This is a genomic window from Rhodococcus sp. LW-XY12 (assembly GCF_019317345.1).
Classification (GTDB): domain Bacteria; phylum Actinomycetota; class Actinomycetes; order Mycobacteriales; family Mycobacteriaceae; genus Rhodococcus; species Rhodococcus pyridinivorans.
In genome coordinates, this window is sequence record NZ_CP079225.1 from 917,269 (window position 1) to 974,939 (window position 57,671).

49 protein-coding genes and 5 pseudogenes (2 of these 54 only partly in view) are annotated in these 57,671 nt (G+C 66.9%); 42 read left to right on the forward strand and 12 right to left on the reverse strand.

Annotation, left to right across the window (positions count from 1 at the left end; genetic code table 11):
* The 11 genes from KXC42_RS04415 to KXC42_RS04465 all read left to right on the forward strand — a co-directional run.
* Positions 1-614, forward strand: partial view of an alpha/beta fold hydrolase gene (locus tag KXC42_RS04415; RefSeq protein WP_064852727.1) — the 3' portion only. It extends 496 nt beyond the left edge of the window; 614 of the gene's 1,110 nt are visible here — the last part of the coding sequence; its start codon lies beyond the left edge, outside the window; its stop codon occupies positions 612-614.
* Positions 611-1,330, forward strand: coding sequence for a thioesterase II family protein (locus tag KXC42_RS04420; RefSeq protein WP_083543557.1), 720 nt, complete (start codon positions 611-613; stop codon positions 1,328-1,330). Before KXC42_RS04415 ends, KXC42_RS04420 begins: the two co-directional genes overlap by 4 nt.
* Complete coding sequence (locus KXC42_RS04425; protein ID WP_064852096.1) at positions 1,327-2,592, forward strand: MFS transporter; 1,266 nt, start codon at positions 1,327-1,329, stop codon at positions 2,590-2,592. Before KXC42_RS04420 ends, KXC42_RS04425 begins: the two co-directional genes overlap by 4 nt.
* Positions 2,589-4,076 (forward strand): MFS transporter, encoded by a 1,488-nt coding sequence (locus KXC42_RS04430; RefSeq protein WP_064852097.1) that lies wholly within the window; start codon positions 2,589-2,591, stop codon positions 4,074-4,076. The genes KXC42_RS04425 and KXC42_RS04430 overlap by 4 nt, the downstream gene beginning before the upstream one ends.
* A gap of 10 nt (positions 4,077-4,086) precedes the next feature.
* Complete coding sequence (locus tag KXC42_RS04435; RefSeq protein WP_071934428.1) at positions 4,087-5,538, forward strand: class I adenylate-forming enzyme family protein; 1,452 nt, start codon at positions 4,087-4,089, stop codon at positions 5,536-5,538.
* On the forward strand, positions 5,535-7,094 hold the full coding sequence (locus KXC42_RS04440) for a phosphopantetheine-binding protein (protein WP_082937633.1): 1,560 nt from the start codon (positions 5,535-5,537) through the stop codon (positions 7,092-7,094). Before KXC42_RS04435 ends, KXC42_RS04440 begins: the two co-directional genes overlap by 4 nt.
* A 235-nt stretch (positions 7,095-7,329) precedes the next feature.
* Positions 7,330-8,130: an AfsR/SARP family transcriptional regulator gene (locus tag KXC42_RS04445; protein ID WP_197483223.1), complete on the forward strand. Its 801-nt coding sequence runs from the start codon at positions 7,330-7,332 to the stop codon at positions 8,128-8,130.
* Between the two features lie 107 nt (positions 8,131-8,237).
* Positions 8,238-8,969, forward strand: a complete 732-nt coding sequence (locus tag KXC42_RS04450; RefSeq protein ID WP_064852131.1) for an enoyl-CoA hydratase — start codon at positions 8,238-8,240, stop codon at positions 8,967-8,969.
* Positions 8,966-10,099, forward strand: a complete 1,134-nt coding sequence (locus KXC42_RS04455) for an MBL fold metallo-hydrolase (protein WP_024103115.1) — start codon at positions 8,966-8,968, stop codon at positions 10,097-10,099. Before KXC42_RS04450 ends, KXC42_RS04455 begins: the two co-directional genes overlap by 4 nt.
* Positions 10,100-10,151: 52 nt before the next feature.
* Positions 10,152-12,629 (forward strand): HAD-IC family P-type ATPase, encoded by a 2,478-nt coding sequence (locus KXC42_RS04460; protein WP_024103116.1) that lies wholly within the window; start codon positions 10,152-10,154, stop codon positions 12,627-12,629.
* Positions 12,630-12,692: 63 nt separating this feature from the next.
* Positions 12,693-12,977, forward strand: a complete 285-nt coding sequence (locus KXC42_RS04465; protein ID WP_006551618.1) for an antitoxin — start codon at positions 12,693-12,695, stop codon at positions 12,975-12,977.
* 24 nt (positions 12,978-13,001) lie between these two features.
* Here KXC42_RS04465 and KXC42_RS04470 read toward each other — a convergent pair whose 3' ends face one another.
* Positions 13,002-13,958 carry a TIGR03885 family FMN-dependent LLM class oxidoreductase gene (locus KXC42_RS04470; protein ID WP_219130435.1) on the reverse strand — a complete coding sequence of 319 codons (957 nt, stop codon included), beginning with the start codon at positions 13,956-13,958 and terminating at the stop codon, positions 13,002-13,004.
* Positions 13,959-14,024: 66 nt separating this feature from the next.
* A pseudogene (locus KXC42_RS04475) lies at positions 14,025-15,764 on the reverse strand (glycoside hydrolase family 15 protein); the annotation flags it as partial.
* Positions 15,765-16,072: 308 nt separating this feature from the next.
* Here KXC42_RS04475 and KXC42_RS04480 point away from each other — a divergent pair.
* From KXC42_RS04480 to KXC42_RS04525, 10 genes are all read left to right on the forward strand, one after another.
* Positions 16,073-16,987, forward strand: coding sequence for an alpha/beta hydrolase (locus KXC42_RS04480; protein ID WP_219129973.1), 915 nt, complete (start codon positions 16,073-16,075; stop codon positions 16,985-16,987).
* Between the two features lie 97 nt (positions 16,988-17,084).
* The gene (locus KXC42_RS04485) at positions 17,085-18,731 is read left to right on the forward strand and encodes a Na+/H+ antiporter (protein ID WP_094980903.1); all 1,647 of its coding nucleotides are present in this window, start codon (positions 17,085-17,087) and stop codon (positions 18,729-18,731) included.
* Between the two features lie 32 nt (positions 18,732-18,763).
* Positions 18,764-20,278, forward strand: a complete 1,515-nt coding sequence (locus tag KXC42_RS04490) for a SulP family inorganic anion transporter (protein ID WP_219129974.1) — start codon at positions 18,764-18,766, stop codon at positions 20,276-20,278.
* 74 nt (positions 20,279-20,352) lie between these two features.
* Entirely contained in the window at positions 20,353-21,567 is a 1,215-nt protein-coding gene (locus tag KXC42_RS04495) for a sensor histidine kinase (RefSeq protein ID WP_024103121.1), read from the forward strand.
* 31 nt (positions 21,568-21,598) lie between these two features.
* Complete coding sequence (locus KXC42_RS04500; RefSeq protein WP_006551612.1) at positions 21,599-22,381, forward strand: LytTR family DNA-binding domain-containing protein; 783 nt, start codon at positions 21,599-21,601, stop codon at positions 22,379-22,381.
* Positions 22,378-22,752 (forward strand): hypothetical protein, encoded by a 375-nt coding sequence (locus KXC42_RS04505; protein ID WP_024103122.1) that lies wholly within the window; start codon positions 22,378-22,380, stop codon positions 22,750-22,752. Before KXC42_RS04500 ends, KXC42_RS04505 begins: the two co-directional genes overlap by 4 nt.
* Before the next feature lie 7 nt (positions 22,753-22,759).
* A complete protein-coding gene (locus KXC42_RS04510; RefSeq protein ID WP_019289890.1) occupies positions 22,760-24,556 on the forward strand; it encodes a cation acetate symporter in 1,797 nt (598 codons plus the stop codon).
* A gap of 124 nt (positions 24,557-24,680) precedes the next feature.
* Positions 24,681-25,046, forward strand: coding sequence for a DUF485 domain-containing protein (locus KXC42_RS04515; protein WP_019289889.1), 366 nt, complete (start codon positions 24,681-24,683; stop codon positions 25,044-25,046).
* On the forward strand, positions 25,043-26,677 hold the full coding sequence (locus KXC42_RS04520; RefSeq protein WP_219129975.1) for a cation acetate symporter: 1,635 nt from the start codon (positions 25,043-25,045) through the stop codon (positions 26,675-26,677). The genes KXC42_RS04515 and KXC42_RS04520 overlap by 4 nt, the downstream gene beginning before the upstream one ends.
* 96 nt (positions 26,678-26,773) lie before the next feature.
* Positions 26,774-27,211, forward strand: coding sequence for an SRPBCC family protein (locus KXC42_RS04525; protein ID WP_219129976.1), 438 nt, complete (start codon positions 26,774-26,776; stop codon positions 27,209-27,211).
* A gap of 31 nt (positions 27,212-27,242) precedes the next feature.
* Here KXC42_RS04525 and KXC42_RS04530 read toward each other — a convergent pair whose 3' ends face one another.
* From KXC42_RS04530 to KXC42_RS04540, 3 genes are all read right to left on the reverse strand, one after another.
* Entirely contained in the window at positions 27,243-28,637 is a 1,395-nt protein-coding gene (locus tag KXC42_RS04530) for an MFS transporter (RefSeq protein ID WP_219129977.1), read from the reverse strand.
* 27 nt (positions 28,638-28,664) lie between these two features.
* A complete protein-coding gene (locus KXC42_RS04535; protein ID WP_138841829.1) occupies positions 28,665-29,051 on the reverse strand; it encodes a carboxymuconolactone decarboxylase family protein in 387 nt (128 codons plus the stop codon).
* A 142-nt stretch (positions 29,052-29,193) separates the two neighbouring features.
* Positions 29,194-30,204: an AraC family transcriptional regulator gene (locus tag KXC42_RS04540; protein ID WP_219129978.1), complete on the reverse strand. Its 1,011-nt coding sequence runs from the start codon at positions 30,202-30,204 to the stop codon at positions 29,194-29,196.
* Between the two features lie 164 nt (positions 30,205-30,368).
* Here KXC42_RS04540 and KXC42_RS04545 point away from each other — a divergent pair, with 164 nt between their 5' ends.
* From KXC42_RS04545 to KXC42_RS04570, 6 genes are all read left to right on the forward strand, one after another.
* The gene (locus KXC42_RS04545) at positions 30,369-31,343 is read left to right on the forward strand and encodes a quinone oxidoreductase (protein ID WP_219129979.1); all 975 of its coding nucleotides are present in this window, start codon (positions 30,369-30,371) and stop codon (positions 31,341-31,343) included.
* A 94-nt stretch (positions 31,344-31,437) separates the two neighbouring features.
* Positions 31,438-32,286 carry a TauD/TfdA family dioxygenase gene (locus KXC42_RS04550; RefSeq protein ID WP_219130436.1) on the forward strand — a complete coding sequence of 283 codons (849 nt, stop codon included), beginning with the start codon at positions 31,438-31,440 and terminating at the stop codon, positions 32,284-32,286.
* 54 nt (positions 32,287-32,340) lie between these two features.
* Complete coding sequence (locus KXC42_RS04555; protein ID WP_071934441.1) at positions 32,341-33,393, forward strand: 3-keto-5-aminohexanoate cleavage protein; 1,053 nt, start codon at positions 32,341-32,343, stop codon at positions 33,391-33,393.
* 59 nt (positions 33,394-33,452) lie between these two features.
* The gene (locus tag KXC42_RS04560; protein ID WP_219129980.1) at positions 33,453-34,061 is read left to right on the forward strand and encodes an alpha/beta hydrolase; all 609 of its coding nucleotides are present in this window, start codon (positions 33,453-33,455) and stop codon (positions 34,059-34,061) included.
* A gap of 13 nt (positions 34,062-34,074) precedes the next feature.
* The gene (locus KXC42_RS04565) at positions 34,075-35,673 is read left to right on the forward strand and encodes a long-chain fatty acid--CoA ligase (protein WP_219130437.1); all 1,599 of its coding nucleotides are present in this window, start codon (positions 34,075-34,077) and stop codon (positions 35,671-35,673) included.
* A complete protein-coding gene (locus KXC42_RS04570) occupies positions 35,663-36,733 on the forward strand; it encodes a YeiH family protein (protein WP_219129981.1) in 1,071 nt (356 codons plus the stop codon). Before KXC42_RS04565 ends, KXC42_RS04570 begins: the two co-directional genes overlap by 11 nt.
* An 84-nt stretch (positions 36,734-36,817) precedes the next feature.
* On the opposite strand, the pseudogene KXC42_RS04575 reads toward KXC42_RS04570, so the two are convergent.
* Positions 36,818-37,963: pseudogene (locus KXC42_RS04575) on the reverse strand (IS3 family transposase).
* Between the two features lie 136 nt (positions 37,964-38,099).
* Between KXC42_RS04575 and KXC42_RS04580 the strand changes: the two are divergent.
* The 10 genes and pseudogenes from KXC42_RS04580 to KXC42_RS04630 all read left to right on the forward strand — a co-directional run.
* Positions 38,100-38,519, forward strand: a complete 420-nt coding sequence (locus tag KXC42_RS04580; RefSeq protein WP_257606154.1) for a 2OG-Fe(II) oxygenase family protein — start codon at positions 38,100-38,102, stop codon at positions 38,517-38,519.
* Between the two features lie 67 nt (positions 38,520-38,586).
* Positions 38,587-39,561 (forward strand): isopenicillin N synthase family oxygenase, encoded by a 975-nt coding sequence (locus tag KXC42_RS04585; RefSeq protein ID WP_219129983.1) that lies wholly within the window; start codon positions 38,587-38,589, stop codon positions 39,559-39,561.
* A gap of 116 nt (positions 39,562-39,677) precedes the next feature.
* A complete protein-coding gene (locus KXC42_RS04590; protein WP_219129984.1) occupies positions 39,678-40,724 on the forward strand; it encodes an isopenicillin N synthase family oxygenase in 1,047 nt (348 codons plus the stop codon).
* 36 nt (positions 40,725-40,760) lie between these two features.
* On the forward strand, positions 40,761-41,747 hold the full coding sequence (locus tag KXC42_RS04595; protein WP_219129985.1) for an isopenicillin N synthase family oxygenase: 987 nt from the start codon (positions 40,761-40,763) through the stop codon (positions 41,745-41,747).
* Between the two features lie 8 nt (positions 41,748-41,755).
* Positions 41,756-42,187 carry a VOC family protein gene (locus tag KXC42_RS04600; protein WP_042329013.1) on the forward strand — a complete coding sequence of 144 codons (432 nt, stop codon included), beginning with the start codon at positions 41,756-41,758 and terminating at the stop codon, positions 42,185-42,187.
* A gap of 125 nt (positions 42,188-42,312) precedes the next feature.
* Positions 42,313-42,954, forward strand: coding sequence for a helix-turn-helix domain-containing protein (locus KXC42_RS04605; protein WP_071934950.1), 642 nt, complete (start codon positions 42,313-42,315; stop codon positions 42,952-42,954).
* Between the two features lie 520 nt (positions 42,955-43,474).
* Positions 43,475-44,094 (forward strand): annotated as a pseudogene (locus KXC42_RS27065) (transposase); the annotation flags it as partial.
* 141 nt (positions 44,095-44,235) lie between these two features.
* Positions 44,236-45,591: a helix-turn-helix domain-containing protein gene (locus tag KXC42_RS04620; RefSeq protein ID WP_219129987.1), complete on the forward strand. Its 1,356-nt coding sequence runs from the start codon at positions 44,236-44,238 to the stop codon at positions 45,589-45,591.
* Positions 45,588-46,412: an IS21-like element helper ATPase IstB gene (gene istB / locus KXC42_RS04625; RefSeq protein WP_016695443.1), complete on the forward strand. Its 825-nt coding sequence runs from the start codon at positions 45,588-45,590 to the stop codon at positions 46,410-46,412. Before KXC42_RS04620 ends, istB begins: the two co-directional genes overlap by 4 nt.
* A gap of 71 nt (positions 46,413-46,483) precedes the next feature.
* A pseudogene (locus KXC42_RS04630) lies at positions 46,484-47,116 on the forward strand (IS3 family transposase); the annotation flags it as partial.
* Here KXC42_RS04630 and KXC42_RS04635 read toward each other — a convergent pair.
* The 3 genes and pseudogenes from KXC42_RS04635 to KXC42_RS04640 all read right to left on the reverse strand — a co-directional run bounded on the left by KXC42_RS04635 (position 47,100) and on the right by KXC42_RS04640 (position 49,420).
* Positions 47,100-48,020 carry an isopenicillin N synthase family oxygenase gene (locus KXC42_RS04635; RefSeq protein ID WP_219129988.1) on the reverse strand — a complete coding sequence of 307 codons (921 nt, stop codon included), beginning with the start codon at positions 48,018-48,020 and terminating at the stop codon, positions 47,100-47,102. The pseudogene KXC42_RS04630 and the gene KXC42_RS04635 overlap by 17 nt on opposite strands.
* 39 nt (positions 48,021-48,059) lie before the next feature.
* Positions 48,060-48,194 carry a hypothetical protein gene (locus tag KXC42_RS27070; protein WP_257606024.1) on the reverse strand — a complete coding sequence of 45 codons (135 nt, stop codon included), beginning with the start codon at positions 48,192-48,194 and terminating at the stop codon, positions 48,060-48,062.
* 80 nt (positions 48,195-48,274) lie between these two features.
* Positions 48,275-49,420 (reverse strand): annotated as a pseudogene (locus KXC42_RS04640) (IS3 family transposase).
* A 255-nt stretch (positions 49,421-49,675) separates the two neighbouring features.
* Here KXC42_RS04640 and KXC42_RS04645 point away from each other — a divergent pair.
* A complete protein-coding gene (locus KXC42_RS04645) occupies positions 49,676-50,998 on the forward strand; it encodes a diacylglycerol kinase family protein (protein WP_219129989.1) in 1,323 nt (440 codons plus the stop codon).
* Positions 50,999-51,058: 60 nt separating this feature from the next.
* Positions 51,059-51,889 carry a class II glutamine amidotransferase gene (locus tag KXC42_RS04650; protein ID WP_219129990.1) on the forward strand — a complete coding sequence of 277 codons (831 nt, stop codon included), beginning with the start codon at positions 51,059-51,061 and terminating at the stop codon, positions 51,887-51,889.
* A gap of 32 nt (positions 51,890-51,921) precedes the next feature.
* On the opposite strand, the gene KXC42_RS04655 is transcribed toward KXC42_RS04650, so the two are convergent.
* On the reverse strand, positions 51,922-52,728 hold the full coding sequence (locus KXC42_RS04655; protein WP_138841843.1) for an MBL fold metallo-hydrolase: 807 nt from the start codon (positions 52,726-52,728) through the stop codon (positions 51,922-51,924).
* A 35-nt stretch (positions 52,729-52,763) separates the two neighbouring features.
* On the opposite strand from KXC42_RS04655, the gene KXC42_RS04660 reads away from it, so the two are divergent.
* Positions 52,764-54,821 carry a phage holin family protein gene (locus KXC42_RS04660; RefSeq protein ID WP_219129991.1) on the forward strand — a complete coding sequence of 686 codons (2,058 nt, stop codon included), beginning with the start codon at positions 52,764-52,766 and terminating at the stop codon, positions 54,819-54,821.
* On the opposite strand, the gene KXC42_RS04665 is transcribed toward KXC42_RS04660, so the two are convergent.
* Positions 54,776-54,976, reverse strand: coding sequence for a hypothetical protein (locus tag KXC42_RS04665; RefSeq protein WP_071934449.1), 201 nt, complete (start codon positions 54,974-54,976; stop codon positions 54,776-54,778). The genes KXC42_RS04660 and KXC42_RS04665 overlap by 46 nt on opposite strands.
* Before the next feature lie 3 nt (positions 54,977-54,979).
* Entirely contained in the window at positions 54,980-55,222 is a 243-nt protein-coding gene (locus KXC42_RS27700; RefSeq protein WP_138841847.1) for a three-helix bundle dimerization domain-containing protein, read from the reverse strand.
* A 188-nt stretch (positions 55,223-55,410) separates the two neighbouring features.
* Here KXC42_RS27700 and ppk2 point away from each other — a divergent pair, with 188 nt between their 5' ends.
* On the forward strand, positions 55,411-56,310 hold the full coding sequence (ppk2, locus tag KXC42_RS04670; RefSeq protein WP_219129992.1) for a polyphosphate kinase 2: 900 nt from the start codon (positions 55,411-55,413) through the stop codon (positions 56,308-56,310).
* Positions 56,311-56,340: 30 nt separating this feature from the next.
* Positions 56,341-57,671: the 5' end (the start) of a cation-transporting P-type ATPase gene (locus KXC42_RS04675; RefSeq protein WP_219129993.1), read on the forward strand. The gene runs 1,450 nt beyond the window's last position; only the first 1,331 of its 2,781 coding nucleotides appear in the window; its start codon is at positions 56,341-56,343; the stop codon falls past the right edge of the window.

A 57,671-nucleotide genomic window follows, 5' to 3' on the forward strand; every position in this document is an offset into this window, starting at 1 on the left:
CACACCGGAGCGCGCTCTACGGACCGGACTCCGAAGGCTACGTTTCGGCTGTCGTCGATGCCGCGGCGACCCGCATGCGACTGTCCGGTGTCTACGGCCTGGCCATGAGTTTCGGGGGCACGGTGATGCTTCGTGCGGCGGCGGCCGACCCGAGAATCCGAGGGGTTGTTGCGGTCGGATCTCCCACGCAGTACACCTTCGTCGATCCCTGGGTGCAGAAGGCGATGCCGGCGATCACCCGTCGTACGCTCGAGTCGGTCACCGGCGCACAGGACCTCCCGTCGCTGTTGCCGGAACTTGCGCTCGATCGGCAGCACCTCGGCCGTTTGATGATTCCGGTCCACTACATCCGAAGTCTGCGGGACGAGATCGTGCCGACAGCGGACGCGAATGTGCTGATCGCCCATCTCGCTCGGGCAGCGGTCGTCGATTTCGACGATGTGCACGGATCGCCCCATCACGCCGACGCGGTGAGGATGCGCTCGTTGTCCGCGCTGCTCGAGATGATCCGTCCCGGCTCCCTGTCTGCCCGGACGTTGTCTGCAGTGCTGATGGCAGGTGAACGGGTTTCGCTCGTATCGCCCGTCGATCTGGGCAGGAGGGTGCCGGCATGACCCCGACGGTGGTGTGTTTCCATCACGCCGGAGGAAGCGCTGCCGCATACCGGGACTGGGGATCCGAGCACGACCTCCGTATCCATGCGGTGTGCCTGCCCGGGCGGGACGGACGGCGGAACGAACCGTCGCCGACGTCCATGGACTCGCTGGTCGAGCAACTCGACGACGAGCTCGGTGAGCTACTCGCCACCGAGCATGTCCTCTTCGGGCACAGCATGGGTGGGACGATCGCTTACGAGTTGGCGTTGCGGCGAATGCGCCGCAACGCCCGGTTGCCGCTCGCGATGATCGTGGTGGCGTCGAATCCGCCGCATCTGCAGCCCGCGGGTCTCCCACTCGACGAGATGACCGATCTCGAGATCGCGCGTTCGCTCACCGAACTCGGTGGTATCCCGCCGATACTGCTCGAGAGGCCCGAATGGCTCGGGCCGCTCATGCGCCCGGTCAAGGACGATCTGCGGTTGTGTCGTAGCGCGCGAGTGGTCGGTGATGCCGAGCTGGCGCCGCTGCCGGTGTCGCTCCACGTGATCGGGGGAAGCCGTGACCGGCTCGCGCCCCCGGAGCGACTGGCGACCTGGCGCCTCCACGCCGGTCGGGACTTCTCCCTCTCGATCCTCGACGGCGCCGGCCATTTCCTCGTGACGGAGAATCGTTCGGAAGTGACCGCGTTGGTAGCCGCGGTCGTCGACCGTACCCGGGTGGGTGTGCTGTGAGCACTGTCGAACGATTCCCGTCCGGCACCCGCGACGACATCCGGCATGACCCGCGGGGGCAACGTGCACTCGTCGTGGCTGCCGTCGGCTTCTGGCTCGCATTCTTCGCGCCGACGCAGGTGCTCCTGGCGCTGACGGCCGCAGAGATCGCTCCGGACTCGAAGGCGCGGTTGTTCGGAACGGTCACGGCGGTGGGAAGTCTCGTTCTCCTGTGTGCGTACCCGGCTTGGGGTGTCGTGTCGGACAGGTTCCGATACCGATGGGGGAGAAGACCGTTCGCGATCATCGGTACCGGTGTTTCGGTGGGTGCCCTGATCTGGTGTTCGATGGTTCGGGACCCCGCCGCCCTCGTGCTCGCCTGGGCCTGTGCACAGGTGGGGCTGGGCGCCCTGCAGTGCAGTATCGAAGCGACGTTCGCCGACAGGACCCACCCTTCGCGCCGATCTCGGATGGCGGGCGTGCTCTCCGCTGCGCAGATGGGCGGGGCATTGATCGGATCGGTCATCGCAACGGCCGCGCCCGACGCCTCCACCGGCTACCTCCTCGTCGCAGCGGCCACCGTGCTCACAGTGGGCCCGTTTTTCGGGAACGCGGGTTCCGTCTCAGCGGAGCATGCGGAGTACACGGGGTCCGGGCCGGATCCGGACGAGGCCGGAGAGGATGCGAGCGGAGTCCGGGTCGATCTCGTCCTCGCCTGGGTGGGGCGATTGTGCGTGATGTTCGGACTCGGTTGCGTGACGCAGTTCCTCCTCTACTTCGTGACCGACCACCTCGGGGCGGACCGCCCGGACCGTGCAGTGCTCGTACTCACCCTCGGATTCGTGGTGACCTCGGCGTTGTGTTCGGTGATGTCCGGACGAGTCGCGGCACGGCTCGGTGACGGTCGGGCGGTGTCTTTGGCGGGGGCACTGTGCGCCGGAGTCGCGTTGTTCGCCTTCGACGCCACGACTTCGTTGTCATGGACGTTCGTTGCGGCCATCGGCTTCGGTACCGGCCTCGGAATCTGCCTCGGCGCCGGATTCGGGGTCATCACAGCACGTTTGCGCTCCCCTCGGCGTCACGGAAGGGATCTCGGCATTTTCAACATGGCCGTGGTGCTACCCCAGCTCGTGGCGCCGTTGGCCGCGGTCCGTCTGCTGGAATCGACGGGTTCCTACGGATCTCTTTTCCGGTTCGCGGGTCTCACCATCGTCGTGGGCGGGGTGGCGATGTTCTGCGTGGGCCGCACCGATCGCCGTCACGGAGAAGAGGCAATGCGGTGACCGCTTCGGCAGACGTTCATCTTCCCGGGCGCCCCCGGGCGAACACCTCCGTGCTCGTACTGGTATCACTCGCGGTCACCGTCGTCATCTTCAACAACACGGCCGTGAATGTCGCCCTGCCCGCGATGGCTGCGGAATTGACCCTGTCCGATGCCGCGATGCGGCTCGTCGTGGTCTCCTACTCCGTGACGTTCGCAGCATTGCTGCTCCCGGCAGGATATGTGTGCGGACGGTGGGGTGCGCGCCGGGCCCTCGTGACGGGGCTGTGGGTGGCGTCACTCGGCGCCTGTGCGGCCTGGGCCGTCCCCACCGAGATCGGGGTGATCGCCGGTCGCACCCTCATCGGGGCGGGCGCGGCGTTCGTCATGCCTGCAACTCTCGCGGTCGCGGTCGAGACGTCGCCACCGGAGCGTCGATCGCGGGCCATCGCGGTCTGGACGGCGGTGTCGGTGGCCGGCGCCGCGGGAGGGCCGGTTCTCGGCGGTGCACTGGTGGATACCTTCGGATGGGTGTCGATCTTTGTCGCCGTCACCTGCAGTGCCGCCGCGGTGGCGGTGACGGTGACGGTCGGTGTTCCGCCTCTCGCGCCACAACGCACGGACGGATTCGCAGTATTCACCACGTTCCTCCGGATACTCGGCACAGCACCGCTTCTCGTCGCCCTCACGGTCCTGTCCGATCTTCCCGTCATCGCGCTGGTGTGTGTCGTGGTGTCGGCCTCCGCCTGGGTGACCCTCGCGTGGCGGCGGCGACGACGTCCTCATGGGGGGTCGGCGCCGGCCGGATGGGAGACGAGAAGCTTCCTCGGTGCATCGGTGGCGAACATGCTGATGTTCTTCGCCGTTGCAGGCTCGCTGTTCGTGCTCACGCAGCTGTTGCAGTACGCCTTCGGGTTCTCGCCCTTCGCAGCCGGCCTGGCGGTCACACCGGTCACCATCGCCATGATCGTCGGAACGATCCTGTCCGGACCGCTGGCGAGCGCCTGGGGGGTCCGTGCAGGCGCGGTCGGCGGGTTGCTCGTCGTTGCGTCGGCGGCGCTGTCGATCGCGCTCCTACCCGCCGCACCCGTGGGCGTCACGATCGCGGCGGTGACCGTCGCAGGAACGGGTGTGGGTGTCGCTCTGCCTCTGGTGACCGAGTCGATGGTGGCGAGTGCACCACCTTCTCGAGTGGGGGACGCCGCCGCGGTGAACGACACGATGCAGGAGATCGGATTCTCCGCCGGGGTGGCCGTGGTCGGGGGAGCCCTCGCCCTGGCGTACCGATTCGCCGGGACCGGTTCGGGGGACGCTGCTGCGGCGGGTCTCGTCATCGTCGACGCTCGCGCGGCAGGCGATGCGGTCGCTCTCGCCGAGGCCGTTGCGGAGTTCCGGACGGCCACACAATGGGCGTTCTCCGCAGCAGCGCTCGTCGTCGGGATCGGAGCCGTGGTCGCATTCCGCCTTCTTCCGCCCCGTCGCACCATCAACCCGAGTACGACATGAGAGGACTGCCATGACAGACCTGAGTGCAACCGCCGCGGTCGCTTTCCGCGGCCCGTTCGCACTACTCGCCGTTGCCCGTACCGAAACACCCGACGCTGTCGCTCTTCGCACGGTGGACGGCACAATGTTCTCCTACGACCGGCTGTGGGACCGCACGGTCGAGGTCGCGGCCCAACTGGCGCGTCTCGGGGTCGGCCCTGGAGAACGGGTCGTTGTGCGCATGTCCGCCACCCCCGATGCCGTCGCCGTTGCGTTCGCAGTGTGGGGGCTGGGAGCGACCTATGTGCCGCTCCACCCACAACTGACCGACACCCAGTTGGAAGGAATCGTCGAGGACTGCCGACCGGTACTGGTGGTGGACGGCGCCCTCACCGATCCGTCGGACCCACTCGATCCACCGCACCTCGTGGCGCACGAGCCGTCGGCACTCGCCGCATTGATGTACACCTCCGGAAGTACGGCTGCCCCCAAAGGAGTGCGGTGCCCGGCGTCCGCGATGGAGTTCGGCGTGCACGCGATACAACAGCGGCTGAACTATCGTGCCGACGACACGATCGCCCTGCTGTCGCCGCTGTCGTTCGACTACGGGCTGTACCAGCTCTTGCTCGCATTCTCGGTAGGCGCGCAGGTCGTGCTCGCCGATGCTGCGCGCGCCACCGAGATGCTCGCCGTGATCCGACGCATCGACGTCACGGTTCTGCCCGTCGTACCGCCGGTCGCCCACATGTTGTACGCATTGCTACGACGGTCCGGTCCCGCATGCTCGGTTCGCATGGTCACCAGTACCGGAGCCGACCTGTCGGAGTCCCGTATCGCCGAGTTACGGGAGGTGTTGCCGTGCGCCGCGATCGTGGCCATGTACGGCATCACCGAGTGCAAGCGGGTGACCGTGGCCGAACCGGATCTCGACCGGATCCGTCCCGGAAGCGTCGGTCGCCCCCTGCCCGGTACCGCGGTGACGATCCTGGACGAGAACGGCAGGCCCGTCGAACCCGGTTCGGTCGGACAGATCGTCGTGTCCGGACCGAACGTGATGGACGGGTACTGGGAGCAGCCCGAGATGACAACGGAGAGGTTCGGACGGTGGCCGGACGGCACCGCATTCCTTCGCACCGGTGACTACGGATATGTCGACGACGACGGTTACCTGTACTTCCGAGGGCGGCGTGACGACATTTTCAAGACGAAGGGTGTGCGTGCCAGCGTCACCGAGATCGCCGCTGCAGTGGAGCGGGTTCCCGGGATACGCGAGGTCGTCGTGATCCCACCGCGCGGCGATCGTGAACTGGCGGTCGTGGTGACCGGAAGCGTATCCGCGAGTGACGTTGTCGACGACCTGCACCGAAGGCTCGAGCCCCAGAAAGTTCCGGGACTGTGTGTCGTTGTCGACCGAATGCCTCTGACTGCCAACGGAAAGATCGACACACGGCGTGTGATCCGCGAATTCGAGGAGAACCAGTGACAAACCACTCGACGAGTACCGGCGACCTGTACGAAGGCATCGCGGCCGAGTTCGGGACGCCGGTGTACATCTTCCGTGCAGAGTCGATCGAGCAGGCGGTAGCCGACCTGCGTGCGGCTCTTCCCGGCGGAAGCGAAATCTACTTCTCGCTCAAGGCGAATCCCAACAGCGATGTCGGAGCGATACTGAGAGCGGCCGGTTGCCGGGCGGAGATCAGCTCCGTCGGCGAACTCGCGGCGGCGCTCGCGGCGGGTTTCGATCCTGCAGAAGCGCTGTATACGGGCCCGGGTAAGACGGAAGGCGAGATCGGTACCGCGCTCGATGCCGGCGTACGTAATTTCTCCTGCGAATCCGTGCGCGACTTGCGTCGTGTCGCCTCTGCCGCGGAACGGAGAAGTTCCGTGGCCGACTGCCTTCTGCGCGTGAACGCACCGTCGGCCCCGGGGCAGGGTGCGATGCGGATGACGGGAACCCCCTCGCAGTTCGGGATCGACCTCGACAGTGTGGAGGTGCTCCCCATGGACCTCGTGATCGCGGGCGCACGCGTTCACGGTTTCCATTTCTATCCGATGAGCAACGCCACCGACGAGGACGCCCTGATCGAGGAAATCGTCAACAGCATCCGGTACGCGGTGGAACTGTCGGAGAGGTGGGAGATCCCGCTCGAAGTCCTGGATCTCGGCGGTGGCTTCGCCGCCCCGTACGGAGTGGAGGGCTCCCGCCCGCTGTATCCCTCCCTGCGGGAGTCCGTCGAGTTCGAACTCGACCGTCGCCTACCCGGATGGCGTGAGGGCAATCCGAAGGTGGTCTTCGAGTCCGGTCGGTATCTCACGTGTGACAGCGGTACGCTCGTGGCGCGTGTGCTCGACGTGAAACGTAGCCGTGACAAGGATTTCGTGGTGACGGACACCGGTATCCACCACGTGGGCGGTTTGTCCGGAATCGGACGTGTGCTGCCGATGCGTGCGAGCGCGGCGCTCGGCCCTTCGGCCTCCGATGGAGCCCCGGCGGCCGGTGCTGTCGTCGGTCCGTTGTGTACCCCGGCCGACGTCCTGAATCGTCATATCGAATTCGGCGACATCGCACCGGGTCGGATCATCTCCGTCCCCAATGTGGGGGCGTACGGCCTGTCCGCCAGTCTCATGGGTTTTCTCTCGCGCCCGGCGCCGGTCGAGGTCGTCACCCGTGGCCAGCGGGTCGTTGCTGCATCACGTGTTGTATTCGCCAGGGAGGAAGTGTCTTTCGTGCAGGAGAACAAGTCGGACCAGGAGAAGGTGCGGAATTGGGACGAACACTACGAGACGATGCTCCGTTCGGTACTGCCGAGGCTCGACGCGGCAGCCGAGATCACGCCGCACGAGACGCTGCAGGCGCTCGGCATCGATTCGCTCGCGCTGGTCCATCTCCTCGGAACGGTCGAGGCGCATTACGCGGTGACGGTACCCGACGAGGCGTTGTTCGACGGTCGGTGCGATACCCCGTTGGGGCTGTGGGAGGTGATCCGGTCACAGGCCGGGTCGCGCATCGAAAGCGGTGAGTGGCACACATCGGTTTGACCCTTTGATTTCCTGAAGATGAAGTCCTGGTGTAGAATTCGGTACGGTTCGGAACCCCGTCCAAGCTGGGATCTGTTACGCCTGTGAATCCGCTCACAGTCGCGATCGCCGGTTTTCCCGCCGTATGTCCGGCTGTAGAGTTCTCCCGCGTGGGCATCTGCCCCTGTGTGCCGTATTGCATTCGGCCATAAAGCATTCGAGTGATATGACATTGTGCCGGGACGGGGGGACTGTTGTGGCTGTTGCGTCGGATCGGGTGAGCGATGTGGCCGTGCTCGGTGAACTGGAGATCACCGTGGGCGGGGCGCGTCACGAGTTGCCCTCGGGGAACCGGATACGTGCCCTGTGGGTGTGCCTCGTGCTGGAACCGCAACGGACCGTACCGGTCGATGTTCTCATCGACGCGGTCTGGGGATCCGAGCCGCCACGTCGCGCCCGCGAATCGATACATGTGTACATCTCGCAGCTGCGTATGTTCGCGCAGAGGTGCGGAGTGGATCCGGGTCTGATCGAAACGAAGAACCGTGGTTACCGGTTGGCGGTGGACCGTCACGTGGTGGACTGGTGTCGGGTCCTCGTGGAATACGACACGGCGCGCGAACTCCACCGGAAGAGCAGTCTTCCGGAGTCGATCGCAGCCCTCGACAAGGCTGCCGCCGATTTCCACAAGCCGATCCTCGGCGGTGCGCAGGGGGGTACGAAGCTCGGCGCCTTCGTGCAGAAGATGGAGGAAGTCGAGCTGGCGCTCATCGAACTGCGGAACGAAGTGATGCTCGATATGGGTGAGTTGCACACGGTGGTCTCGGAGCTTCAGGCCCTGGTATTCGAATACCCGGTGCACGAGACTCTCCACGGGCAGTTGATGCGGGCACTGTTCCGGTCGGGTCGCCAGATCGAGGCTCTCGAGGTGTACAGCAAGTTGCGCGAAGACCTGAGTGACGGATTCGGAGTCGAACCGGGCTCGGATATCCGCGCGATCCATCGTTCGATCCTGGCGTCGCAGTCAGGGCGGCCCAGCGTTCAGGTGGCCCTCTGACCTCCGGTTCCGCTTCGGATCCGCACGCATCCGGTCGCCATCGGAACACGTCGGCCGCCCTGGTGGAATGATGCGTGGTGTTCGGTGACGAAGGGATGGGGCGACACATGATCGGGATCAGCCGCGACGGCGACGTCGTGACCGTGGAACTGCAACGCGAAGAGCGTCGTAACGCGCTCAACACGCAGCTGTGCGTGGAGATCCGCGAAGCGGTGGACAAGGCCGTGGCGGACGACGCGCGTGTCGTGGTGATCACCGGGCGGGGCACGAGCTTCTGCGCCGGGGCCGATCTCTCCGGCGACGTCTACGCCGAAGGATTCACCGACAGCCTCGCCGAGATGCTGCGCACCATCGTGGACGCCCCGATCCCGGTGATCGCGGCCGTCAACGGCCCGGCCATCGGTGCCGGCACCCAACTGACGCTCGCGGCGGATCTGAGGGTCGTGGCGCCCACTGCGCGTTTCGCGGTTCCTGCTGCGCGCCTGGGCATCTCGGTGGACCGCTGGACGGTCCGGCGACTCGCCTCACTCATCGGCGGCGGTCCCGCACGCGCGGTCTTCCTCGCCGCCGAACCCGTCCCCGCCGAGGAAGCTCTCGCGCGTGGGCTCGCCAATCGCATCGGCGACCTCGCCGACGCGCAGGCCTGGGCGCACGAGATCGCGAAGCTCGCGCCGCTGTCGCTGAACGCGATGAAGTTGTTCCTCAACGACGACGGCACCCGCGACGAGGCCACGCCCGAGCAGACCGCCGCACTCGCCGCGGCGTGGCTCAGCGAGGACGCCCAGGAGGCCAGGCTCGCTCGTGCCGAGCGCCGCGACCCGACCTTCCGCGGACGATGAACATCCGGTCCGCCGTCTCGGCAGCGCTCGCCGGAGCAGGCACGCTGTGGGTCGCGCGCGCCGTGAACGGCCTGCCCGGTTCCATCGGCGCCTCGGTCTCCGACATCCGTCCCTACGCCGCCGCGTCGCCCCGCTACCGCGACGGTCGTTTCCACAACACCGACCCTGCGTCCGTGCTCGGCGCCGAGGCGGCGGGCGGTTTCGCGAAAGACCTGCTCACCCGCGGGTCGCGGGGGAGACCTCGCACCGAGGTGCCGTTGTCGACCTATCTCGCGCCGGTCGACGCGGCGGAACTCGCCGTGACGTGGTTCGGGCACTCGACCGCCCTCGTCGAGGTCGACGGCTACCGGGTGCTGTGCGACCCGGTGTGGAGCGAGCGCGTGTCACCCTCACCGACTGTCGGCCCGGCACGTCTGCATCCGGCGCCGGTCGAACTGCAGACCCTGCCGCGCCTCGACACGGTGGTGATCTCGCACGACCACTACGACCATCTCGACCGATTCACGGTCGAGAGCCTCGCCGTGCTGCAGCCGACCGTCCGGTTCGTCGTGCCGCTCGGGGTGGGCGCGCACCTGCGCCGCTGGCGGATCGCCGAGGAACGCATCGTCGAACTCGACTGGGACGAACACGTCGAGGTGGACGGCCTGCGCATCACGTGCACCGAGGCCCGGCACTTCTCCGGGCGCGGCCTGCAGCGCAACATCACGTTGTGGTCGTCGTGGGTGTTCACCGGGCCGACGCGCCGGGTGTTCTTCGGCGGCGACAGCGGGTACACCCCGCGGTTCGCCGACGTCGGCGAGGCCTACGGCCCGTTCGACCTGACATTGCTGCCCGTGGGCGCCTACGACAAGCGATGGCCCGACGTGCACATGAACCCCGAGGAGGCGGTGCGCACGCATCTCGACCTCGGTGGCGTCGACCGTCACGACAGTCTGTTGGTCCCCGTGCACTGGGGAACCTTCGACCTCGCCTTCCACGCCTGGTCGGAGCCCATCACCCGGCTGCTGCCCGCCGCGCGGGAGTCGGAGGTGACCACCGCGGTGCCGATGCCGGGTCAGCGGATCGACGTGTCGAAGTCCGATGCGTCGAAGTCCGTCGCGGTCGATCCGTGGTGGCTCACGTCGAGCTGATCCCCCTGCCACGGCACCGGTTGTTCGCTTTCGTGCCCTAATCTGGTTCGCCATGGCAGTAGAAGAGCCCACGACGGTGGTGGGAACGGGCGAGGCGCCGGTCCTCGCATCCGACCATGCAGCCACGGGGCTGTCCACCGAGCAGGTCGCCGAGCGTGTGGCACGTGGCCTCACCAACGATGTCCCCGACCGCGCGTCCCGATCGGTCAAGGACATCGTCCGGGCCAACGTGTTCACCCGGATCAACGCGATCCTCGGGGTGCTGCTGCTGATCGTGCTGGCCACCGGCTCGATCATCGACGGCATGTTCGGTCTGCTGATCATCGCGAACAGCGGCATCGGCATCATCCAGGAGGTGCGTGCCAAGCGCACCCTCGACAAGCTGGCCATCGTCAGCCAGACGAAACCCGTCGTGCGCCGGGACGGCATCGCCGCACCGATCGCTCCGCGCGAGGTGGTGCTCGACGACATCATCGAGCTCGGCCCCGGCGACCAGCTGGTCGTCGACGGCGAGGTGGTCGAGGCCCAGGGGCTCGAACTCGACGAGTCGCTGCTGACGGGTGAGTCGGATGCCGTGCACAAGGTGCCCGGCTCGACGGTGATGTCGGGCAGCTTCGTCGCCTCCGGCTCCGGCTCCTACCGTGCGACGAAGGTCGGCCGCGACGCCTACGCGGCGCGACTCGCGGAAGAGGCGAGCAAGTTCACGCTCGTGAAGTCGGAGCTGAACGCGGGCATCAACAAGATCCTGCGTTTCATCACCTACCTGATGATCCCGGCAGGTCTGCTCATCATCTACAACCAGCTCTTCTCCAGCGGCGAGTCGCTCGGCCCCGCGCTGAGCGGCATGGTCGCCGCCCTCGTGCCGATGGTGCCCGAGGGTCTCGTGCTCATGACGTCCATCGCGTTCGCGGTCGGAGTCGTCCGCCTCGGACGTCGTCAGTGCCTCGTGCAGGAGCTGCCGGCGATCGAAGGCCTCGCGCGCGTCGACGTGGTGTGTGCCGACAAGACCGGCACGCTCACCGAGAACGGCATGCGCCTGTCCGATCTCGAGTCCCTCGACGGCAGCGGCCTCGACGAGGCCCGCGCCGCCCTGGCCGCGCTCGCGGCCGACGACCCGCGTCCGAACGCCAGCGTCCTCGCGATCGCCGAGGCGTTCCCCACCGCCCCCGGCTGGGGCGAGCCGACGGCGGTCGCGCCGTTCTCGTCGGCGAAGAAGTGGAGCGGCCAGTCGTACGGCACCCACGGCAACTGGCTGCTCGGCGCACCCGACGTGCTGCTCGACCCCGGCACCGAGGCGGCGCGACGCGCCGAGGAACTCGGCTCGAGCGGGCTGCGGGTGCTGCTCCTCGCATGCAGCGACCGCCCGGTCGACGACGAACTCGCCCCCGGCACGGTCACGCCCGTCGCGCTCGTCGTCCTCGAACAGCGGGTGCGCCCGGACGCGAAGCCGACCCTCGAGTACTTCGCCGGCCAGCAGGTCGACGTCAAGGTCATCTCCGGCGACAACGCGATCGCCGTCGGTGCGGTCGCCTCGTCGCTCGGCCTGCCGGGTAGCGCGTCTCCCATCGACGCGCGTTCCCTGCCGGAGGGCGAGAACGAACTCGCCGACGTCGTCGAAGGCTCGACGACCTTCGGCCGGGTCCGTCCCGATCAGAAGCGCTCGATGGTCGGCGCGCTGCAGTCGCGCGGTCACACCGTCGCGATGACCGGCGACGGCGTCAACGACGTGCTCGCCCTCAAGGACGCCGACATCGGAGTCGCGATGGGGTCGGGCAGTCCCGCGACCCGCGCGGTCGCACAGATCGTCCTTCTCGACAACAAGTTCGCGACGCTGCCCTACGTGGTGGCCGAGGGTCGCCGGGTCATCGGCAACATCGAACGCGTCTCCAACCTGTTCCTCACCAAGACGGTGTACTCGGTGCTGCTCGCCTTCCTGGTGGGCGTGTCGGGTGTGCTGTCGCAGGTGTTCGACTTCGAGCCGTTGCCCTATCCGTTCCTGCCCCGGCACGTGACGATCGCGGCGTGGTTCACCATCGGCATCCCCGCCTTCCTGCTGTCGCTGGCACCGAACAACGAGCGGGCACGCTCGGGCTTCGTCTCCCGCGTGATGCGACTGGCGATCCCCTCGGGCGTGGTCGTCGGTGTGGCGACCTTCGTCTGTTACGTGCTCGTCTACGGCGGCCCGGAGCAGACCGAGCAGCAGAAGATCCAGGCCGGCACCTCGGCCCTGATCACCCTGCTGATCATCGCGCTGTGGGTGCTCGCCGTGGTCGCCCGCCCGTACCAGTGGTGGAAGATCGTGCTGCTCGCCGGTTCGGTGCTCGGTTACGTGATCCTGTTCTCCGTGCCGTTCACCCGGGAGTTCTTCGCGCTCGATCCGTCGAACGTCGCGTACTCGACGATCGCGGTGACGTGTGGGCTGATCGGAGTCGTCCTCGTCGAGGCCCTGTGGTGGGTGTCGGGACGTCTCCACGGGGAGCATCGCCGCCTGTTCGCCGCCTCCGGCGATCTGCTCCCGGGCGTACACTGACCCGCAGCGCACGGATCGGTGCGCCCGAACCTCACAGCGATCCGACGAGGGAAGGACCGAACGATGGGTTTCATGGATTCGGTGAAGGGCCTTGTGAACAAGGGCAAGGACTACGCCTCGAAGAACCCCGACAAGGCCGATCAGTTCATCGAGAAGGTCGGAGACCAGGTGGACGGACGTACCGGCGGGAAGTACACCCAGCACGTCGACAAGGCGCAGGACGCCGCCCGTCAGCATCTGGGTACCACCGACAATCCCGCACCGGGCGCGCAGCCCGGACCCGGCGGGGAGCCCGGTCCGGAGGGTGGTCCCGGACCCGAAGCGCAACCGGGTCCGCGTCAGCCCTGATCGAGGCAGGGGCGGCAGCCCCGTTCACGGCAGGTACGGCAGTACGGTGTCGCCGAAAGTGTCGATGAACGGACGCTGATCCGGCCCCACATGGTGCAGATAGATCTCGTCGAAACCGAGTTCGGCGAATTCGCACAAGCGGTCGACGTGTTCGGCGGGATCGTCGGACACGATCACCGCGCCCTCGAGAGCGCCGTCGTCGAGTTCGGCGGCGTGGGCCTCGAATTCCTCGGGCGTGGCGAGTTCTGCCATGAGTTCCGGCGGTAGGGCGTTCGTCGCCCACTGTTCCCGCGCGATCTCCCGAGCGCGTTCCCGCGTGGGCGCCCAACTCAGATGGACCTGCAGCACGGTCCGTCCGCGACCGCCCCCGTCGCGGTAGGCGCCGAGGATCCGCCGCAGGTCCTCGAGCGGGGCGTTCACGGTGACGAGACCGTCGACCCGGTCGGCGAAACGACCGGCCGTCCCGGGAGTCAGTGCGGGCAGCAGAATGTCGGGAGGAGTCTCCGGCCGGTCCCAGACCCGTCCGCGGTCGACCTTCACCGCGCCGTCGTGGTCGACGACTTCGCCCGCGTGCAGGCGTCGCACGATGTCGAGGTTCTCGCCGAGCAGTTGCTGCCGTTCCTCCTTGGGCGGCCAGGCGACTCCGGACATGCGTTCGTTGCAGTGCTCGCCGCTGCCGAGTGCGAACCAGAAGCGCTGCGGGAACATCGATGCCAGAGTGGCGGTGGCCTGGGCGGTGACGACCGGGTGGTAGCGGAAGCCGGTCGCGGTGACGACACCGAAACGTAGGTCCGTGGTGGCCAGGGCCGCTCCGAGCCACGACCACGCGAACCCCGAGTGCCCCTGGTGACGCGACCACGGTTCGATGTGGTCCGAGCACATGGCCGCCCCGAAACCGGCCGCTTCCGCGAGCCGGACGTCCTCGAGCAGGCGGGATGGGGACGCCTGTTCGTGTGAGGCGTGAAAACCTATCAGCGTCATACCTGTCCGCTCCTCCGGTCGATCGGCGATCAGTACTTCTTCGATGAGGGTCAGTGCAGCCGTCATGAGTGCGAGATGGCTCAGCCCCTGGGGGAGATTGCCGAGGAAGGTGCCGTCCTCGGCGATCATCTCCGAGTACAGGCCCACATCGTTGGCGAGCGGTACGAGTTCGCCCATCAGTTCGGTGGCCTCGTCGGTCCGTCCCGTCTCGGCCAGCGCCGCGACCATCCAGAACGCGCAGGCGACGAACGTCCCTTCCTCCTTGTCGGCGCCGCTGAACCGGTAGAGCAGCGGCCCGCGACCGAGTTCCCGTCGCAGGGCGTCGCAGGTGGCCTGCATTCGCGGACCCCGGTCGTACCCGCCGACGGCTCCGAGCAGGACGGACGCGTCCAGCCGATCGGTGCCGGGATAGGCGGTGTAGCAACCCAGTTCGTCCGACCAGCAGTTCTCCTCGATCCAGTCGCGGATGAGATCGCGTTCGCGCCGCCAGCGATCCGCTGTCCCCGGGATCTGCCCGACCCCGGCGAGACGGACGGCGCGGTCGAGCGCGTGCCAGCAGCTCATCTTCGAGTTCGTGTAATGCTCGCGTTCGAGCAGCTCCCAGATGCCGTGATCGGCCTGCTGCCAGACATCGCAGGTGTGGTCGGCGATGCGGGCGAGCAGACGCGCGGTCGCGATGTCGAGCACGTAACCCTCACTGCTGTAGAGGGTCACGATCTCGAACAGGTCGCCGTAGATTCCGAGCTGCAATTGGCCTGCGGCCCGGTTCCCCTCGACCACCGGGCCGACGCCGCGCCAGCCCGGAACGTCCAGTCGCCGTTCGTCGTCGGGAGTTCCGCCGTCGAGCCGGGTGAACACCTCCGCGTCGGCGCCCTGATCGCGCACCACGCGGAGCAACCAGCTCATCGCGGCGTGCACCTCCTCGCGATCGCCGAGACGGATCAGCGCGTGCAGGGTATAGGCGGCGTCGCGCACCCAGGCGAAACGGTAGTCCCAGTTCTTCTCGCCGTCCGGGCTTTCCGGAACGGACGTCGTCGCCGCTGCGGCGATCGCGCCCGATCGGTTCTGCAACAGTTTCAGTGCGAGCGCGCTCCGGATCACCGCGTCGGCCCACGGCCCGTCGTAGTGCAGGAGCGACGACCACTGCTTCCACCGGTCGACGGTGCGGTCGATGTTGGCGTCGATCGCGTCGGCGTCGGGCAACGGCAGGGGTTCGTTCTCCGTCGACAGCACGGCGATCAGGTGCCGGGATCCGGCCGAAGTGACGAAGCCGCCGCCGATCGAGCGGTGCTCGATCATCGGTTCGCCCGTGCCGGACGTGCGTACCCCGATGCTCACGGTCCCCACGCGCAGGACGGGGCCGTGTTCGGTCCGGTCGCACCAGGGCTGGTACCGGCCCAGTCCGGTGCCGGGGACGACCGTCCAGCGCATCGCGACCTCGCCGTCCAGGCCCTCGACGCGGCGGGCGAGCTCACCCCACGGCAACCGCCCGGCGACGCCCGTGTCGATCGAATCGGTCACGCGGACCCGGCCCTGCGCGGTGGTGAAGACGGTGCTCAGCACGTTCGTACCCGTCACGTATGCGCGTTCTACGGTGAACTCGGCGACAGGCTGCAACTCGACGGAACCGCCCGCCGGTGCATCGAGCAGTCGTGCGAAGACCGGGTGCGAATCGAGGAGCGGAACCGGATACCAGTCCACCGAACCGTCCTCGGCGACGAGGGCGACGGTGTCACCGTCACCCAGCGCGGCATAGGTGCGCAGGTCCGCATAGCCGTCGTCGTCGCGGGCTGGGATCACACGCACTCCTCGCTGGGGCCGGGTACACGGCGGTCGATCGGTTGCATACCCCGGCTGCGTCGGGGCAAACGACCTGCCGGTCTCGCTGCGAGATCGGGTGTGCGGGCGCGTCGTGGAAGCAGGAGGGGCGGGGCGAACGGCATCCGGCAGGGTGGCCGAAGAAGAAGACGTGGCCGCCGTGTATCCGGGATTCGTTGTGCCACAGCGAATTTTTCACATCTTCTCGACATTGTGCAGGTAAGGGCGTGCAGCTATCGTGCGCCGTATACGTGGTGCAGACATCACCCGTCGTGCGACGACGAAGGGATCGGACGATGACCGCAGCGGCCTATGCCGAGTTCCTGCCCGAGAACTACCGATCGGCCTGTCGAGAACCGGAGTCCACCTGGTGGGACTGGCGCGGTCGCCGCGTCCACATCGCCCGCAACCCTCGCCCCGATGCTCCGGTGCGCGTGATGGGAATCCACGGCGCGGGCGGCCATTCCGCGGCGCTCTGGTCGTTCGCCTCGCTGGCCGCGGACGACGACGTGGACATCCTCTTCCCGGACATGCCCGTCTACGGCCGCACCGTCGAACCCCATCCCTCGCAGGTCCGGTACTGCGATTGGATCGACCTGCTCTGCGACCTCGTTGCCGCCGAACGCGCCGACGATCCCCGGCCGCTGGTCCTCTTCGGCGCGAGTATGGGCGGGATGATGGCCTACGAGGTCGCGGCTCGCACCGGGCAGGTGGCCGCGGTGATCGCGACCTGCCTCCTGGACCCCGGCGATGCCGAAGCCCGGGCGGCTGCAGCCCGATGGGGCTTCGCCGGAAGGATGGCACCCTCGGTTCTGCCGCCTGTGGCCCGGGTGGCGGGTGATCTCCGGTTGCCGATCAGATGGCTCGTGCGGATGAACCGGATGAGCAACGACCGTGACCTCACACGCATGTGCGAGTCCGATTCTCTCGGGGGAGGGGTCCGGATCCCGCTGGGATTTCTGGCCGACTGGTTCACCTACCCGCACACCGCACCCGAGGACTTCACCGCAGTCCCGGTGACGCTCGTGCATCCCGCCGCCGACCGCTGGACCCCACCGGAAGCCAGCCTGCGGTTCCTCGACCGCATCTCCGGGCCGACGCAGGCCGTCCTGCTCGAGAACTGCGGGCACTGGCCGATCGAGGAGCCCGGCCTCACTCGGCTGATCGCCGCGACGCGCGCCGTCATCGCAGGGGTGGCCGAACAGGCGTAACCACGGAGCCGGCACCCGGACGCGGGTTCCCTTCGGGCGGCCGCCGGCTGTGTCACCATCACACCGTGAACCGGATGCCTGGCACGGTGCCGTCGCGATGAACGGCGCGTGGATCCTGCTGGTCGTCATCGCCGGGATCGCGGTGACCGCCGTCGCGTCGCGTCGCGACCTGCAGGCTCCGCTCGTGCTCGTCACCGTCGGCGCACTGGTGTCGTTCGTGCCGGGTCTGCCGCGGCTCGAACTGGATCCGGAGGTCATCCTCGGGGTCGTCCTGCCGCCGCTGCTGTATTCGTCGGCCCTGCGGTTCTCGGTTCCTACCTTCCGGCAGTATCTGCCGTCGATCCTGCGGCTCGGGATCTACACGGTGCTCGTCACGGCGTTCGTCGTAGCGTGGACGGCGTCCGCGATGATGGCGACGCTGACCTTCGGTGCGGCACTCGCTCTCGGCGCGGTCGTCGCACCGACCGACGCGGTCAGTGCCGTCGCCGTGGGACAGCGACTCGGACTGCCGAAACGGGTCATCGCGGTGCTGACCGGGGAAGGTCTGGTCAACGACGCCACCGCCCTGACCCTGTTCACCGTGGCGATCTCGGCCGTCACCGGCACACACATCCTCGCCGACTCGCCGTTCCTGTTCTTCCTCTACGAGGTCGCGGGCGGGATCGCCGTCGGCCTGGTGCTCGCGTACGCCGTCCACCTGATCCGCGCCCGGATGTACGACTCGCCTCTCGAGACCGTGCTCGGCCTGGTGCTGCCGTTCGCGGCCTATCTCGCCGCCGAGGAGATCCACGCCTCGGGAGTGCTCGCCGTCGTCGCCGCCGGACTGTTCATCGGGCACCGTGCCACCGAGGTCTCGGTGAGCACGCGACTGCAGGAACGCGCGGTGTGGAAGAGCGTCGACGTGGTGCTCGAGACTTTCGTCTTCGCCTACATGGGCCTGCAACTGCGGTTCGTCCTCGACGAGGTCCGCGACAGCGGCGCCGACCTGCGCCTCGCGTTGCTCGGTGCAGTGGTGATCCTGCTCGTCGTCATGATCGTGCGACCCGCATGGGGTCTGCTGCACTGGGGGCGACGCGCGCTCGTGCGGCGCGCCGGATCCGAACGCCTCGGCCGCGACCAGCTGAATTTCCGGGAACATGTCGTGGTGTCGTGGGCGGGCATGCGTGGGGTCGTCACCCTCGCCGCAGCCGGTGGGGTGCCCGTGGTGATCGCATCGGGTGCTGCCTTCCCCGGCCGCGAGATGATCCAGATCTCCGCGCTGGTCGTCGCCATCGGCACACTCCTCATCCAGGGCGCGACGATGCCGTGGCTCATCCGCAGACTCGACGTCACCGACCCCTACGAGCGGCTGCGGACCGAGGAACAGATGACCGTGGCCCGCAGGATCTCGGCCGAGTCGAGCGACCGGGTTCTCACCGAACTCGCCGCGCATCCACCTGACGGCGTGGACCCGGAGATCTACGACAGACTGCTGGCCAAGGCACGCAAGTCACTCCGATCCCGGCAGGAGGCGGAGACCGTCGAGGACACCGCGGAGGACGCCGGAACACGACTGGCCGCGTTGTTCGACGACATCCGGCGGGCATCCCTGCGGGCGCGACGCCAGGCCCTCATCGACGCTCGCGATCGGGGTGAACTCGACGACGAGATCCTCCGCGACGTGCTCGAGAGCCTGGACATCGACGAAGCGGCGGTGGAGGAGCGCATCCGCCGCCGTCGTCAGGACGGCAGTGCACAACGGTAGGACAACCGGGCGCAACGGTAGACTTTCCGCAAGTGAACACCCCGCACGGCCCGGAACAGGTGCCGCACGATCCCCGCACCGACGTCTCCGTTCGGTTCGCTCTCCGGTCACCTGCTCGTCTGAAGACCGAACTCCTGGCCGGCCTGGTCGTGGCGCTCGCCCTGATCCCGGAAGCCATCGCCTTCTCCGTGATCGCCGGCGTCGACCCCCGGGTCGGGCTGTTCGCCTCGGTGACCATGGCCATCACCATCGCGATCGTCGGGGGACGGCCCGCGATGATCTCGGCGGCGACCGCGGCCGTGGCACTCGTGATCGCCCCGGTGTCCGAGCAGTACGGGGTGGACCATCTCATCGCGACGGTGATCCTCGGCGGCGTCTTCCAGGTGCTGCTCAGCTTCCTCGGCGTCGCCAAGCTCATGCGGTTCGTGCCGCGCAGCGTCATGGTCGGCTTCGTCAACTCGCTCGCGATCCTCGTCTTCGTCGCCCAGATCCCGCACCTCGTGGACGTGCCGTGGATGGTCTACCCGCTGGTGGCGGCAGGTCTGCTGGTGCTGGTATTCCTCCCGAAGATCACCGAGGCCGTGCCGGCTCCGCTCGTCACGATCGTGCTCCTCACCGTCGTGACCGTGGCCTTCTCGCTGAACGTGCCGGACGTCGCGGACCAGGGTGAACTGCCCGAGAGCCTGCCCACCCTCTTCTTCCCGGACGTGCCGCTGACCTTCGAGACCCTCCGGATCCTCGCGCCGTATGCGCTCGCGATGGCCCTCGTCGGCCTCATGGAATCGCTGATGACGGCCAAGCTCGTCGACGACATCACCGACACCCGGTCGGACAAGACCCGCGAGGGCTGGGGCCAGGGCGTCGCCAACATCGTGACCGGATTCTTCGGTGGCATGGGCGGCTGCGCCGTCGTCGGCCAAACCATGATGAACGTCAAGGTCTCCGGGGCACGGACCCGTCTGTCCACCCTGGCGGCCGGCGTGTTCCTGCTGATCCTCGTGGTCGCGCTCGGCGACATCGTCGGTCTGGTTCCGATGGCCGCCCTCGTCGCCGTGATGATCATGGTGTCGATCGCGACGGTCGACTGGCACAGCGTCCACCCGCGGACGCTGCGGTTGATGCCGCTCAGCGAGACCGTCGTCATGGTCGTCACCGTCGTGGCCACGGTGAGCACCGGCAACCTCGCGATCGGGGTGTCGCTCGGAGTGCTCACCGCGATGGTGCTGTTCGCCCGCCGGGTCGCGCACATGACCACGGTCGAGAGGACCCTCACGAGCGACGACACGTGCACCTACCGGGTCACGGGGGAACTGTTCTGGGCGTCGAGCAACGATCTCGTCTTCCAGTTCGACTACATCGGCGACCCGGAGAACGTCGTCGTCGACCTCACCGCCGCCGACATCTGGGACGCGTCCACCGTCGCGACCTTCGATGCGATCCAGCAGAAGTACGCGGCCAAAGGCAAGACGGTCACCATCGTCGGACTGGACGGCGCGAGCCTAGAACGCCTCCGCCGGTTGTCCGGCCGACTCGGTGGGGAGAACTGACTGCGCCTCCCGGGAGCAGACTGCCGTTGTCGAGGCGCAACTCGACCGCGATCGATTCGACGTAACGTGAGCGCATGATCGCGATCGAGCTCGCCGCGGTGGTACTGCTCCTGGTGCTGGTCGTGGTCTCGGTGGTGCTGTGGACCCGGCGGGTGGTCACCACACCCGCCGAACGCGCGGTCCACGCGACCCTGCACACGGCGTCCCTCGCGGCGCGCCCCCTGCGCGCCGGGCTCGACGCGTCGTCCGCGAAGGAGGCCGCTCCGCACCTGCGGATGCTGCTGGCCGAAGCGCGCGCGGTGGCGCTGCTGGACGAGAACGGCGCCCTGCTCGCCTGGGACGGCCCGTTCGACGAACTGACGGACGCGATGATCACCGCCGCGGGCCGTGCCGTCGCCGACAAGCGTCGCGTGCTCGTCGGGCACCACGACCTGCGACGAGACCACGGCGACCTCGCGGCCCGCGCACTGATCGCCCAGCCGCTCGTCGTGGAGGACATGGGTGTGGCGGGGGTGCTCGGCGTCGTGACGACCGTCGAACCCGGCCCGGCGCTGCTCGGCGCGATCACCGAGGTGGCGCGGTACGCGTGCAGTCAGATCGAGCTGGCCGAACTCGATGCCTCCCGCGCCCGGCTCGACCGCGCGGAGGTCCGCGCGCTGCGCGCCCAGATCAGTCCGCACTTCATCTACAACGCGCTCAACACGGTGGCGTCGTTCGTCCGGACCGACCCGGACCGGGCCCGCGAACTGCTGCTGGATTTCGCCGACTTCACCCGCTACTCGTTCCGCGCGGCCGGTGAGTACACCCTGCTCGCCGACGAACTGCGCAACATCGACCGGTACCTGACGCTCGAACGTGCCCGCTTCGGCAACGCCCTCGAGGTGCGCCTGCAGATCGCGCCCGAGGTGCTCAACGTGACGCTGCCCTTCCTCGCTCTGCAGCCGCTCGTCGAGAACGCCGTGCGGCACGGGATCGCGGGCAAGGAAACTCGCACGGGCACGATCACCATCACCGCGGCGGACGAGGGCACCGACTGCGTCATCAGCGTCGAGGACGACGGGATCGGCATGGACCCGGACCTGCTGCGATCGGGCACGCTCGACGCGATCGCCGAGAGCGAGCACGGCAGCGGTGTCCGCGAGTCCGCGCACGTGGGTCTCGCCAACGTCGACGACCGGCTGCGTGCGGCCTTCGGTAACGACTACGGCCTCGTCGTCGAGACCGCGCCGGGGGCCGGCACCCGGGTGAGCATGCGCGTGCCGAAGTTCAGGGCGGGTATCCGGCCGTGAGGAACACCGGGCATGGCACGATGGATTCGCCGTGAACGAGATCACAGACAACCTGACCGTGCTGGCGGTCGACGACGAACCGCCCGCCCTCGACGAGCTGGCCTACCTGCTGCGCGCGCAGGAGGAGATCGGCGTCGTCCACACCGCGGGAGACGCGACGACCGCTCTGCGCGTGCTGCGCGACGGAGGCATCGACGCGGTTTTCCTCGACATCAACATGCCCGGACTCGACGGGCTGGAACTCGCAGGCATCCTGCGCAATTTCGCGGTGTCCCCGGCCGTGGTGTTCGTGACCGCGCACGACGATCGCGCGGTCTCGGCGTTCGACCTCGGCGCCGTCGATTACGTCCTCAAGCCGCTGCGGGAGGAACGACTCGCCGAAGCGGTCCGGCGGATCGCCGAACGCAGCCGACCCGCGGCGCAGGCCGCATCCGACACCGGCCAGAGCGACGACGTGATCCCGGTCGAGCTCGGCGGTGTCACCACGCTCGTGCCGCGCTCGTCGGTCCACTGGGTCGAAGCCGAGGGCGACTACGCGCGACTGCACACCGCGACCGGTTCGCACCTGGTGCGGATCCCGATATCGACGCTCGAGAGCCGCTGGGCCGATGCCGGCTTCCTGCGCGTGCACCGCTCCTTTCTCGTGGCGCTGCCGCTCGTCACCGGTATCCGCAGTGTGGGTTCGGGTCTCGTCGTGTGCCTGCGCAGCGACAGCAACTCCCCGCCCGTCGAACTGCCGGTCAGCCGCCGGCACACGCGGGAACTCAAGGACCGGCTCATCCGCGGTCCGATGCAGTCGTGGACGTCGCGATGAGCACCACCGGCGGATCGCCCCCGCAGCGGCAGCGTGTTGTCCTCGCCGAACGGCGCGGGGCGCGCATGGTCCGCACCCGGGTCGAGGTGCAGCAACAGACCGAGGTGGGCGACGCGATGGTCCGCGGGCTGGTCCGGGCACAGCTCGGGCTCGCCCTGCGGGTCGCGCTGTTCACCGTGTGCCTGCTGGGCGCCATTCCGGTGCTGTTCCATGTCGCTCCCGGTCTCGCCGTGGTGACGGTCCTCGGGATCCGCCTGCCGTGGGTGTTGCTCGGTGTGGTCGGTTATCCGATCCTGCTCGGTATCGCGTGGGTGTATCTGCGCCTCGCCGAACGCAACGAGCAGGATTTCACCGACCTCACCGACGATTGACGACCCCGTGAGCGGATCGATTCCCGTCGTCACCGTCGTCGGTCTCGTCGCCGCGGCGATCGCCACCGTCGCGATCGGTGTGTACGGCGTGCGGATGGCGCGCACCACCTCGGACTTCCTCGTCGCCTCCCGCAGCGTCGGGCCACGCTGGAACGCCGCAGCCATCTCCGGTGAATACCTCTCGGCGGCATCCTTTCTCGGGGTGGCCGGGCTCGTCGCGAAGTTCGGTGCCGATGCCCTGTGGTATCCCGTCGGTTTCACGGCGGGCTATCTGGGTCTGCTGCTGTTCGTCGCTGCGCCGCTGCGACGTTCGGGTGCCTACACCGTCCCGGACTTCGCGGAGTTCCGGCTGGGGGAGAAGTGGCTGCGCACGCTGTCGATGATGGTCGTGGCGATCATCTGCATCCTGTATCTGGTGCCGCAGTTCCAGGGCGCGGGACTCACGCTCAACATCCTTCTGGGAGTGCCCGACTGGGTGGGCGTCGCCGTGGTCGGGGTGATTGTCGTGGCCAACGTGGTCGGCGGTGGGATGCGCTCGATCACGTTCGTGCAGGCCTTCCAGTACTGGCTCAAGCTCACCGCGGTCGCCCTGCCCGCACTGGTCCTCACGTTGCACTTCGTCGGCGACCACCGGGCCGTCGACGAACCCGTGCCGCCCACCGTCGCGGAGATCACGACCGTCGACGTGACGATCGACGTGGTCGTGCAGGTCGCCGAGCCGTTGCCGGTCGTGGTGACCGGGGAGATCGACGGCCGATCGGTCGCAGGTGACTTCGAACTCGAGCCGGGAGAGCACGTCCTCGGGGCAGGCACCGAACTCGTCCTCGATGCCGGTTCTCCGGTGCCGGTGGTGGCCGGTGCGCCGACCGACAACGACAGCTGGGCGTCGCCGGGGGCCGGATTGGGGGCGAGCAGCGAACATCCGTTGTTCCAGGTCTACTCGCTGATGCTTGCGACCTTCCTCGGAACCATGGGTCTGCCGCACGTGCTGGTGCGCTTCTACACGAACCCGGACGGTCGCGCGGCGCGCATGACGTCCTTTGCCGTGATCGGGCTGCTCGGGCTGTTCTATCTGTTCCCGACGCTGCTCGGAGTGTTCGCGCGCCTGTACGTCCCGCAGTTGCTCATCACGGGACGGTCGGACGCCGCGGTGCTCTTGCTGCCGGGATCGGTGCTGTCCGGCTGGGGAGGGCAGTTGCTCGCGGCCCTCGTAGCCTCGGGCGCGATCGCGGCCTTCCTGTCGACCTCCTCCGGGTTGCTGGTCAGTGTCGCGGGCGTGCTGTCCACGGACGTGCTGCGCGGACGGGTGCGCGATTTCCGGATCGCCGCGGTGCTCGCGGGCGTGGTGCCGCTCGTGCTGGCGCTGTCGGTGACCTCGCTCGACCTGTCGCGTTCGGTGGGACAGGTCTTCGCGATCGCTGCGTCGACGCTGTGTCCGCTGCTGGTCCTGGGGATCTGGTGGCGTGGCCTCACCGCGATCGGTGCCGCGGCAGGGATGGTCGTCGGTGGTCTCGTTGCGGGGGGCGCCGCCCTGGCCACCGTGCTGCTGCCGATCGATCCGTCGGTGGCCGCAGGGTGGCCGACGGTGCTCTCTGCCTATCCTGCGGCGTTGAGCGTGCCGCTGGCGTTCGTCACGATGATCGCGGTGAGCGTGCTGACGCGTCGCCGGATCCCGCGCGACGTCGGCAGGACCTTCTCTCGCATGCACGTGCCCGAGCGGCTCGGCATGGGCCGCGACCGCGAACTCGGAGCGTTCGGCGACCGGGGGCGGGGACCCGGGGAGAGGCGCCGTTCGTCGCGGTGACGTGACCGTTCGTCGCACGAGGACACCCCTCGTCGTTCCATCTCTTGCCTCCTCTGTTCGTGTGACAGCCGTCTCATTAGCGTTGTGATCATCCTCACCTCACACGACGACCAAGGAGTCGGTAGTGACCACAGCACCACTCAGCGAGAGTGGCGTACCCCAGCAGCGACGGATACCGACGCCGCAGGAGTTCGTCACGATGCAGGAGAGCCCGGAGTTCCAGGAACTGCGCAGCCGTCTGCGCCGTTTCGTGTTCCCGGTGACGGCGTTCTTCCTGGCCTGGTACGCCCTGTACGTCCTGCTCGCCACCTACGCGGACGAGTTCATGGCGACGAAGGTCATCGGCAACATCAACGTCGGGCTGATCCTGGGTCTCGGCCAGTTCGTCACGACCTTCGTGATCACCGCCGTCTACGTGAAGTTCGCCGGCCGTGAGCTGGATCCGCGTTCCGCCGCGATCCGCGAGGAACTGGAAGGACCGCAGCAGTGACCGTTCTCGCGCAGAGTGGGGCCGACGTCGGTAACCCGATCCTCAACATCGCCATCTTCGTCGCGTTCGTCGTCGTGACGATGGGCCTGGTCATCAAGGCCAGCCGCACGACGAAGAAGGCCTCCGACTTCTACACCGGCGGTGGCCAGTTCTCCGGGCCGCAGAACGGCTTCGCCATCGCCGGCGATTACCTGTCGGCCGCGTCGTTCCTCGGTATCGCCGGTGCGATCGCCGTCTACGGATACGACGGCTTCCTGTACTCGATCGGCTTCCTCGTCGCATGGCTCGTCGCCCTACTGCTCGTCGCCGAACTGCTCCGCAACACCGGCCGGTTCACGATGGCCGACGTGCTGAGCTTCCGGCTCAAGGAACGCCCCGTCCGCATGGCGGCGGCGCTCTCGACCCTCGCGGTGTCGCTGTTCTATCTGCTCGCACAGATGGCCGGCGCCGGCGGACTCGTCGCGCTGCTGCTCGACATCGAGGGCAAGGCCGGCCAGGCGATCGTCGTCGCGGTCGTCGGTGTGCTCATGATCGTGTACGTGCTCATCGGCGGCATGAAGGGCACGACCTACGTGCAGATGGTCAAGGCCGTGCTGCTCGTCGCCGGGGCGGGCCTGATGTTCGTGCTCGTCCTGTTCGCGGTGCGGGGCAACTTCTCGCAGCTGCTCGCCGACGCTCAGGCGATGGTGTCGAGCTCGTCGAACGAGGCCGTCGCGCAGCGTGACGTGCTCGCTCCCGGTGCCAAGTACGGCATCAGCAACATGACGCAGATCGACTTCCTCTCGCTCGGTCTCGCGCTGGTCCTCGGCACCGCGGGCCTGCCGCACGTGCTGATGCGCTTCTACACCGTGCCGACCGCCAAGGAAGCACGTCGTTCGGTCACCTGGGCCATCGCCCTCATCGGCGCCTTCTACCTGTTCACCCTGGTGCTCGGTTACGGTGCCGCGAAGATGGTCGGCCCCGACGCGATCCTCGGCGCTCCCGGCAAGGAGAACTCTGCGGCTCCGTTGCTGGCCTTCGAACTCGGCGGCACTCTGTTCCTGGCGATCATCTCGGCCGTCGCCTTCGCCACGATCCTTGCGGTCGTCGCCGGCCTGGCCATCACCGCCTCGGCATCCTTCGCCCACGACATCTACGCCAGTGTCATCAAGCGTGGCAACGCCACCGAGGACGAGCAGGTGCGGGTCTCGCGGATCACGGTCGTCGTGATCGGTCTGGTGGCGATCGTCCTCGGTATCCTCGCCATGGGACAGAACATCGCCTTCCTGGTGGCCCTGGCCTTCGCGGTCGCCGCCTCGGCGAACCTGCCCACCCTGCTGTACTCGCTGTTCTGGCGGAAGTTCAACACGACCGGCGCCCTGTTCAGCATCTACGGCGGTCTGATCAGCTGCCTCGTGCTCATCGTGTTCTCCCCGGCGGTGTCCGGTGCACCCTCGGCGATGTTCCCGAACGTGGACTTCTCGTGGTTCCCGTTGTCGAACCCGGGCATCGTGTCCATCCCGCTCGCGTTCGTCCTCGGCATCGTCGGCACCTACGTCGGACGCCGCAAGCAGGAGGACCGGTACAAGCAGGCGGAGATGGAGGTCCGCTCGCTCACCGGCGTCGGTGTGGAGAAGGCCGTCTCCCACTGATCCTTCGTGCCGCAGTGGCCCGCTCCCGATCGGGGGCGGGCCACCGTCGTGTCGGGGCGCCCCGCCGGCGGAACGGACCGTCTACTGTTGCGGCTCATGGCGAAACTCGAAGTGTCCACCGATCTTCCGCTCGATCCACAGGCTGCCTGGGAGCACGCTTCCCGCCTCGAGTCGTTCGGGGAGTGGCTGAGCATCCACGACGGGTGGCGCAGCGACCTGCCGGACACCCTCGCCGAGGGCACCACCCTGCAGTCGGTGGTATCCGTCAAGGGCATGCGCAACCGCGTCACGTGGACCATCGTCGAACTGGACGCGCCGCACCACGTGGTGCTGAAGGGGACCGGCAAGGGAGGTACGAAGTTCTCCATGCGACTCGCCGTTGCAGCTCGCGGGGACGGTTCGACGCTGTCGATGAAGATCGACCTCGGCGGTGCGCCCCTGTTCGGTCCGATCGGATCGGGGGTTGCGCGCGTCCTGCACGGCGACCTGCAGTCGTCGCTCGACACCTTCGCACGCCGCTACGGCGGGAACTGACGCCCGGCGCAGCGCGACACGACGCTCGGTCTCATCGAGCAGGAACATGATCCGAAGCGGCCGCGCTCCGACGGTGAAGTCGTTCCACGCCGCTTGCGTACCAACGCTTACCGAAGATCAGCGCCACGATCGCGAGTGCGTACACCAGCGGGGTCAGTTGCAACGCGGCGAGTAGCCCCAGACGGTCGGCGAGGATCCCGACGACGAACGGTCCGGTCGCCAGCCCCAGGACGTTGTTGGCGACGGTGAGAGTGCCGAGCGCGGAAGCCCGCATCGACTCGTGGGTCAGCCGTGCCACCATGGCCGCGGTGGGACCCGAGGACCCGGCGGCGAAGAATGCTCCGATCCCGATGAGAGTCAATTGCGCCGAACCGGGTGCCAGCTGGAATCCGATGCCGAGGGACACGAGCGATACGAGGCAGAATGCGATGGCGCTGGTCCACTTCGCCGACGGGTTCGTGCGGCTGACCCGGTCGGTGATCATCCCGCACACCACCATGCCGGTGCCGATCAGCAGGACGAAGATCGATGCGACCATCCCGGCCTTGTCCGGGGCCAGACCGTACTCGCGGTTGAAGAAGCTGGGCGTCCATGCCAACAGCACCGCGGCGGTGAACATCTGCAGGCCGCCCCCGAGGTAGGCGCACCAGACGGCTGGGCTGGTGAACAGTGTGGAGATCGGTACCCGGATCGGGGGTGACGAATCCGGACGAGGAGACAGCTCGATCGGGGTGTCCTGACCGACTTTGTGCGCCGCCAACCTGCCTTCGGTGACCAGGGTGCGGAACAGGGCGACGAGGATCAGGCCGAGGACCGCCATGGCCGCGAACGACCACCGCCAGCTCAGGTGCACCGCGATGACGCCACCGAGCGCGACGCCGATGACCGAACCGAACGAGCCGCCGGCCATGAAGGCGCCGCTGAGTGCGGAATGGACCCGCGGGACGAAGACGCTCAGGATCACGGCGATGCCCACGCTGCCGTAGGCGGCCTCGCCGACTCCGACCAGGAAGCGGGCGATGAGCAGCTGTTCGTAATTGGCTGCCACGGCGCAGAACAGCGTCGCGATACTCCAGATCACCGCCATCAGGGTGAGGCTCCGCACCCGGCCCCACCGATCGGCGAGGAGCGACAGTGGGAAGGTCAACAGGCCCACCATGAGGGCGACGATGCTGGTGAGCGACGCGAGTTGCGAATCCGACAGTGCCCAATCCGCTTTCAGGAACGGGAAGACCGCGCTGAGCACCTGGCGCGACATGTAGTCCGAGAGCAGCAGCGCGAACGTCAGCGCGAAAACCAGCCAGGGATACGCGATCCGTCGGCGTGGACGCCTCTCGGGTGCGGGGTGACCGGAGTTCGTGTGGACGCCAGGAGATTCGGGGTCGAGTTCGGCAGAGGTGCCGATCGGAGTGGGGAGAATTCCCATGGGAGCTCCTCGGTAGGAAAGGGAGGGTCAGGAACCGATGCTGCGGACCCGCTGGGCCTCGAGTTCCTCCGCAAGGATCGGGACACCGAGATTGCAGGCATGGATTCCGAGAACGCTGACCATCTGCAGCACGGTGAGGATCTCCTCGCGGGAGACACCGAGGTCGAGTGCAGCCCGGATGTGCCGGCGTACACCGGGGGCGTACATGTGGGTCGCAGCGGCGTCGATGGCGATGCTGAGCAGTTCCACGAATCGGGGAGTGAATACACCTCGCCGGTGGGGGAGGGCGTTCATCGCCATGAATTGCTCGGTCCACTCCGGGTCCCAATCGGACAGTTTGTCCCACAATGGGTTCCACTGTCCGTCTCGGCGCATGGCGTCCAGGGTCGGGGTCGGATCGGGTTCTGTCGTCACGCGACACTCGTTTCATGCGAAAGAAGGGGAGGTGGCAGGGTATGCATGCCGGTCCACGATTGTCGTGGTGCACATCACAATAATCGGTGTGCGACGTGCTTACTTATCCCTACGGGACACAGCTCTGTCCATTTCGGGACACTCAGGCTTCGGAGCGCTTGCGCCATTCTCGGGGAGTCATGCCGAAACGGCGGGTGAACCAACGCGAGAACCCGCTCGGGGCCGAGAACGACAACATTTCCGAGATTTCGGCGAAGGTGTGGCGCCCGCTCGTCACCAGCCGCTGGGCGAGTTCGGCCCGGGTGTCGTCGACGACCCGGGTGAAGGTCTGTCCCGATCTGGCCAGGTGCCGGTGAACGGTGCGTCGATCCACACCGAGACTCGCTGCCACCTGGTCGACCGAACAGCGCCCGGTCGGTAACAACAGTTCGACGAGTTCCCGGACCCGCCGCTCGAGCGTGGGGGTCTCGGATGCGGAGAGGTCGTCGAGGACCTGTTGCGAATAACTGCGGAGGACAGGATCGGAGAGGCGATTGGGTAGATCCAGATCGCCGGTGTACACGACGATTCCGGAATACTTGCCGTCGAAGACGAGGGGAGCGTCGAAGACGCGACGGTGCGTGCTGTCGTCGCCGGGCCGGCCGTGTTCGAAACACACCGATACGGGTCGCCAGCGGTCGCCGAGCAGATACTGCAGAAGTTGGTGGATGACGGCGACCGCGAGTTCCGTGGCCTGACGCACGGGCATGGGTTCGCCCGGTTCGACGCGGAGGACGATCGTCGACAGCCCGTCATGTTCGGTGACGTCGATGAACAGCGCCTCGCTGTACGTGTGCTGGAAACGGATCAGCATGCGCAGGGCGCTACGGGCGTTCGGTTCGTCGCGGATGGCCACGCTCAAGGGGCCGAGGGTCGACCGGCGTCGCCGTTCGGCGAGTCTCAGCGCGAAATCCTGGTGGGCGGTGACGGCAGCGGACAGTTCCAGCAGGCGGACGATCGACGCCGCCGGTACCCACCGGTCCTGCAGGTCGAGTCCGGACGGATCCAGCTCGACGCTGCGCAACAGCTCGATCGGGTCGACCGAGAGCGAGCGGGCGAGTTCGACGAAACCCGTCAGTGTTGCGTAGCGCGCCAACGGCTTCGGCAGCGTCATCGCGCATCTCCTCGATCTCCCGGCGACCGGAAGGACTGTCCCCGAATGGCAACGAATATGTCCCGTAGGGATAAGTATTCCGGATCTGCGCTCATTAGTCTCGTGTTATCGGCGTCACACCCACTCTGCGCTAGCAGAACGCTCGACATCCAAGGAGAACACAGATGGCACACGCGATCCGCTTCCACGAGACGGGCGGCCCCGACGTCCTCGAATGGGAAGCCGTCGAGGTCGGCGATCCCGGCCCCGGCGAAGTGCGGATCCGACACGAAGCCGTCGGCCTGAACTTTGCGGACACCTACTTCCGTACCGGGCTGTACCCGGCGCCGTTGCCGGCGGGAATGGGCGTCGAGGCCGCCGGCGTGATCGAGGCGGTCGGCCCCGGCGTCACCGATTTCCACGAAGGCGACCGCGTCACCTACACGGGAAGCCCGCTCGGTGCATACAGCACCGAACGAGTGATGGACGCTGCACACCTCATCGCACTGCCGGACGCGATTCCCTTCGACACCGCGGCCGCGATGACCATGCGCGGCCTGACCGCGGCGTACCTCCTGCGCCGCATCCACCCGCTCGAAGCCGGCGACACGGTCCTGCTGCACGCCGCAGCCGGGGGCGTCGGCCTGATCTTCTGCCAGTGGGCGAAACGGTTGGGAATCAACGTCATCGGAACCACGTCCACTGACGAGAAGGCGGAGGTCGCTCGGTCCTACGGTTGTACCGAGGTCATCGTCCACACCCGTGAGGACATCGCGGAACGTGTGCGCGAGCTGACCGACGGAGCCGGTGTGCCGGTCGTGTTCGACAGCGTCGGAGCCTCGACCCATCGTTCCTCGCTCGATTCCCTCGCCCGCCGAGGCCTGCTCGTCGCGTTCGGAACGGCCTCCGGCCCCATCCCACCGATCAGCGCCATGGACCTCGCGGTCAAGGGCTCACTGTTCGTCACCCGGCCCGCGCTCGCGGACTACATCTCCGATCCGATCGAGCGAGCCGAACTGGCGAACGAGCTGTTCGCACAGGTCGCCGCCGGAGATATCGAGATCGAGATCAACCAGCGATACGCACTCGCCGACGCCGAACGAGCGCACCGCGACCTCGAAGCCGGCATCAGCGTCGGCTCGTCGGTGTTCTCGCTCTGACCTTCGGCCCGATCCACCCCCTCACGCTCAGGAGACCGTCATGACCACCTTCGACCACGCCCACGTCCGGGACGAGACACGTCGCCGATTCTCGATGGACGTACGACCGCTGACCGGCAGCATCGGCGCAGAACTGCACGGCGTAGACCTCGCCGAGGTGGCCCGCGACGACGAACGGTTCGCAGAACTGAAGGCGCTGCTGCTCGAACACAAGGTGTTGTTCTTCCGGAACCAGGAGATGAGCAGGGCCGAGCACGTCGCGCTCGCCGAGCGTTTCGGCTCGCTCGAGGACCATCCGGTACTCGGCAGCGATCCGGAACATCCCGGCCTGGTCCGCATCTACAAGGACCTCGACAGCCCACCCGAGGCGTTCGAGAACTCCTTCCATTGCGATGCCACCTGGCGGGAGAACCCGCCCATGGGATCGGTGCTCCGATGCGTCGAAGGTCCCGCCGTCGGTGGCGACACGATCTGGGTGAACATGGCACTCGCCTACGAGCAACTCCCGGGGCACGTGAAGGAACAGATCGCCGGGCTGCGCGCGCGTCACAGTATCGAGGCATCTTTCGGTGCGCGACTGCCGATCGACAAGCGACTCGCGCTGAAGGACCGGTTCCCGGACGCGGAGCACCCCGTCGTCCGCACCCATCCCGAAACGGGGGAGAAGGTCCTCTTCGTCAACAGCTTCACCACACACTTCACGAATTTCCATACGGCACAAAACGTCCGCTGCGGTATCGACTACGCCCCCGGGGCGGGCGAGCTGCTCCGGTACCTGCAGAGCCGGGCGATGATCCCCGAGTACCAGGTCCGGTGGCGATGGACGCCGAACAGCGTGGCGATCTGGGACAACCGGTCCACCCAGCACTACGCGGTCCAGGACTACTGGCCTGCCGTCCGGAGGATGGAGCGCGCCGGAATCGCCGGCGATCGTCCCTTCTGACCTTCGAGAACTTCCTTCCCTCATCACGCACGACCCGATCCACAGGAGACCACGATGCACTTCCACGACGATGCCTTGTTCCCCGAATGCCAGGAGAAGCTGGTCATCACCGCGGCCCCGTACGGACCCGAATGGGAGCCGGAGGACTTCCCGGAAGACCTGCCGCTGACGATGGACGAGCACGTCCAGCAGGCGGTGGACTGCTACGAGGCCGGAGCCACGGTGCTGCACATCCACGTTCGCGAACTCGACGGCAAGGGCAGCAAGCGCCTGTCGAAGTTCAACGAACTGCTCTCCCGCCTGCGCGAAGCGGTGCCGGACATGATCCTGCAGGTCGGAGGATCGATTTCCTTCGCGCCGGAAGGTGAAGGTGCCGAAGCGAAGTGGCTCTCGGACGATGTTCGGCACATGCTCGCCGAACTGGATCCCAAGCCGGACCAGGTGACCATCGCCATCAACACCAGCCAGATGAACATCATGGAGCTCATGACCGCGGACGACATCGCCGGCACCTCCATGGAGCGTCCGGAACTCGCGGTGACCTACCGGGAGATGACCGTGCCCGCCGGGCCGGAATGGGTCGAGGAGCACCTGCGGCGCCTGCAGGCCGCCGGCATCCAGCCGCACTTCCAGCTGTCGTCCGTTCCGCAGCTCGAGACCGTCGAACGCCTGATCCGGCGCGGCATCTACACCGGTCCACTGAATCTGACCTGGGTGGGGATCGGCGGCGGTTTCGACGGACCGAACCCGTACAACATCATGAACTTCGTCCAGCGTGTGCCGGACGGCGCGTGCCTGACGCTCGAAACCCTCATGCGTTCGGTGCTGCCGGTCAACACGATGGCCATCGCCATGGGGCTGCACACCCGCTGCGGCAACGAGGACACCCTCTGGGGACGCAAGGGCGAGAAGATGACCTCGGTCGAGCAGATCCGGCAACTGGTCCGTCTCGCAGACGAACTCGGCCGTGAGGTCGCCACCGGCAAGGAAGCCCGTGAGATCTACCGGATCGGCGAGACCTACCGCGACGCCGACGAAACGCTCGCCGAACTCGGCTACGCCCCCAACCGCCGCCCGGGACAGGTCGGCTTCACCCACCACGGCTGACACCCCTCGGCTCCCGTCCGATGGGAAATGCTCTGCACCAAGGAAAGTTTCGGAGAAGGATGTACGACACCGAACCGACCGTGATCATCGTGCCCGGCCTGCGCGACCACGTCGCCGACCACTGGCAGACACTGCTTGCCGATCGGCTCGACCGGGTCCGCACCGTACCCCCGCTCGACCACGACCGACTGAGCCTGAACGCACGGATCGCCGCTCTCGACGCGGTCGTCAGCGACGTCGACGGTCCGATCGTGCTGGTCGCGCACAGCGCCGGCGTCCTGATTGCCGTTCACTGGGCCCACACATCGACCAGACCGGTCCTCGGCGCGCTGCTCGCAACACCGGCCGATATCGAAAAGCCGCTCCCCGAAGGTTGTCCGACCACGGACGACCTCGGTCGAGGCGGTTGGCTCCCGATGTCACGGCGCCGCCTTCCCTTTCCGAGCATCCTCGCAGCGAGCAGCAACGATCCACTCGGGGACCGGCGCCGGGTCGCGGGGCTGGCCGAAGCGTGGGGCAGCCGGTTCGTCGACCTCGGTGAGGTCGGGCATCTGAATCCGGCCTCCGGCTTCGGTGACTGGCCCGCCGCCGATCTGTTCATACAGGAACTGCTCCAGCGGTCCGGAGCAACAACGCGCGAGACCGCCCCCGTTCCGTCCGAATCCTGAAAGCGAACCCACGATGCTCAACCTGTCCGTTCTCCTGGAGGATTCCGCCCGACGGTATCCCGACCGGGACGCCTTGGTGCTGGGGAAGACCCGGATGGGCTACGGCGAACTCGACGCCCGAGCGAACCGGGTGGCCAACCTGTTGATCGCGCGTGGAATCGCGCCGGGCGACACCGTGGCGATGTCGATCCCCAACGTGCCGGAGTTCGTGATCGTCTACTACGGCATCCTCAAGGCCGGCGCCGTCGTGGTGCCGTTGAACATCATGCTCAAGGGACATGAAATCGCCTACCATCTGCAGGATTCCGGCGCCCGGGCGTTCTTCTGCTCCGAAGGTGGACCCGACCTGCCCATCGGTGAATACGGTCGTGCCGGTTTCGCCGCAGCACCGAAGTGTCGCGACATGTTCGTCGTCGGCGGACTCGATGGTGCGGACAGTCTCGATACTGCGCTGGGGGAAGTATCGGATGTCCGCTCGTCGGTGGTACGTGATCCGCAGGACACGGCGGTGATCCTCTACACCAGCGGAACCACAGGAAAACCGAAGGGAGCCTGCCTTTCCCACTCGAACATGGTGACGAACGCGCTCACCGCGAACCGTCTGTTCGACAGCAGTCCGATGTGTCCCGACACGTACCTGGTGACCTTGCCGCTGTTCCACTCCTTCGGCCAGACCGTGACCATGAACGCGGGACTGTCGGTAGGGGCCACGCTGGTCCTCCTGCCACGTTTCGATGCCCTCACCGCACTGACACTGATGATCGAGGAGGACGTCACCGTTTTCGCCGGGGTCCCGACGATGTACTGGGCTCTGCTCGATGCGGTGGACGAGACGGTCGACGTGCAACGGATCGCCGCCACGATGCGCCGGGCGATCTCCGGTGGCGCCGCCCTGCCCGTCGAGATCCTCACCCGGTTCTCCGAGCGCTTCGGTGTCCGGATCCTCGAGGGCTATGGGCTGTCCGAGACGTCTCCGCTCGCGTTGTTCAGCGATCCGGAACGCGACCCGCGGCCCGGATCGATCGGCGTCCCGGTCTGGGGAGTCGAGGCCCGCCTCGTCGATGCCGACTGGAACACAGTCACCGAAGTCGACACGGTCGGAGAACTGGCATTGCGCGGCCACAACGTCATGTCGGGATATCTCGGCCGGCCCGATGCCACCGCCGAAGCGATGCGAGACGGCTGGCTGCGTACCGGCGACCTCGCTCGCATGGATGCGGACGGTTTCTACTACATCGTCGACCGCGCGAAGGATCTGATCGTGCGCGGAGGCTTCAACGTCTACCCCCGAGAGATCGAGGAAGTACTGATCACCCACGAAGCGGTGTCACTCGCGACGGTCGTCGGCGTTCCCCACGAGGTGTACGGCGAGGAGGTCGGCGCCTTCGTCATCCTCGAGGCAGGGGCGCAGATCACGGAAGAGGAATTGATCTCCTGGTGCCGCGACCGGATGGCGGGATACAAGTATCCGCGTTCGATCGAGATCGTCACGACGCTTCCGACGACCGCGACGGGCAAGATCCTCAAACGCGAACTCGTCGCCACGGTACGGACGAGCACGGTATCGACGGGCACGGTGTCGACGAGTCGGGGTTCGTCGGATGTCGGCTGAGGTCGAGGTGACGTCGGCGCCACAGGACGTCGTCCGCCCGGAAACGACGTCGGTGGGTCCGCGTTCCCGAGCGGCCGCCCTCGCCGCAGGTATCGCGGTGTGCGCGGCCGGCGCTGCGATCGCGATCGGGTTCGGTCGGCTGTTCCCTGCCGTGAACCCGATGCTGATCGCGATCGTGTTCGGAGCACTGGTGGCCAATCTGATTCCCGTCCCGGCGTGGATCGGCCCAGGTGTGGATTTCTCGACCAAACGGCTGCTGCGCCTCGGCATCGCCGTGCTCGGCCTCCAACTGGTCTTCCACGACATCCTCGCCCTCGGGTGGGGTGTCATCGCGCTCGTCGTGGTCATCGTCGCGGCCGGGATCACCGGGACGATGTACCTGGGGCGGGTCCTCGGACTTTCGTGGACTCAGCGGGTCCTCATCTCGTGCGGATTCTCGATCTGCGGTGCCGCGGCGGTGGCTGCCGCAGACGGAGTCGTCGACGCGAAGCGCAAGGAGGTGATCACCTCGATCGCGTTGGTCGTCGTCTTCGGCACACTGATGATCCCGGGGATTCCGCTGCTGGTGGGAGTTCTGGGGATGGACGACCTGCAGTCCGGCATCCTCGCCGGTGGATCGATCCACGAGGTCGCGCAGGTGGTCGCCGCCGGAGGCATGATCGGCGGCGGAGCCCTCGCCGTCGCCACCGTGGTCAAGCTTGCCCGTGTCCTGATGCTGGCCCCGGTGATGGCATATCTGGGCGTGGTCCGCCGACGGCGCAGTCGCGAGACGGGCGTCCACGAGGACACGGTCGGCCGGCAGCCGCCTCTGGTGCCGGTGTTCGTGATCGGATTCCTGGCAGCGGTGGCGGTGCGGTCCTCCGGACTGCTTCCCGACGTCGTGCTCGAGCACGCCGCGCTCGTGCAATCAGCGCTGTTGACCACGGCCATGTTCGGGTTGGGTCTCGGGGTCCGGGTCGGACTGCTGCGCTCGATCGGGCTGCGACCGTTCGTGCTCGCTGCGGCCTCCACCCTGTGGGTGGTGCTGATCACCCTCGTCGGTGTTCTCGTACTGAGCTGAACCGGCCCGTGCCCGGTATTGCCGGTGGCAGGTCCCCGATAGTCGGTCCGGTCGTTCCTAGAGCCGGTTCCTCTGTGCAGTCGATCAGTCGATCTCGCACGCCACGGGCTGGTGCCGGTGGGTGCATCCGGCAGCGTACTCGGCGGGGGTCTTGTACCCCAATGCCGAATGACGGTGTCGGTGATTGTGGTCGTCCTTGAAGTCCTCGATCACCACCCGGGCCTCGAGCAGAGTGGGCCAGTAGTTGCGGTTCAGACACTCATCGCGCAACCGGTTGTTGAACGATTCGATGAACCCGTTGTTCCACGGCGTACCCGGCGGAATGTAGGACACCCCCACCGACCCAGCACAGAAGTCCCGCAGCGCTTCCGAGATGAACTGAAGGCCCGTTGTCCATGCGCAACACCAGCGGCGGCCCACCCCACATCGCGAACGCCTTCTCCAAGCCTTCGATCAACCGACCGGCGGTGATCGAGCGGTCCACGATGTTCAACAACGACATCCGGGTATGTTCATCGACCATCGACGCGATCTTCACCGTCTTGCCGTCGACGGTCGAATCGAACTGGAAGTCCAATGCCCACACAACATTCGGAGCATCTGCGTCGACGGCCGGAACGGAGGACTGGCCGGCACGCTTGCGGCGTGGGGCACGCCGGACCTGCAATCCTTCTTCTTTCCACAGGCGGTGCACCTTCTTCTTGTTCACCTCGATGCCCTGGTCGTAGCGCAGCCACGCCCACGCCCGACGGAACCCGTGCCGCGGATGTTTGCGGGAATAGCTGCGCAACTCTGTGCGCAGGTCAGCGTCCGGGTCGTCCGGTGTCTGCGCCAACGGCAGCCTCCGGTAGACCGATCGGGAGAGCCCAACGACCTTGCACGCGAACCGTTCCGACATCTGCAGGGTGTCGGTGAGCATGGTGATCGCGGCGCGTTTGGCGGTCGGGCTTAGAATTTTCCCTTCGCGATCTCCCGCAACGCGTCCTTCTCCAACTCGGCATCTGCGAGCAATCGCTTGAGCCGGCTGTTCTGCTCCCGCAGTTCCTTGAGCTCCTTCGCCGCATCGGCATCCATGCCGCCGTATTGACGACGCCAGTTGTACAGCGTCGCCGCCGACACCTCGAGTGCGGCAGCGATCTCTTCGCCGTTCTTGCCTACCGCGGCCAACTCGTCGGCTCGGCGCAGCTTGCGCACGATGTCCTCCGCCGAGTGACGTTTGCGTCCCGCCATGATTCCTATCGTCCCTTCTTCGCCCTTACCAGGGCAATCAGGACTCTAGAACAACCCGGACCTACTCACAGGGGACACGCCACGGCCATCGGACCACTTCCGGCAGTTCACAAGCCGGCACGACAGCCAGCTCGGGATCTACCACTATCCGCCGATGAGTGCCGCGCCCCTGCCCGGCCAGCTCCGCGGCGGCGCTCACACCGACTTCGGCAGTCTCACCCTCCTGTACGGCGAGCCCTCGGTCCGAGGCCTCCAGATCTGGAACGGCGAGGAGTGGGAGGACGCCCCCGTCGTCGACGGGGCGATCGTGATCAACATCGGTGACCTCATGCAGCGCTGGACCAACGACGAATGGAACTCCACGCTGCACCGCGTCGCCAACCCGATCGACGGGGAATGGGACCGAGCGCGCTACTCCATGGCGTTCTTCCACCAGCCCCACCACGACGCCGTGATCGAGAGCCTGGACCTCGCCCATGAGGCCAAGTACCCGCCCATCACCTCCGGCGAACACTTCCAGCGCAAGCTCGACGCACTCATCCTCACCTCGTCCTGATCCCCCGGCGCACGACCACACCGACCCCACTGCGTCGGCGACCGACCCAACCCCGACTGGAGCTCTCATGATCACCTACACCCCACCCAAGGCCGCCGACTCCATTCCGGTGATCGACCTCGCCGACAGCTTCTCGCCCAACCTCGCGAAGCGGAAGGCGGTGGCGTGGAAGATCCACAAGGCCGCGCGCGACATCGGCTTCTTCTACGTCGCCAATCACGGCGTCGACCAGGCACAGCTCGACGCGCTGCTGGAGGTCGCCGACGCCTTCTTCGCCCTCCCCATGGCCGACAAGCTCGAGGCAGACATCCACAACTCCACCGCGTACCGCGGCTACGAGCCGACCGCCGTTCAGACACTTGACGCCGGCTCCCGGCCCGACAATAAGGAAGGCTTCCAGATCGGACGGGACCTCCCGGCGGAACACCCCAAGGTCCAGCGGGGTCTGGTCAACCACGGTCCGAACCTTTGGCCCTCGGCCATGCCAGAGCTCCGTGCCACGCTTGAGGCCTACCGCGACCGCATGGCGGTCCTCGGGCAGCACCTGGTCCGTTTGGTTGCGCTGTCCCTCGAGCTCGACGAGGACTACTTCGACGAAGGCTTCCAGGACCACGTCATCACCACCCGCCTGCTGCACTACCCCCCGCAGGACGGCGTCGGCGAGGGGAACGAGCTCGGCGCCGGCGCTCACACCGACTGGGGCCTGATCACCATGTTGTACCAGGACGAGGTCGGCGGACCGGAGGTCCTCAACGCCGATGGCGAGTGGGTCCGGGCCCCACACATCCCCGGCACCTTCGTGGTCAACCTCGGTGACCTCGTCCCGAAGCTCACCAACGGGCTCTACCTGTCCAACACCCACCGCGTGCTCAACACCACCGGTGTCCGCCGGTACTCGGTGCCGACGTTCTTCGACCTCGACTACGACTACGTCGTCACCGCAGTCCCTACGGTCCTCGACGAGAACGAGCAGCCCGGCCCGGGCATCACGACCGGCGACCACCTCGCCGAAATGCTGCGTCGCACCTACGCAGCCAGTTGAGCCAGACACGCGCCGAAGAGACGACGTCCGGTGTAACAGAAACGTCACTCTACATTCCTTTGATGAATACACATTCCGACAAGACTTGCGACTACCGAACTGAAATGGAGGAGCACATGAACACCCCCGCCTTCGAGGTCCCCGTCGTGGACATCTCGGCCTACACCAGCGCCGGCACCGCCGAAGAGCGTGCCGCCGTCGCCCGCGCCATGGACAAGGCCTGCGCCGCCGTGGGATTCATCCAGATCCTCGGCCACCAGGTCCCCGACTCCGTCGTCACCGGCCTCAAGGAGGCGGTCGACGACTTCTTCGTCCTCCCCCTGGAGGAGAAGAAGGACTACGTCGTGCCGGGCAACCGTGGCTACAGCCCGCCCAAGAGCGAGTCGCTCAGCCTCAGCCTGGGAGTCGAGTCCGCGACCCGCATGAACGACTTCTTCGAGGCCTTCAACGTCGGCGCCGAGGCCGGCTGGTTCGACCGCCTCGACCTTTCCGACGACGACTACGGCGTCAACACCTGGCCCAACGTCGACGGGTTCCGCACCAAGGTCGAGGCCTACTACGACCACGCCGCACGCGTCGCGCGCACGCTCACCACCATCTTCGCCGACGCCCTGGGCGAGGACTCCGGCTTCTTCGACTACCTCACCGACCACTCCGTCGACGTGCTCCGGATGAACAACTACGCCCTCCCCGAGGGCACCGACGTCTCCCTGGACGGCGACCTGACCGGGATGGGCGAGCACACCGACTTCGGAATCGTCACTGTGCTGTGGGCCGACCAGGTCGCCGGCCTCCAGGTCCTCGCCAAGGACGGCACCTGGCACGACGTCCAGCCCATCGAGGGAGCGCTCCTGGTCAACCTCGGCGACCTCACCGCCCGCCTCACCAACGACCAGTGGCTCTCCACCCTGCACCGCGTGAAGCCCCCGGTCATCGACGGCACCATCCAGCGCCGCCGGTCGGTGGCCTTCTTCCACGACGGCAACATCGACGCCACCATCTCCACCCTGCCCAGCCGTCTCGACGCCGACGGCGGACTGGCCTACGAGCCCATCCTGGTCAAGGACCACATCGCCGCCAAGCTCAACGGCTCCCAGTACGGCAAGGCCAACACCGCCGCCGTCCGCGAGGCCTCCCGCGTCCTCGCCGCCCAGAACGCCTGAACCCAGCCCACGCCCACCCGGAAAGAGACCCAGCCCATGTCGAACACACTGACCGACGTCATCCCCCTGATCGACCTCGCCGACTGGCGCACCGGCGACGCCGGCGTCCAGGCCGCCGCCGCCGCGAAGGTCGACCAGGCCCTGCGTGACTCCGGCTTCCTCATGCTCGCCAACCACGACGTCGACCCGCAGCTCGCGGCCGACCTCCGCAGCGCCGCCAAGGCCTTCTTCTCCCTGCCGCGAGAGACCAAGGCTCGCTATGAGACCACCGTCGGTGGCCGCGGCTGGCTGCCCAGCGGGAAGGAGGCGAACTCCTTCGCCGGCGAGGAGGCTGACAAGGCCACCCCCGACATGAAGGAGAGCCTGACGATGGGCCGCCCGTACGCCACGGGCAACCCCACTCTCGACAGCACCGCCTTCGCCCCGAACGTGTGGCCCGACGAGGTGCCCGAGCTCGAGCTCCTCGCCACCACCTACATGGAGGCCATGTACGGGCTCTACGACGAGCTGCTTCGCATGTGCGGCGAGGCCCTCGGGCTCGGCCGCGAGTGGTTCATCGAGCGCTGCGCCAACGGCACCCGGACCCTCAACATCAACCGCTACCCCTCCCTGGAGGAGACCGGCGTCCCCAAGCCCGGCCAGTTCCGCGTCGGCGCGCACACCGACTGGAGCATCTTCACCCTCCTGGACCGCCAGCCCGGCTACGGCGGCTTCCAGGTCCAGCTCAGCGACGACGGCGAGTGGCTCGACGCGCCCTTCGTCGAGGGAACCCTGCTGGTCAACATCGGCGACCTCCTCGCCCGCTGGACCGGCGGCCGGTGGCGCTCCACCCGCCACCGCGTCCTGCCACCGCAGGAGTCTGCGCCGGCCGAGGAGCTGATCTCCTTGATCCAGTTCTGCGACGCCAACGTCGACGCCATCGTTGAGACGATGCCCGCCCCGATCGGCAGCGGCACCACTTACGACGCCGTCCTGGCCGGGGAGTACCTGCGTCAGCGCGCCATCCAGGCGACCGTGAAGTGAGCACCGACGTGAACACCGAGACAGTCCCCGACGCCAACCCCGACACCAAGGCCGGTGTCGCGCTCTCGTTCGTGACCCTGGTCTGCCAAGACGTCGACGAGGTCTCCAACTTCTACGCCGAGCTCTTCGGCCTGGACCACGTCACCTACCTCGAGGGCGACTACTTCCGAGCCCTCCAGCTCGGAGGAACCATCCTCGGCTTCAACACCCCCGTCGCCTACGAGCTGCTCAACCTGCCCGAGAGCGACCTGTCGGCCTCCGCGCCGTCGTTCTGGACCTTCGAGGTCGACTCCGAGGAGGCCGTCGACACCCTCGCCGCAGCCGCCGTCGCAGCGGGCGCGACCTACCGCAAGGAACCTTTCCGGACCTACTACGACGCCTGGCAGGCGGTGCTGCTCGACCCCGAGAAGAACGTCTTCCGGATCAACAAGTCCGCCTGAGTCAGCCCACGGTGCGGGCGAGGCCTCTGTCAACGACGCCAGAGCCCTCGCGCGCACCGTGGCAGTGAGACAGGTCGGTAGACTTCCGACGCCCGCTGGGCACCGCAGTCCGTAGAGAGAAGTCGATGTTGCAGGCACCGTCGCCCGTCGTCCCCGCCCGAGCCCGGGAGTTCGTTCTCATGGAATCCGAGGAAGCCGTATCCGACGCCGTTGCTCAGGCCGTCGGCGAGCGCGTGAAGTACTGGCGAACCGAGCGCGGTCTCCTGATGCGCGAGCTCGCCGACGCCGCCGGCATGAAGCAGCCCTTCCTCAGCAAGATCGAGAGCGGCAACGCCTCACCCTCCATGCTGAGCCTCTACCGGATCGCCACCGCCCTGAACATCACCCCCGGCGACCTCCTCCCAGCCGTCGCCCCGCAGCCTGGCGCGACCGTCATCCGAGCCGAGGAGGGCCGCATCGTCGCCGGCACTGAGCAGTCCAGTGTCCCGGTTCGATTGGTCGGCGGCTCCGAACAGCACTCCTTCGAGATCTCCGAGATGGAGTTCACCAAGGACCAGAACAACAATGAGTGGTTCGACTACCCCTCACCAGCGGCCACCTACCTCATCGAGGGACAGCTCAACGTCATCATCGAGGGCGACACCATCCATCGCCTGAAGCCGCGAGACACGATTTTCTACCCCGCCCGCATCCGCTCCAAGTGGGAAGCCGTGGGCGACGAGACCGTCCGCGTCCTCCACATCGTGACCCGGCCACGCCAGGCCTGACCTAGGGTCGGTGCTCGGTTGACGGACGGCGCCGGTCGGACGCTGGAGTAACCGGCGGCACCGAGGCTCGCAGCCCGTCTGTTGCCCACCGTGCGCAGCCCTGCACGTTATCCGCTCGTCCCGGGCTTCTTCGCCGCCGGCGGCGGCCGGCTCAGACACGCCACGTGCTGGCGAGCTGGCGGTCTTGCGGGAGAACGCCTACTCGCCGGTGACCACGGCTTCTGGCCACTGATTGCAACGCTTATCCCGGCGTCCACATGAAGCACTACGACATCGGCCTGGCACGGCCTGCGCCAGATCGCGTACTCCGACATCGACGGCAGATAGGCCGCTGCCGGGATCCCGCCTTTACCGGGTTCAACCACCCCGACACCCGAGCCCACTAGGTCGTAACCACCATCGACTTCTGCTGATAGTCGAAGTAGGCACCTGAGGTGATCGCTTCGTACTGGTGACTTGACCCCGGAGTGTGGACACGCCAATCCCGGTTTGATGCCGGGGGAAGCGAGACGATCCACGTATGGCACGCAAGACCTACAGCGAGGAGTTCTGCCGCGACGCGGTCGACCTCTACGCCACCACCGACGGGGCGACGGTGAAGCAGATCGCCTCCGACCTCGGCATCACCGACGCGACCCTCTCGACCTGGCTGAAGGCGGCGGGAGTCGCGGTCCGGGGCCGGACCCCGAAGGACCCTCCCGAGGGCAGCTGCGGGCCGGAGTCGCCGGCGCAGGAACTGGCCCGGCTGCGGCGTGAGGTCGCGGACCTGAAGGCTGCCAAGGACCTGCTGTCCACCGAGCGTGACATCCTCCGTCGGGCCGCGAAGTATTTCGCCGGGGAGACGCGCTGGTGAGTCGCTTCCAGTTCGTCGCCGACAACTCCGCCATCTTCGAGGTGAAGCGACTCTGCACGGCCGTCGAGATCAAGCGGTCCTCCTACTACGCCTGGAAGGCCGGCACCCCGGCACGCGCCAAGCGGGCCGCCAGCGATGCGGCACTGGCGGCGAAGGTCCGAACGATCCAGGACCCCAAGACAGGTGGCGACCGGGCCTACGGCGCGCCGCGGGTCACGCACGAGCTCAACGCCGGGGTCCCACCCGAAGAGCGGGTCAACCACAAACGCGTGGCGCGGGTGATGCGCGAATGATGGCGCTCATTGATCCTGCTCAGTCCTGCTCACCGAAAGTGCTCACCCGTGTGGCTCCGCCGATGAGGGCGGGTCTCCTTCGATGCTGGTGGTCTCTGACCACGCACCGGCTACTCGAAGGAGACCCGCTTTCTCATGTTGACATGGGAGGAAGACGTGGAGATCCACGCACTGCACAAACGAGGCTGGACGATCGCGGCGATCGCCCGGCACACCGGCCGAAACCGGCGCACCATCCGCAACTACCTGAACGGCACCACCACCCCCGGCGTGCGTAAACGCGCCGGCGCCGACCCGTTCGAGCCGTTCGTCGACTATGTGACAGCCCGCCTGGCCGAGGATCCGCATCTGTGGGCGCGGACCTTGTGCGACGAACTCGAGGACCTCGGCTACACCGCCTCGTATCAGACGCTGACCCGCCAGATCCGACAACGAAAGCTCCGGCCCGTCTGCGAGTCCTGCGCCTGCGCGACCGACCGGCCGAACGCGATCATCGAGCACCCACCCGGCGAGGAAACCCAATGGGACTGGGTCGAACTACCGAACCCACCCGCCGCCTGGGGGTGGGGCAAGACCGCCTACCTGCTGGTCGGCTCGCTCGCGCACTCCGGCCGGTGGCGTGGCGTGCTCGCCCCGGCAATGACCCAGCCGCATCTGATCGACGGCCTGGACCGGATCTGCCGCAAACTCGGCGGCCTGACCCGCACCTGGCGGTTCGATCGGATGGCCACGGTCTGCCACCCCGAGTCCGGGACGGTCACCGCCTCATTCGCCGGCGTCGCCAAGTACTACGGTGTCGTGCCGGCGATCTGCCCGCCACGGTCCGGCAACCGCAAAGGTGTCGTCGAGAAGGCCAATCACACTGCAGCACAGCGGTGGTGGAGGTCCGTGGCTGACGAGTTGACGGTCGAGCAGGCGCAGGCGAGCGTGGACAAGTTCTGCACCCTGCGCGCCGATGCCCGGATGCGCGCCACCGCCGACGGTAAAGCCTCGGTGCTGACCGTCGCCGCCCGCGAATCCCTGGCGCCGATGCCGAGCAGCCCGTATCCGGTGGTCATCAGCGAACCGCGGACCGTCTCCCGGCAAGCGTTGGTGGCCTACCGCGGCAACCGCTACTCGGTGCCCCCGGAACTGGCGGCAGCGCAGGTGCACGTCACCCGCAGGCTCGGTGACGAGGTGATCGACATCGTCACCGCCTCGCAGATCACCGTCGCCCGCCACCGGCTGGCTCCGGACGGGGCCGGGGTCATCGTGCGCGATCACGGACACGTCCACGTCCTCGAACAGGCCGCACTGGCCGGTGCCGCGGCCGGAGGCCGGCCGCACCGCCGCAAGGAACGCATCCCACCCGGCGCGGACGCTCGTGCTGCGGCAGAAGCATTGCGCACCAACACTACTGAGTCTCATTCACCGTCGACCTCTCCGGCCTCGCCGGTCATCGATCTGGCCGCCTACGAGCGTGCCGCCCGCGGAAGGAACACCCTGTCATGACCCCCAACCCCGACACCACCACCGTCGCGGCAGCGAGTGTCTATCAGCGGCTGCGGGGTCACCTGGCGACGCTGAAGCTGCACGACGCCGCCGAAGCGTTGCCCTCGGTGCTCGACCGGGCGCAGAAACAGGGCCTGTCGATGACCGCGACCCTCGAACAATTGCTCTCGATCGAGGTCGATGCCACCGAAGCCCGCCGGCTGGCGGGGCGGTTGCGGTTCGCGTGCCTGCCGACCCCGGCCTCACTCGACGATTTCGATTTCGACGCCGCGCCCGGTCTGGATCGGGCGTTGATCGCCGAGCTGGGCTCCTGCCGGTTCCTGGAAACCGCGACGAACGTGCTGCTGATCGGGCCGCCAGGGGTCGGAAAGACCCATCTGTCGGTGGGTTTGGCGCGGGCTGCGGCGCATGCCGGTTACCGCACCTATTTCACCACCGCCGCGGATCTGGCGGCCCGCTGTCACCGGGCGGCGATCGAGGGGAGGTGGGCGACGACGATGCGGTTCTATGCCGGTCCGACGCTGTTGGTGATCGACGAGCTCGGCTATCTCCCGTTGCCGGGTGAGGCCGCATCTGCGTTGTTTCAGGTTGTCGCGCAACGGTATCTGAAGACGTCGATCGTGATCACCACGAACCGGGGTGTCGGTGAGTGGGGTGAGGTGCTCGGTGACACGACCGTCGCGGCGGCGATGCTCGACCGGCTCCTGCATCGTTCGGTGGTACTCAATCTCGACGGGGATTCCTACCGTCTACGTGATCACCATGCCCGGGCGGAAAAGCTCCGTCAGGCCACCACCGGGACCCGGCAACCGCTACAGTGAACACGCCCACGAGTGGGCACTTTCGTTGAGCACAAGCGAGCACCTTCGCTGAGCCGCATCACGAACACCACCTGGCCGGACTCCGGCTACGCGGGAAGGTCCGCACCACGATCCCCGCACCCGACGACGCCGTCGTGCCCGACCAACTCAACCGTGACTTCACCGCCAAGCAGATCAACACCCGCTACGTCGGGGACATCACCTACCTGCCCTGCGGCGACGGCGCCGGGGGCACGAGGTTCCTCTACCTCGCCACCGTGATCGACCTCTACTCCCGACGGCTGGTGGGCTGGTCCATCGCCGACCACATGCGCACCAGCCTCGTCGAAGACGCCCTCAACGCAGCCGCCCACGAACGAGGCTCACTCGCGGGCTCGGTGTTTCACAGCGACCACGGGTCGGTCTACTGCTCGGCCGACTACGCCCGCCTGTGCGCCGAGCTGGGCGTGTCCAGGTCGATGGGCCGGGTCGGCACATCGGCCGACAACGCGCTCGCGGAGTCGTTCAACGCCACCCTGAAGCGCGAGACCCTCGCAGGCGAGCACACGTGGCCCGACACAACCACCTGCCGGCGCGAAGTGTTCAAGTGGATCCTGCGCTACAACAACCGACGCCGGCACTCTGCCTGCGGCTACCTCTCACCAACCGCCTACGAGCACGCCACCGCCCCATCCACCACGACCAGCACTACGCTGGCCGCCTAACCACAAATCCCGTGTCCACACTCCGGGGCGAAGGCCCCTTCGCGGGTTCCGTGTCGTCGAGACTCTCGATCAAAGCGTCGTAATTCGGCTGATGGAAGAAGGCCATGCTGAATCGGGCTTGATCCCACTGCCCGTCGGACGGATTGACGACGCGGTGTCTGGTCGAGCTCCAGACGTCGTTGGTCCAGCGCTGCATGAGATCACCGATGTTGATCACGAAGGAGTCTGGCACCAGCGGGACGTCCTCCCATTCCTCGTCGTTCCAGACCTGCAGGCCTTGGACCGAGGGGTAGCCGTAGAGGATCGTGAGGCTGCCGAAGTCGGTGTGCGCGCCCCCGCGAAGTTGTCCCGGTTCGGGGGCCTTCTCCAGGGCAGGGTAGTAATAGAGGCCGAGATAGCTGTCGTGGTGATCGGTGAACTGCTCAAAGTAGTTCTGTTGCTTGCCGACGGCGAGGGCAAAGATCTGGCCGATGACGTCGGCGAGTCTGTCGAGGGTCGTGTAGTACCGCACAAGTGCGTCGCGGAACGCCTCGTTGATGAGGGGGTCTCCCCAGATCGGCGAGACCCAGTCGATGATGTCGAGGCGCCGCACGCGAAACTCCTCACGAAGATCCGGCGGCACCGTTCCATCGCCCTCGAGATTGCCGAGGGACATCGATGCGAACTGTTTCCAACCGGTGCCACGAACCGAATTGTCATGAGCGGCCTTCGTCGACTCTGGCTGCTCGTAGAACGATCGGATAGCGTCGAGCGCACCCTGCATGATTTCTGGGGCGACGCCGTGTCCGGTGACCACAAGGAAGCCCGTGTTGCGGCACGCATCGTCGACGGCGGCGACTACGGACTCCTTGTCAGTGCCGTCGATGAACGACTTCAGGTCGATGATGGGTACGTTGCGTGGCATTAGAATAACCTCTTTCTGGGTATGGGGTCTTGCCCCGAGCTACTGCAGCCCGATGGCGGGATCGATGAATTTGTTGGTGGCGAGATCCTCGGCGCTCAGGTTTGCGGGGAGGTTGGTTCCCCTTTTGCCGAGGATTGGACGCATGACGTCGATAAGCTTGTCGATGCGGTCCATGTCGAAGTTGCCCAGCGTCTGTGGCAGGTCCCCGATAGTCGGTCCGGTCGTTCCTAGAGCCGGTTCCTCTGTGCAGTCGATCAGTCGATCTCGCACGCCACGGGCTGGTGCCGGTGGGTGCATCCGGCAGCGTACTCGGCGGGGGTCTTGTACCCCAATGCCGAATGACGGTGTCGGTGATTGTGGTCGTCCTTGAAGTCCTCGATCACCACCCGGGCCTCGAGCAGAGTGGGCCAGTAGTTGCGGTTCAGACACTCATCGCGCAACCGGTTGTTGAACGATTCGATGAACCCGTTGTTCCACGGCGTACCCGGCGGAATGTAGGACACCCCCACCGACCCAGCACAGAAGTCCCGCAGCGCTTCCGAGATGAACTGAAGGCCCGTTGTCCATGCGCAACACCAGCGGCGGCCCACCCCACATCGCGAACGCCTTCTCCAAGCCTTCGATCAACCGACCGGCGGTGATCGAGCGGTCCACGATGTTCAACAACGACATCCGGGTATGTTCATCGACCATCGACGCGATCTTCACCGTCTTGCCGTCGACGGTCGAATCGAACTGGAAGTCCAATGCCCACACAACATTCGGAGCATCTGCGTCGACGGCCGGAACGGAGGACTGGCCGGCACGCTTGCGGCGTGGGGCACGCCGGACCTGCAATCCTTCTTCTTTCCACAGGCGGTGCACCTTCTTCTTGTTCACCTCGATGCCCTGGTCGTAGCGCAGCCACGCCCACGCCCGACGGAACCCGTGCCGCGGATGTTTGCGGGAATAGCTGCGCAACTCTGTGCGCAGGTCAGCGTCCGGGTCGTCCGGTGTCTGCGCCAACGGCAGCCTCCGGTAGACCGATCGGGAGAGCCCAACGACCTTGCACGCGAACCGTTCCGACATCTGCAGGGTGTCGGTGAGCATGGTGATCGCGGCGCGTTTGGCGGTCGGGCTTAGAATTTTCCCTTCGCGATCTCCCGCAACGCGTCCTTCTCCAACTCGGCATCTGCGAGCAATCGCTTGAGCCGGCTGTTCTGCTCCCGCAGTTCCTTGAGCTCCTTCGCCGCATCGGCATCCATGCCGCCGTATTGACGACGCCAGTTGTACAGCGTCGCCGCCGACACCTCGAGTGCGGCAGCGATCTCTTCGCCGTTCTTGCCTACCGCGGCCAACTCGTCGGCTCGGCGCAGCTTGCGCACGATGTCCTCCGCCGAGTGACGTTTGCGTCCCGCCATGATTCCTATCGTCCCTTCTTCGCCCTTACCAGGGCAATCAGGACTCTAGAACAACCCGGACCTACTCACAGGGGACACGCCACCGGCACGGCGAAACGTGCGGTGTCGCAGAAAATTCTGCAACGGCAAAACACTCCTCACCCGCACACGATCGTGCCAAGCTCGGAAGAGGTGGTCGGTCCTCGACCCGAGAAGTCCGTCCGGCCCGCGAGGTCGGCTACCCGGGCGCGCAGGAACGATTGCGAGGTCGAGTCGATGGCCGAGGAACACGAATCGCATCGGGACCCGGTACCCGCCGATTCCCGCCGGTGGGCGTGGACCGCCGTGGTGGTGCTGATCGTTGCCATCGGGCTTCCGATCGCCGAGGCCGGTCTGCGCGGTGTCGTCGCGCTGCTGCTGGTCGCGGCGGCCGGTGCAGCCCTGGCCGTTGCCGCGGCTTACTGGTTCCTCACCCACCGGGGCGTGATCCGCGGGGCGGCTCTGGTCGTGACCGTCCTCGCGCCGGTGGTCGTGATCGTCGTCTTCGCGGCGTCGGGTCACCTGTGGGTTGCGATCGTGTCGGTGCTGCTCGTCGCTGTGGCGGTCGCGTGCGGACGCCGTGCCCTGCGGGCCGATCGCGTGAGCCCGCAGCCGGAGTTCCCGGCCGTTCCCGTACAGCACCCGTTCTTCGTCATGAATCCACGCTCGGGCGGGGGCAAGGTCGTCCGTTACGACCTGCAGCGCAAGGCCGAGGAACTCGGCGCCGAAGTGGTGTTGCTGAGCGGACCGCAGCAACTCGACGTCACCGAACTGGCGGAGAAGGCCGTCGAACGAGGGGCGGACCTGCTGGGCGTCGCGGGTGGCGACGGAACACAGGCCCTCGTCGCGGCGGTCGCGGCGGAACACCGGCTTCCGTTCGTGGTGATCAGCGCCGGAACCCGGAATCATTTCGCTCTCGACCTCGGACTGGATCGGGAGGATCCCGCCGCGGGTCTGGACGCCCTCCGGGACGGGGTCGAACTGCGCGTCGATCTCGGCCGGATCAACGGGCGGCCGTTCGTCAACAATGCGTCCTTCGGTGTCTACGCGGAGGTGGTCCGGAGTCCGCAGTACCGTGCCGACAAGACGGCGACGGTGCTGCAGATGCTGCCCGATCTGCTCGGTGAGCAGGGCCGGCCGGGCTTGCGGGCACACATCGACACGGAGGCCGTCGACGGGCCCCAGGCGGTGTTGGTCAGCAACGGTCCGTACGCCTTCGACGACCTGGCAGGTATGGGCCGACGTCCCCGTCTGGACAACGGCCGGCTCGGCGTCGTCGCGATCTCGGTTGCGAACGCACGCCAGGCGGTCGGCCTGTTCCGCCGCACCCACGACCGAGGACTGTTGCAGCGCACGGCGACAGAAGTGGTCGTCGATGCGGACGTACCGGAAATTCCGGTCGGAGTCGACGGCGAGTCGGTGATGCTGTCGACACCGGTACGATGCACGATCTCCACCGGAGCGCTACGAGTTCGTGTTCCCCGAAACCGTCCGGGAGTGCGTGTGCCGCCCCCGCACCTCGATTCCGCCCGATTGCGGAAGATATTGTGGCCGAATTGAACTCTTCCGATTGCACATTCCGGCGCATCCCACGACTTCAATGGAGGGATGTGCAGATGGATGGCGTATACCGGTGATCCCGTCCTGATGGACGACCTGCTCTTCCGGCCGGTGCACTCCCTGATCGATCAGAGCCTGCATTCCAAGATGGGCGCAACTACCACGAACGGCGACGGCTTCGGCATCGGATGGTACGGAGAAGGCCCGAGGCCGGCATTGTTCAAGTGCATCGAACCCGCCTGGAACGAGAGCAACCTCCGCGAGCTCGCCACGCAGATCCGTACGCCGTTGATGTTCGCGCATGTCCGCGCCTCGACGGGAACTCCGGTGCAGCGCACCAATTGCCACCCCTTCCGCTACGAGAACAGGTTGTGGATGCACAACGGGGCCGTGCACGGATTCCACCTCATGAAGCGGGATCTGGCGATGGCCGTCGATACGAGTCTCTACGACGCGATCCGGGGGTCGACGGATTCGGAGATGCTGTTCTACCTCGCGCTCACCTTCGGCCTCACCGACGACCCGTTCACCGGCGTGGCGAAGGCCGTAGGCTTCGTGGAGGACGTCGGAGCTCGCCTGGGCATCGAGAATCCCATGCAGGGAACGCTCGCCACCACCGACGGCAGCAGCGTCTGGGTGTTCCGGTATTCGACGGAGCGGAAGACACGCTCGTTGTTCTACTCGGCCGACATCAAGGCGATACGGGCGCAGCATCCCGAAGTGGAAGTGCTGTACCAGCTGGGGGACGACACCCGCTTCGTGGTGTCCGAACCCCTTCGGGATCTCGAAGGGGCCTGGCTGGAGGTTCCCGAGTCGAGCGCGGGTGTCGTTCGGGGGAGCGACCAGGAGTTCCGGCCGTTCGCGCCGATCTCGCCCGTGCGCTCGATGTGATCACGACGAATTCCTCACGACCGGAATCCGTGTCACCGCTCGTTCCGGCCGGGACCCGATGTGCCGAGTGAATCGCCCGGAGCCGCCTCCACGGCAGCGATCCCGGCGTTTTGGGCCCGGCGGACGAACTCGGCGCCCGGTCCGAAGAACAACCGGGGCCGAACGGCGTCGAATCCGATCGGCCACAGCGTGCCGTAGTGGATCGGTACGGCCAGACCTGCCTCCACCAGTCGGGCGACGACCGCGGCCCGAGCGGGATCGAGATGACCGTCGCCGAGCGTGGGTCCCCAACCTCCCACGGGGAGCAACGCCATATCCACCGGGCCGACATGCTCGGCAAGACCGGGGTAGAGATCCGTGTCGCCGGCGAAATAGGTCCGCCGGTCTCCCTCGACGACATATCCGACCGCTGGGGCGAACTCCGGGCCGCGCCGCCAACGGCGACCGTCGTGTCGGGCGGGCACGGCACGCACGGTGACCGTGCCGATCCGTGTCGCCTCGCCGGGACGCAGCGGGACCAACCGGTCGTCGAACCGACGCAATGCCGGTAATCCATCGACCGCTCCCCGTGGGACCACGATCGGAACGTCCGGATCGAGCCTTCCCAACGACCGCAGGTGGGTGTGGTCCGCGTGCAGGTGTGAGAGCAGGACCGCATCCGGGTCGAGCACGCGCGGTCCGGCCGGGGTGGGGCCCCGGCGTCGACGCAGGTGCGCGACGCGATCGGTGAGCACCGGATCGGTCAGGACGACCGTCCCGAGGTCCTCGATCAGCGTGGTGGCATGTCCGAGCCAGCGCAGACCGGATGCCGGGGCATTCCCCCGCGGTGGCGTGCTCATGACCTTACGATTCCAGACGTGGGAAGGGGCCCGCGATGCGTACGGTGGGCAGCTTGTTGCGAATACTCGTCGAGTTCCTCGTGTTGTGGGGATCGTCGACGCTCGTGCTCGTCGTGCTCGACCGCATCCTCGGCGGCATCACCCTGGATCGGTCCGGCTTCGCTCCGATACCGACGCTCCCGGCTGCACTGGTACTCGCGCTGGTGTTCGGTCTGCTGAACGCGGCCCTGTGGCCGGTGATGATGCGGTTGATGTCGTGGGTCGGCCCGGTGCTGTTGTTCGCCGGGGTGTTCCTTGCCGGTGGCGCGATCATGCTGCTGACGTTGTACCTGGTACCGGTCGCCACGGTGGACCGCCCGCTCGACGCGATCGTCCTCGCCGCACCGGTCTCATTGGTCACCTCGGTCGTCTCGAGCGCGATCGCCTCCCGCTCCGATACCGCCTATCGGTTGATGCAGGTGCGACGGAACCGGTTCCGCCTGCGGCGCAAAGCGACGCTCGTGGACGCGACTCCGGGGCTGTTGTGCATCCAGATCGACGGACTCGGATACGACGTCCTGCGGCGGGCGATCGCCGACGGTGTCACGCCCGGCCTGGCGAAACTGGTGCGTGAGACCCACCGGCTGGTGCCGTGGTACACGGATTGGAGCAGCCAGACCGGTGCGACACAGCTGGGTGTACTGCACGGTTCCAATCACAACGTGCCCGCATTCCGCTGGTACGACAAGACGACCGGGCGCATCTCCGTGTTCAGCAACCCCGCCGACAACGAACAACGCGAACTCGAACGAGCAGACCGGCCCGGGTTGCTCGCGCACGACGGTGCGAGCCGGGGCAACCTGTTCACCGGTGGCGCACAGGACAACGTGCTGGTCGTCAGTCGTATGCGTGGTGCCCGACTCGGTGGAGGCGCCGGCTACAGCGCCTACTTCGCCGACCCGGCAAGCGCACTGCGCACCTTCATCCGGATGATCGCGGAACTGCAACGGGAACTTCGTCAGTCACTGCGCCAGAAGCGGAAGGACATTCGGCCACGAGTACCGCGAGGCGGAATCTATCCGTTCGTCCGCGCCTTCGCGACGGTTCTCGCCACCGACGTCACCGCCGCCGCCGTGGTCGGTGATCTGATCGAGGGACGTACCGTCGTCTACCTCGATCTGATCGGCTACGACGAAGTCTCGCACCACTCGGGGATCTCTCGACCCGAAACGCTGGCCGTGCTCACGAAGGTCGACGACATCATCGAGATGCTCCTCGCCGTGGCGGAACAGTCCGACCGGTCCTATCGCGTCGTCGTGCTCTCGGATCACGGACAGAGTCAGGGTGCGACCTTCCTGCAGCGTTACGGGGAAAGCCTGAGGGAGTTGGTGGTCCGGCTGACGACACGATCCGGTTCGGTCGCGCCGGACGGTCACAGGCACCAGCGCGGGGGAGAGGAAGCCGCCCAACCCGGAGCGGAGGGCCGCGCCTACGCCGCAGCCAGCATGCACGTTGCCGCCGACGAGCAGTCGCGCCCGGCCGCCGGTGAGCCGATCGTTCTCGGCTCGGGCAATCTCGGCCTGATCTACTTCCCGCACCTGCCCGGTCGCGCCGACATCGACGCCATCGAGGCGGCGCATCCGGGACTGCTCGCCGGGCTCCGGGAGCATCCCGGAATCGGCTTCCTTCTCGTTGCCGCTCCGGGCGGATCCGTCGTGCTCGGACCCCACGGCCGGGTGGACGTGACGACCGGCGAGGTCACCGGCCGGAACCCCCTCGAGGTGATGGGACTCGACGCACTGTCGAAGATCCGGCGCACCGACACTTTCGGCAACGTCGCCGACATCATGGTCGGTGGAGCCTACTGGCCGGAGACCGACGAGGTCGCGGCATTCGAGGAGCAGATCGGTTCGCACGGCGGCATGGGTGGCCCGCAGAGCACGCCCTTCCTCCTCTACCCGGCCACGCTGCCCCCTCCACCCGAGCCGCTGAAGGGTGCCGAGAACATACACGAGGTGCTCGTCGGGTGGCGGGATCTCTCGTCGCGACCGTCGACGGCCGCGACCGGTCACGACGCGACGACCCGGTCGGGCGACGCGGCTCGGATGGAATGAAAACGGTTCGTACAGAGCTCTTCCGCCGGCAAGGTCAGGGATTCTGCTCGATGGGCGCGAAGGTCGGCGAGGCGCTCGAAGTCGGCCACGGCATCGTCGACGCGGTCGTATGCTGCAGCGCTCACAAGCAGCATGTCGTGCTCGTGCTTGCTCACGTCCTACCTTCCGACCTCCGGAATCGCGGGCGGAAGAACGGAATCGAGAATCGTAGGTTCGGAGAGTTCACGTTTCACCGCCTTCTCGACGAGGAGCGGAACGAAGTCTCGAACCCTGCTCGTGGCGAATCGGCTATAGACGCCGTGCACCGCACGTGTGATGTCCTCCGGGGGAACGAGCGGATATCGAACGATCAGGCGTTCGGTCACCTGCTGGATCTGACGGAACTCGTCGTCACCGCTCATCGGCCAAGCGTGACGTCGGCCCCGAGATCCGTCAAGACTCGAAACGGCATCGAATGCACCGCTTCCGAGCACGATTCGGCAACACCTGAGCTACGTGGTGGCCGGACCGCGTCCATCGCCCGAACCGATCGTTCTCCCACGAACGCGGGGTCGGAGGCGGACAATGGGTGGACGTCCGAGGGAGAACCGTGGGACACAAGACGGGGCACGAGAAGCACCGGAAGAGATCGCCGGCGAAGTCGCTCACCGCGCGTTCCGATTCCGGCGCCCTTCGTCCCCCCGGTCCACCGCAGCAGGGCGCATCGCCGGTCCGCGAACCAATGAAGAACAAGGAGTACCGTCGCCTGCTCCGTCCGTTGCACGCCGAACTCGTCGCCGTGCAGGAATGGGTGAGATCGTCCGGAGTTCGTATCTGCATCCTGTTCGAGGGCCGCGACACCGCAGGCAAGGGTGGTGTCATCAAGGCGATCACGGAACGATTGAGTCCCAGGGTCTTCCGCGTCGTCGCTCTGCCCGCACCCACGGAGCGTGAACGGTCTCAGATGTACATCCAGCGCTACGTACCCCACCTGCCGGCCGGAGGCGAGGTCGTGATCTTCGATCGCAGTTGGTACAACCGCGCCGGCGTCGAACGAGTGATGAACTTCTGCACGGAGGAGGAGGCACAGCATTTCCTCCAGATGATCCCGACGGTCGAACGCGCGATCGTGGACTCCGGCATCATCCTTCTGAAGTACTGGCTGGAAGTGAGCCCGGAGCAACAGACGCTGCGCTTGCAGAGTCGCATCGACGATCCTCGTAAGACCTGGAAGCTGTCGAATCTGGATCTGGAATCGTACACACGCTGGTACGACTACTCCCGGGCACGGGACGAGATGTTCCACTTCACCGATACCGGTTGGGCTCCCTGGTATGTCGTCGACAACGACGACAAGAAACGTGGTCGGCTCAACGTCATCGCCCATCTGCTCGACCGGATCCCCTACGAGCCGCTCGAGCGCCCCGATCTGGTTCTGCCGCAGCGGCAGGACGCCGATGGGTACACGGCACCGACCCAGCCTCTTCACTGGATACCCACGCTCTACTGAGGCTCTTCCGGTAAGGAAGGACGAACCGCGATGGCCACTACGAGATCCGGACCGGACCGAGCGAAGAATTTCGTCCCCGATTGGGAAGAACCGTCCTGGTATGCCACAGACGCCGCCGACGTGATCGCAGCACTGTCCTCCGACGAACGATCCGGTCTCACGACGGCAGAGGCGGACGAACGTCGCCGACGCTTCGGACCCAATACGATCGTGTCCGAACCCGCACCGTCCACGTCGACGATCGCACTGCGGCAGGTACGGGATCCGATGAACCTGATGCTGATCGCCGTGACGGCGGTCAGCATCGTGATCGGGGAGATCTCCACCGCACTCGTCGTCATCGTCCTGGTCGCGCTCAATGTGGTGCTGGGCACGCGGCAGGAAGTGAAGGCCCGTGCGAGCGTGGACGCCCTCGCGAGAATGCAGACTCCGCAGGCGCGAACGATCCGCGACGGAGTGTTGAGCGAGATCGGAGCCACCGACCTGGTGCCCGGCGACATCGTGCAACTCGAAGCCGGCGACCTCGTGCCCGCGGACGGACGTGTGATCACGTCGGCGACGCTCGAGACGCAGGAAGCAGCGCTCACGGGAGAAAGTGCACCCGTTCCGAAGGACCCCGCGGCCCTTCCCGTCGGTGACGTGCCCCTGGGCGATCGCTCCGACATGCTGTTCCAGAACACATCCGTCACTCGTGGTACCGCCAGGATGGTGGTGACGGAGACGGGCATGGACACCGAAATGGGCCGGATCGCATCGATGCTCTCGGCCGTTGCTCCGAGCAAGTCACCGCTGCAACGCGAACTCGACTCGCTGACCCGGCTGCTCGGGGTCATCGCCTGGACCGCGGTTGCCGTCATCGTCGTCATCGGCGTGATCCGCGGGCAGGATCTGACCACGGTGCTGTTGCTGGGCATCGCCATGGGGGTGTCGGCGATCCCGACCGGCCTGCCGACCTTCGTGCAGGCGATGCTCGCTTTCGGTGCCCGGCAGCTCGCCGAAGCGAAGGCCGTCGTCAAGAACCTCTCCGATGTCGAGACCCTCGGTGCCACGAACGCGGTCAACTCGGACAAGACCGGTACGCTCACGATGAACCAGATGACCGTGCGCTCGTTGTATTTCCACACCCGGTGGTACACCGTGGACGGTGAGGGATACAGCAAGACCGGGCGGATCACGCGTGCCGCCGGCGACGAGCTGCCCGACTTCACTCTTCTCGCATACGGACTATGCCTCGACAGCGATGCCACGGTGTCCGACAGCGGAGTGGTCGTCGGAGATCCCACCGAGGCGGCTCTGGTCGTGCTGGCCGCCAAACTCGGCATCGACGCCCCGCTCACCCGCCGGTCGTATCCCCGCGTCGC

What these genes read in the sequence shown, in the direction of transcription:
- KXC42_RS04650 (WP_219129990.1), top strand. Translation starts at nt 51,059, where the DNA reads ATGGCGTATACCGGTGATCCCGTCCTGATGGACGACCTGCTCTTCCGG.
- KXC42_RS04420 (WP_083543557.1), top strand. Translation starts at nt 611, where the DNA reads ATGACCCCGACGGTGGTGTGTTTCCATCACGCCGGAGGAAGCGCTGCC.
- KXC42_RS04605 (WP_071934950.1), top strand. Translation starts at nt 42,313, where the DNA reads ATGTTGCAGGCACCGTCGCCCGTCGTCCCCGCCCGAGCCCGGGAGTTC.
- KXC42_RS04450 (WP_064852131.1), top strand. Translation starts at nt 8,238, where the DNA reads ATGATCGGGATCAGCCGCGACGGCGACGTCGTGACCGTGGAACTGCAA.
- KXC42_RS04570 (WP_219129981.1), top strand. Translation starts at nt 35,663, where the DNA reads ATGTCGGCTGAGGTCGAGGTGACGTCGGCGCCACAGGACGTCGTCCGC.
- KXC42_RS04470 (WP_219130435.1), bottom strand. Translation starts at nt 13,958, where the DNA reads ATGACGCTGATAGGTTTTCACGCCTCACACGAACAGGCGTCCCCATCC.
- KXC42_RS04660 (WP_219129991.1), top strand. Translation starts at nt 52,764, where the DNA reads ATGCGTACGGTGGGCAGCTTGTTGCGAATACTCGTCGAGTTCCTCGTG.
- KXC42_RS04485 (WP_094980903.1), top strand. Translation starts at nt 17,085, where the DNA reads ATGAACGGCGCGTGGATCCTGCTGGTCGTCATCGCCGGGATCGCGGTG.
- KXC42_RS04555 (WP_071934441.1), top strand. Translation starts at nt 32,341, where the DNA reads ATGCACTTCCACGACGATGCCTTGTTCCCCGAATGCCAGGAGAAGCTG.
- KXC42_RS04635 (WP_219129988.1), bottom strand. Translation starts at nt 48,020, where the DNA reads ATGCCACGCAACGTACCCATCATCGACCTGAAGTCGTTCATCGACGGC.
- KXC42_RS04480 (WP_219129973.1), top strand. Translation starts at nt 16,073, where the DNA reads ATGACCGCAGCGGCCTATGCCGAGTTCCTGCCCGAGAACTACCGATCG.
- KXC42_RS04505 (WP_024103122.1), top strand. Translation starts at nt 22,378, where the DNA reads ATGAGCACCACCGGCGGATCGCCCCCGCAGCGGCAGCGTGTTGTCCTC.
- KXC42_RS04495 (WP_024103121.1), top strand. Translation starts at nt 20,353, where the DNA reads ATGATCGCGATCGAGCTCGCCGCGGTGGTACTGCTCCTGGTGCTGGTC.
- KXC42_RS04550 (WP_219130436.1), top strand. Translation starts at nt 31,438, where the DNA reads ATGGACGTACGACCGCTGACCGGCAGCATCGGCGCAGAACTGCACGGC.
- KXC42_RS27700 (WP_138841847.1), bottom strand. Translation starts at nt 55,222, where the DNA reads ATGAGCGGTGACGACGAGTTCCGTCAGATCCAGCAGGTGACCGAACGC.
- KXC42_RS04455 (WP_024103115.1), top strand. Translation starts at nt 8,966, where the DNA reads ATGAACATCCGGTCCGCCGTCTCGGCAGCGCTCGCCGGAGCAGGCACG.
- KXC42_RS04595 (WP_219129985.1), top strand. Translation starts at nt 40,761, where the DNA reads ATGTCGAACACACTGACCGACGTCATCCCCCTGATCGACCTCGCCGAC.
- KXC42_RS04435 (WP_071934428.1), top strand. Translation starts at nt 4,087, where the DNA reads ATGACAGACCTGAGTGCAACCGCCGCGGTCGCTTTCCGCGGCCCGTTC.
- KXC42_RS04655 (WP_138841843.1), bottom strand. Translation starts at nt 52,728, where the DNA reads ATGAGCACGCCACCGCGGGGGAATGCCCCGGCATCCGGTCTGCGCTGG.
- KXC42_RS27070 (WP_257606024.1), bottom strand. Translation starts at nt 48,194, where the DNA reads ATGGACCGCATCGACAAGCTTATCGACGTCATGCGTCCAATCCTCGGC.
- KXC42_RS04585 (WP_219129983.1), top strand. Translation starts at nt 38,587, where the DNA reads ATGATCACCTACACCCCACCCAAGGCCGCCGACTCCATTCCGGTGATC.
- KXC42_RS04565 (WP_219130437.1), top strand. Translation starts at nt 34,075, where the DNA reads ATGCTCAACCTGTCCGTTCTCCTGGAGGATTCCGCCCGACGGTATCCC.
- KXC42_RS04465 (WP_006551618.1), top strand. Translation starts at nt 12,693, where the DNA reads ATGGGTTTCATGGATTCGGTGAAGGGCCTTGTGAACAAGGGCAAGGAC.
- KXC42_RS04590 (WP_219129984.1), top strand. Translation starts at nt 39,678, where the DNA reads ATGAACACCCCCGCCTTCGAGGTCCCCGTCGTGGACATCTCGGCCTAC.
- KXC42_RS04525 (WP_219129976.1), top strand. Translation starts at nt 26,774, where the DNA reads ATGGCGAAACTCGAAGTGTCCACCGATCTTCCGCTCGATCCACAGGCT.
- KXC42_RS04645 (WP_219129989.1), top strand. Translation starts at nt 49,676, where the DNA reads ATGGCCGAGGAACACGAATCGCATCGGGACCCGGTACCCGCCGATTCC.
- KXC42_RS04620 (WP_219129987.1), top strand. Translation starts at nt 44,236, where the DNA reads ATGTTGACATGGGAGGAAGACGTGGAGATCCACGCACTGCACAAACGA.
- KXC42_RS04460 (WP_024103116.1), top strand. Translation starts at nt 10,152, where the DNA reads ATGGCAGTAGAAGAGCCCACGACGGTGGTGGGAACGGGCGAGGCGCCG.
- KXC42_RS04560 (WP_219129980.1), top strand. Translation starts at nt 33,453, where the DNA reads ATGTACGACACCGAACCGACCGTGATCATCGTGCCCGGCCTGCGCGAC.
- KXC42_RS04530 (WP_219129977.1), bottom strand. Translation starts at nt 28,637, where the DNA reads ATGGGAATTCTCCCCACTCCGATCGGCACCTCTGCCGAACTCGACCCC.
- istB (WP_016695443.1), top strand. Translation starts at nt 45,588, where the DNA reads ATGACCCCCAACCCCGACACCACCACCGTCGCGGCAGCGAGTGTCTAT.
- KXC42_RS04545 (WP_219129979.1), top strand. Translation starts at nt 30,369, where the DNA reads ATGGCACACGCGATCCGCTTCCACGAGACGGGCGGCCCCGACGTCCTC.
- KXC42_RS04540 (WP_219129978.1), bottom strand. Translation starts at nt 30,204, where the DNA reads ATGACGCTGCCGAAGCCGTTGGCGCGCTACGCAACACTGACGGGTTTC.